Source organism: Wenzhouxiangella sediminis (genome assembly GCF_003410055.1).
Taxonomy (GTDB): domain Bacteria; phylum Pseudomonadota; class Gammaproteobacteria; order Xanthomonadales; family Wenzhouxiangellaceae; genus Wenzhouxiangella; species Wenzhouxiangella sediminis.
Window position 1 is genome coordinate 1 of sequence record NZ_QUZK01000025.1, and the last position, 56,399, is coordinate 56,399.

Genomic DNA, 56,399 nt, shown 5'->3' on the forward strand with positions numbered 1-56,399 from the left:
AGGATCGGATTACCGATCACCTATGAGGATGGGCGGTTACACAGAAATCGGGACAGGCTCGCGGCTTGCCCTGCCGACGTTGGGTACTCCGAGTTTTGCTGACCAATTCTTTCTTCCGTGTATTCCGTGAATTTCCGTGGTTCCCTTGTTTTCGTTTTCTTTGCGTCTTCGCGTCTTTGCGTTTTAAAGATTTTCAGCGTTTTAAAGATTTTCGAGCCCGGAGTACACTCAACAGCCTGATCCTGCCGGAGAATTGTCATGCGTGCAGTCGTTGCTGCCCTGTTGCTGGCCCTGGCCCTGGGGACGCGGGCCGAGTCGATTGTTTTCGAGAACGTGCGCCTGGTGAATGTCTCCAGCGGCGAGGTGTCGCAGCCGATGCGGCTCGGTGTTCGCGACGGGTTCATCGTGGACGCCGATTCGATCGAGGTGGCCGATGCCGACGCCGTTGTCGAAACCGCCGGCTACCTGATTCCCGGGCTGGCGGAAATGCACGCCCATGTACCGCCGATGCGGGCCGGCGACCAGGCGGTGCACGACACCCTGATGCTGTGGCTGGCCCACGGCATCACCACCATCCGCGGCATGCTCGGCGAGCCGGGCCACCTGACGCTTCGCCAGCAGCTCGCCGACGGCGAGGTGGCGGGCCCGCGCCTGATCACATCCGGCCCGTCGTTCAACGGCGGTTCGGTGTCCTCGGCCGAAGCGGCGCGCCGCATGGCGCTTGCCCAGCACGAGGCCGGCTACGACCTGCTCAAGCTCCACCCCGGCCTGTGGCCGCAGGCCTTCGAGGCCATCGCTCAAACCGCCGACCGGCTGGGCATCGACTACTCCGGCCACGTCTCGGTGGCGGTGGGGCTCGACCGGGTGTTCGCCTCGAAGCAGGGCACGATCGACCACCTCGACGGCTACGCCCAGCTGATGGTGCCGCAGGACCATGAGCTTTACGGCACCGACCCCGGCCTGTTCGGCGTCAACCTGATCGACGGCATGGACGAAGACCGGATTTCCGACCTGGCGCAGCGCACCGCCGAGGCGGGCGTGGCCAACGTGCCCACGCAGAGCCTGGTGGAGAACTGGGCCACCGGCGATATCGAGGCCATCATGCAGCGCGAGGCCATGCGCTGGATTCCGGCCGACACGAAGGCGCGCTGGCGCGAGCAGGTCGCCCGGCTGCGCGAGAGCTACGAGTCCGGCGAGGACGCGCAACGCTACGTCGAGCTGCGCCGCCGGCTGATCCGCGAACTGAACGACGCCGGCGCCCTCATCCTGGCCGGCGCCGACTCGCCGCAGATCCTGAGCGTGCCGGGCGATGCCATCCACCATGAATTGAAGATCTACGCCGAATCGGGCCTGACCCCGGCCGAGGCCCTGGCCACGGCGACGATCAACGTGGCCGACTACATCGGCGAGACCAACCGCGCCTGCCTGGAGGCCGGCTGCGTGGCCGACCTGGTGCTGCTCGAGAACAATCCGCTGGAGGACATCGACAATACCCGCTCGATCCTCGGCGTGATGCGCGCCGGGGAATGGTACGACCGGGAGCGACTCGACACCGCGCTGGACGAGATCGCTGCGCGGGCGGGTGACGGCTGAAAATCAAAATCTTTTGAACGCAAAGACGCTAAGACGCCAAGAAAGACATCACAACAACAGAAAGATCAAAGCTTGGAAAGCACGGAACACACGGATATTGACGGAAGAACTCGATAGTTCATCACCCCCGTGCAAGGGAAGCCTATTCAGTGATTTCCGTGTTTTCCATGGTTCCCGGGTTTATCTTGCTTTGCGTCTTTGCGTCTTTGCGTTTTCAGGAATTTCTTGCTCGATGACCACGACCATGCCGAATGCTGACTACAACCCGCTGAGCTACGTCGATCGGCTCGACGAGCGCGACGTCGACTCGATCGAGCTGGTGGTGATTCACGCCACCGAGTTGCCGGACCTGGAAACGGCGCGGGAGTACGGCGAGCGGATTCATTACCGGAACTCGCAGACGGGCAACAGCGGGCACTTCTACATCGACCGCGACGGATCGGTGGAGCAGTGGGTGCCGCTCGAGCGCGTGGCGCATCACGTGCGCGGCTACAACAAGAAAAGCATCGGCATCGAACTGGTCAACCGCGGCCGCTGGCCCGACTGGCTGCACAGCCGCCGGCAGGACTGGCCCGAGGACTACAGCGAGGCGCAGATCGAGGCCCTGGCCGAGTTGTTGCATAAGCTCAAGACCCGGCTACCCAACCTGGACTACATCGCCGGCCACGACGAACTCGACCCCGGCGTGGTCGACGCCAGCGACAACCCCGCCATCAAGGTCCGCCGCAAGGTCGACCCCGGGCCGCTGTTTCCCTGGGGCGAAATCGAAGCGGTGGTCGATCTGAAGCGCTCTGGGACGAAAATTCTTTGAAACGCAAAGACGCGAAGACGCAAAGAATAAAAAAAACAGTTGAAAACCACAGAGAATATGGACCTCAACAAAGGAGGCCTTCCTATGGAGGGCGATTATTCCTTAAGCGCTCTCTTTGGCCTCCGTGGAATTCGTGCCTTTCGTCGTTAGTGATTCTTCTTCTTGAATGTCTTTCTTTGCGTCTTAGCGTCTTTGCGTTTCAAAGGTTTTAAAAAGGACTAACCCCCACTGCGATCCTTGAGCGCCGCGGTGACGATTTCTTCGATGTCGGGGGAGAGGCCCTTCTTGGCCGCCAGCTTCTGGAGTTGTTCCTTCATCATCGCCGAGCGCTTGTCGTCGTAGGCGCGCCAGCGGTTGAAGCTGGTCGCCAGGCGGGCGCCGACCTGGGGGTTGATGTCGTCGAGCTTGTCGAGCACTTCGCCGACCAGCTTGTAGCCGGCGCCGTCTGCGCGGTGGAAGGCGACCGGGTTCATCATGGCGAAGGCGCCGATGAGCGAGCGCACCTTGTTCGGGTTGTTGAGCCGGAAGGCGGCGTGGTCCATCAGGCGGCGCACATCGTCGACCGCGCGCTCGTCCGAGCGCGTGGCCTGCACGGCGAACCACTTGTCCATCACCAGCTGATCGTCGGCGAAGCGCTGCTCGAAATCGGCCAGCGCGTCCTGCGCCCCTTCCAGTTCGTGATGCACCAGGGTGCGGAAGGCGGCGAGGCGGTCGGTCATGTTGTCGGCGCCGTCGTAGTGCTTCGAGGCCCATTCCGCGGCGTCGTCGCAGCCGCCGGAGGCCAGCAGGCCGAGCGCGACGTTGCGCAGGCGGCGGCGAGCGGCGTCCGGGCCTTCCGAGGACCATTCGCCGGTCGGCGCCAGGGTGTCGAAACGTTCCCGCAGCGCGTTCTCGAGGCGCCGGCCCAGCAGACCGAGCAGCTCGACGCGTGCGGCATGAATGGCCTCGATGTCGACCGGGTCGCGGTCCTGCGCCAGCTCGCCGACGGACGGCAGGCTGAGGAGTTCGGCGGCCAGGGCCGGATCCTCGCCGGAACCGTCGAGCACGGCAGCCCAGGCCTCGATCAGGAGCTCGGCGTCGTGCTCGTCGCGGCCCTCGATCAGGTCGCCGAGCACGCGCTCGCTCAAGCGGCGCATGGCGCGCCAGCGGCTGAAGGGATCGCTGTCGAAGCCGGCCAGGCGGGCCAGGTCGCGGCTGGACCAGTCGTAGTCGAGCTTGACCGGTGCGGAGTAGTCGCGCAGCAGCGACGGCAGGGCGTCGGCCGGCAGGTCGCGGAAGCGGTATTCGGCCTTCTCGTCGGTAAGCACCAGCAGGCGGGTTTCCGGTCCCGCTTCGCTCTCGCCGGACAGGGTGACCGGCAAGGGCCGGTTGTCGGTGTCGAGGAAGCCGACCTTGACCGGGATCATCAGGGCGCCGATGTTGCGGTTGTCGGGATGCTCGGGCAGGCGTTGGGCCAGTTCCAGTACGAGCTCGCCGGCGGATTCGTCGTAGCGCGTGCTCGCCTCGACGGTGGGCGTGCCAACCTGTCGGTACCAGCGCTCGAACTGTTCGAGGTCTGCGTCGTTGGCGTCGGCCATGGCGCGGCGGAAGTCGTCGCAGGTCACCGCCTGGCCGTCGTGGCGCTCGAAGTAGAGGTCCATGCCGCGGCGGAAGCCGTCGCGGCCGAGCAGGGTCTCGTACATGCGCACCACCTGCGCGCCCTTCTCGTAGACGGTGGCGGTGTAGAAGTTGTTGATCTCGACGTAGCGTTCGGGGCGAACCGGGTGCGCCATCGGCCCGGCGTCCTCGGGAAACTGACGCGCCATCAGGTCGGAGACGTCCTGAATGCGCTTGACGCCCGGCGAGCGCATGTCGGCCGTGAATTCCTGGTCGCGAAAGACGGTCAGCCCCTCCTTGAGGGTGAGCTGGAACCAGTCGCGGCAGGTGACGCGGTTGCCCGTCCAGTTGTGGAAGTACTCGTGGGCGATGACCGACTCGATGGCCTCGTAGTCGGCATCGGTGGCCGTTTCACGATCGGCCAGCACGTAGCGGGCGTTGAAGATGTTGAGACTCTTGTTCTCCATCGCGCCCATGTTGAAGTCGTGGGTGGCGACCACGTGGAAGACGTCCAGGTCGTACTCGAGCCCGAAGCGTTCCTCGTCCCAGGCCATGGACTTCTTCAGGCTTTCCATGGCGTGGTCGAGCTGGCCGATGTTCTCCGGCTCGGAGTAGAACTTGAGCGCGACCTCGCGGCCCGAGCGCGTGGTGAAGGTGTCGGCCAGCTCCGAGAGCTCGCCGGCGACGATGGCGAACAGGTAGCTGGGCTTGGGGAAGGGGTCGTTCCAGACGGCGAAGTGGCGGCCGTCGTCGAGTTCGCCCGTTTCCATGCAGTTGCCGTTGGACAGCAGCACCGGGAAGCGCTCGCGGTCGCCGGCCAGGCGCACGCGGTAGGTGGCCATGACGTCGGGACGGTCGGGGAACCAGGTGATCTTGCGGAAACCCTCGGCCTCGCACTGGGTGAGCAGCATCGCACCCGACTTGTACAGGCCCTCGAGCGCGGTGTTGCGCTCGGGATGGACGACCACTTCGGTGGTCACCTCGGCGCGTTCGGGCACGCCCTCGACCACCAGGGTCTCATCGGCGCCGCGCTCGTCGAACTTCGCCGGCTCGCCGTCGATTTCGACGCGCTTCGTCTCGAGACCGGCGCCGGACAGGGTCAGGGGTTCGGCATCGACTTCCGGGTTGCGGCGAACGCTCATGCGGCTCGTCACGCGGGTTTCGGTGGCGTCCAGGTCGAATTCGAGTTCGACGTGATCGACCCACCAGGCCGGCGGCCGGTATTCCTGGCGCAGGACGGGGGTGCGGGGCTGGTCACCACGTGCGGACATGAGCGAACTCCTGGTAAAGACAAGGCCAAGTATTATAGGCGGATGCCTGTGGAATCCCTGCTCAAGCCCGAAGACATCCTCCGCGCCCGGGAGCGGATTCGGCCGATGGTCCTCGAGACCCCGGTCATGACATCCGATGTGCTTGATGAGTTGACGGGCGCGAGCCTGTTTTTCAAGTGCGAGCACCTGCAGCGCACCGGCTCGTTCAAGCTGCGCGGCGCCAGTCACGCCGTCTCGCTGCTCGCCGACGACTGCCCCGGGGTGGCCACCCACTCCTCGGGCAATCACGGCGCTGCCCTGGCCAGCGCGGCATCCAGGCGCGGATTCCGCGCCGAGGTCGTGGTGCCCGAGGGCGCCGTGGCCGACAAGGTCGACAACATCCGCCGCCACGGCGGCAGGGTCCACTTCTGCGAGCCGACCCAGGCCGGCCGCGAAGCGGCGTTGGCGCAGCTGGTCGAGGCGGGCCTGGAACCGGTGCCGCCCTACGACGACGACCGCATCATCGCCGGCCAGGGCAGCGCGGCGCTCGAGTTGATGGAGCAAGTCGCCGACCTGGACTGCATCGTCGCCCCGGTCGGGGGCGGCGGACTGCTCGCGGGGACCGCGCTGGCCGCGCTGACCGCCGGACGCCCGCCGGAAGTGATCGGCGTGGAACCCGCCGGCGCCGACGACACGGCGCGCTCCCTGGCCGCCGGCCGGCGGGTCGACGACCACCACCCCGACACCATCGCCGACGGCCTGCGGGCGCTCGTGGGCGAGCGCAATCTCGGACTGATCCGGCGCCACGTAGCGACCGTGCTGACCGTCTCCGAGGCGCAGATCCTCACCGCCATGGAACTGATCTGGGCCCGGCTCAAGCAGACCGCGGAGCCGTCGGGAGCGGTCGCCCTCGCCGGCATGCTGGCTGATCCGGGGCGATTTTCGGGACGCCGCGTGGGCGTGATGATCAGCGGGGGCAACCTGGATGTCGCTGCACGCCTGGCCGGCCTGGCCGGGACACCGTCGCGCCCGGCTTGACGCAAGTCCACACAGAGTGACCCGCACGCTGGTATGCTGGCGCCCCTTGAACTCGACTGGGGAGTCTTGCCCGCATGGAATTGTGGCTTTTGCGTCACGCGCGCGCCCGCTCGGCCGCGGCTGACGAGAAGGACGAGGATCGTCCGCTGGCCGACTCGGGCCTGCAAACCGCAAGAAAACTGGGCGAATGGATTCGCGAGTCCGGCCAGGACGTGCCGTCGACCGTTCGCGTTTCTCCCTCCGTGCGTACCCGCGAGACCGCCCGCCTGATGCTCGACGGCCTCGAGGCGCCCGAGCAGGTGGTGGAAGCGGCGCTGTGGGACGCGCTCGAGGAAGACCTCATCGGCGTGCTCCAGAAGCACCAGCAAGCCGATTCACTGTTGCTGGTCGGTCACAACCCGGGCTTCGAGTGGCTGGTGCAGTGGCTGACCAACCAGCGGCCCAGGCTGGGGATCCAGCCCGGCACCCTGGTGATCATCGACGCCGACATGCCGCCCGCGCCGGGCTGCGGCCGGATCCGCAAGCTGATTCAGCCCAGCGACCTGACGTAGATCTCCGCCAGTTTTTCCAGCCCGCGCTGGTCGGCCTCGTCGAAGCGGCCCTCGCGCGGACTGTCGATGTCGAGCACGCCGATGACCTGGCCGTCGACGACCAGCGGCACCACCACTTCCGAGCGCGAAACCGGATCGCAGGCGATGTGCCCCTCGAAGGCGTGTACGTCTTCGACGCGCTGGGTGGCGCGCGTGACCGCGGCGGTTCCGCACACGCCCTTACCCATCTCGATGCGCACGCAGGCGGGCTTGCCCTGGAATGGGCCGACGATGAGTTCGTCGCCCTCCAGGAAGTAGAACCCGGCCCAGTTGACCTCCGGCAGGGCATCAAAAATCAGCGCGCTGAGGTTGGCGGCGTTGGCGATGCGGTGCTTCTGCCCGGAAAGCAGCCCTTCGGCCTGCTGGGCGAGTTCGTCGTAGTCGACGCTCATGGGATTCTCCTGAAGATCAGAATTCGGTTGTTGGCGGGCATGGCGATTTCGGCCTCGGCCGTCCACCCGAGAGATTCGGCCTCGCAGCGCAGTTTCAAGACGTCGCGGATGCCCATGGCGGGGTCGCGTCGCCGCAGGTCTTCATCGAAGCGTCGGTTGCTCTCGGCGTCGAAGCGCTCGCCGTCGCGGAAGGGCCCGTAGATCACCAGCAGGCCGCCGGGGCGGACGCGCTCGGCCGAGCGCCGCAGCAAGGCCGGGGTATGGCCCCAGGGCATGATGTGCAGGGTGTTGGCCGTGTAGACCGCGTCCCAGGGACCCTCGGGCCATTGCTCCCTGGCCGTGACATCCAGCGCCAGCGGCTCCGGTAGGCCCGGGGCCTCGGCCTCGAGCCGCGCGCGAATGCCGTCGAGATGTTCCGGCCGGTCCGTGGCCTGCCAGGCCAGGTCCGGAAGGAGACCATGGAACCAGGCGGCGTGCTGGCCCGTTCCGGCGCCGATCTCGAGCACGCGCGCATCGGGAGCCAGCCAGCGAAGCAGCACCTCGCCGATCGGCCCGCGGTTGCGTTCGGCCGCCGGGGAATGCGTCAGTCCGGCTCGCGTCATGACGGTGTGGTGCCCGCAAGGCGCCGGCGCAGCTCGGCGACCCGCCCGGCCAGTTCGGACCGGGCCGGATGGCGGCCGGCGGCCACGACCCGCCGGCCGGCCACGCGAACCTCGTCGATCATGTCGCCGGCGTGCGCGAACACGAAGCTGTCGAGCATGTCTTCAGGCTGCAGCCCGGTCAGCATGGGGTGCGATTCGTCGAGGACGACCAGGTCGGCGCGACAACCCTCGGAAAGTTCGCCGACCGGTTGGTCGAGGGCTGCGGCGCCGGCCCGGGCCGCCTGCTGCCACAGCGAGGTGCCGATATGCTCCCCGGCGCCGCAAAGCACGTTGCGTTGCTGCAGGCGCAGGCGCTGCCCCCACTCGAGCAGGCGCAGCTCTTCGGCGGCAGAGGTCACCAGGTTGCTGTCCGAACCCACGGCGACGCGCCCGCCGCCGTCGAGATATTCACGAACCGGGAACAGGCCGTCGCCGAGATCGGCCTCGGTGGTCGGGCAGATTCCAATGACCGCCGAGCACTCGGCCAGCGCATGCCGTTCGTCGTTGCTGGCGTGCGTGGCGTGGATCAGGCACCAGCGGTCGTCGACGTCGACGTGTCGCAGCAGCCACTCGACCGGCCGGCAACCGTGGTGCTGCAGGCAGGCTTCGACTTCGGCCGGCTGTTCGGAAATGTGCAGGTGAACCGGGCCGGCCGGTATGCCCTCGAGCAGGGCCGGCAGGTCGCGGGCGTCGACGGCGCGCAGGGAATGCGGCGCCACGCCGACACGCTGCAAGCCGCCGGCCGTGCTTTGCAGCGATTCGACCAGGGAGATGATCTCTTCCAGCGCCATGCCGAAGGGCTGCTGGCGCTCGCCCAGCGGCTGGCGTCCGAAGCCGCCGTGGCGGTACCAGACCGGCAGCAGGGTGAGGCCGCAGCCGGCTCGCTCGGCGGCCTCGAGGACCTGTCCGGCGGTCTCCATCGGGGATTGCCCGCCCAGCCGGTGCGGGTAGTGGAACTCCCCGGTGGTGGTATAGCCGCCTTCGAGCAGCTCCATGAAGCCCCAGGCAGCCAGGGTGCGGAAGTCCTCGCCGGAGAGCAGGCCGACGGCCTCGTACATGCGCTCGCGCCAGCTCCAGAAGCTGTCTTCGGGCCCGGCGCCGCGCCCGGTCAGGCCGGCGATGAGGCGCTGGTGGATGTGCGAGTGGACGTTGACCATGCCCGGAAGCACGGGACCCGGCAGGCGTTCGGCGTCTTCGAGGCAGCCGGCCCGGATCGAGGCGATGCTGCCATCGGTGTCCAGTTCCAGGGTTACGTCGTCACGCCAGCCGTCGGCGAGCAGGACGCGGCTACAGTGCAGGCGCTGCGTCATGCGGGCCGCCACCGGGCAAGCGCGCCGATGAGTTCGTCGAGCAGGCGGGTCAGCGGGCGTGCAGCCTGCGGGTCGAAATCGCGGGGTCGGGCTTCGTCCATGTAGCTCGACTGGGCGATCTCGAGCTGCAGGGCGTGGACACCTTCGGCCGGCCGGCCGTAGTGACGGGTGATGAATCCGCCCTTGAAGCGTCCGTTGACGACGCTCGAGAAGCCTTCGGCGCCGGCCAGCATGTCCGCGACCGCAGCCTGCAGTTCGGGCGCGCAGCTTCTGTCTTCGTAGGTGCCGAGGTTGAGGTCGGGGAGACGGCCCTCGAACAGGCGCGGGACGGCGCTACGGATGGAGTGCACGTCGAAAAGCACGGCGAAGCCATGGCGTTCGCGCAGCGCCCGGAGCTCCCGGGCCAGCGTGTCGTGATAGGGGCGCCAGTAGCGTTCGATCCGCTCGGCGATTTCCCCGTCGTCCGGGGCTTCCGCTCGATAGACCGGTGAGCCGTCGAAGTTCTCGGTCGGCACCAGCCGGGTCGTGGCCCCCGCGTAGAGCGGCTTGTCGTCGCTGCCGCGGTTGAGGTCGATCACGTAACGGGAGTAGCGCGCCCGCATGAGCGAGGCGCCCTGCCCGGCCGCGCCTTCGACCAGGCGATGAACGTGCCAGTCGGTATCGGGCAGTTGCCCCGCCTTCGCGGTCAGGCGCGAGGCAACGTCCGGGGGCAATTCGGTACCGGCGTGCGGCACGTTGACGAGCAGCGGGGTGTCGCCGGGCTGGAAGTCGTAGAGCATGGCGTCATTGTACTGCCTGCACAAAAGAAAGGGCCCGGCAGTGCCGGGCCCCGAGAGCGGTCTGAGTAAGGTGAACTCAGTTTGTTCGGCTCATGGCGACGGGCAAGGCGGCGACAGGTTGGCGTTCGTCGCGTTGATGCCGATTGCCACGAAGGTGCCGATCGGCGAACCGCTTGGCGTCGTGAACTCACAGGTGCCGACGCGCGGGAAGCCTTCGGCGTCCGCTGCGGCGCATTCGGTCATGCCCACCGAAACACGCGCCGTGGTTTCGCCGTTGGCGTCGGTGACGCCCGGATCGGACTCGATCTCCAGGGTGCCGTCGCCGCCGTCGCACTCACCGGTCAGGTCGACGCCCGAGATCGGATCGCCCTGCGCGTTGAGCAAGGTCAGCGTCAGCAGGCGAGAGACGATGCTCGGCGAGGGATCGCGATACTCGGAGGGTTCGACCAGGAGCATCGCGGAGCCCGGCGGCACGACTGTAACCTCCGCGGTGGCCGAGCCGGCGCTGAAGCGGATGATCGACTCGTCGCCGTCCGGCACCATGCCGCTGGTCGTCACCTGCGTGATGGTGCAACCGTCGCCCGCCGATCCGGTGGGCTGGGCCGTGATGGTCGACATCGGCTCGCCGTCGAGGCTGCCGTTGGCCGGACCTTCGACGATGTCGCCGCGAATGAAGACATCATTGATCGGAGCGCCGAGTGCGTCGCTGTAGCAGAGCTCCACCGTGGTCGTGGTGTTGCCCTGGATGGACGACGGGATGGCGGAGAGCTGCCCCGGCGCGATGCCCGGGAAGACCATCGCTTCGACGTCGGCAACGGTCTTGGTCATCGCTTCCTCGGCGCGATTGCCCTGGCCCCAGAGGACGAGCGGACGCCCGAGGGCGCTGATCGGATAGGTCAGCGTGACCGAACCGCGACCCTGCTCGGTCAGGTTGGTCTGCGCATCGACCACGCCGAACTGCGAGCGACCGATGACCCAGGGGATGACGAAGCCGTCATCCACGACGGTGCCGGTGCCGTTGTTCGGGTTGAAGTTGTTGGTCACGGTGACGGTGTTGTTGTCGACCACGCTGGCAACGGTGCGGGCCGCCTCGTGTTCACGGTTACCCGGCACGGTCTTGCCGAACAGCGCCACGGTGTCGCCGGGCTCGACGGCCTCGTCCACCTGCGGCGGGCTGGGCTGGAAGCCTTCGGGCGAGTTCAGCGCGCTGAAGATGTTGCCGTCTTCTTCCGGGTTGCCGTCGGCACCGGAGAACACGAAGGTGCGCGGCAGGGTCTGGGTCAGCGGCGCGTCGATCTTGCCGAAGTCGATCGGCGTGCCCGACAGAACCGGGTTGCCGGCCTGGTCGGAGCCCTGGGCCGTGATGGTCAGGGAATAGGTACCGTCGGAATTGGGCGGAATGATCGCGCCGGTATCCGGATCGATGTTGGGTTCCTCGTCGGTAATGATGGTGCCGACCACATTGTTGGCCACGATGGCGCTCACCGACGGACTGACCAGCTCGAGACTGAACAGCTTGCCGTCGCCCACGTCGACCGTGGTTTCGGCGCTGATCGGGTCGAGCAGGTCGTTGTCGACGTTGTTGTCGGCCCGGTCGGACGTGGCGGTGATGCGGTGCGGTCCGATTTCACTGCCGGCATTGAGCGAGAAGTTCGCGATGCCGTTGACCGTCTGCACGCTGATCTCGGTGCCGCTGACCGAACCCTCGGCGCCGGTGCCCGTCAAGCGGGCATCGCTGCCGTCGGGGGCCTCGAGCGAAAGGATGACGTTGTTGTACTCGGCGCCGCTGCCTTCGGGATTGGGCACCGGATTGCCGCCGGAATCACTGACGGCGAGCGACATGCTCTTGCTGGTCGAGCCGCCCGAGCCCTGGATGTAAATGGGGGCGGCGGGAATCGAGAAGTCCAGATTGGCCGGCAGGAAGTCGGCCGCGCCTTCGACGATCTCGATCTCGAAGTCCTGCGAGAAGGTGTCGCCGGTATCGGCGTCCTGTGCGGAGACGCTGACCGTCAACATGCCCGGCTGGGTGTCGCTGTGAACGAACACGGTGGCGACGCCGGCGGTCATGTTGACCGGGCCGCTGCCCATGAGCACGAAGAACTCGTTGACGTCATCGGTTTCGGGGTCGTCCAGGGTCGAGTAGGCCCCCAGGCTGACGGGCGAAACCGCGACCGAGACCTGTCCATCGGTCACCGAGCCGGCGCTACCGTCGGGATTGCGGTAGCGGACTGTGAGTTCGTTGATGAAGGGCGAGCCGCGGAAGATGTCCACGCCTTCGGTATTGGCCGGCATGGTGCTGGCGCCTTCGATCTCGAGGCGAGCCTGGGCGTCCGGATCCTCGATGACGTCGATGTTGCGCGAGGCCGAAATCGTGCCGGAGCCGCTGGGGTTGGCACCCGAGGCGGTCAGGGTGACCGTGCCGGTGTTCGAGCGCGCCGTGAAGAAGAAGTTGGCCTGGCCGCCGCTGGTCGGAGCCGTGGCCGAGGCACCCGCCGCATCGGTGCCGTCGACGGCCTGCACGACACCCCGGTTGGTATTGCTGGAATTCAGGGTGACCTGGGTGCCGTCGGCGACCGCGGAGCCGTCGGCGGCGCGGAAACGCACGGTGACCTGGATCGAGCTGTTGGTCGGAACCTCGCTGGATTCGACCGTGATGCTCATGCTCGCCGAGCCGCCGTTGTCGAAGCTGCCCGAGGAGCTGCCGCCGCAGGCAGCGAGCAGGGCGGTAGCTGCCAGGATGATGCCGTATCTAATTATATTCATGAATCGAAATCCCGAGTGTTTTGATGTGTTGTCCATGACTGCTTGGCTCCCTCTCCCGATCATTCGGCCGCGACGCGTTCATCGAGAATGGACGGCGTCACGAAGATCAGCAGTTCGCGCTTGAGATCTTCGGTGCCGCGCTGGCGGAACAGTCCGCCGAGCACCGGCACGTCGCCGAGCACGGGCACCTTTTGCTCCTGGTAGGTGCGTTCTTCCTGGAAGATGCCGCCCAGCACGACCGTCTGCCCATTGTCCACCAGAATGCGGGTGGACAGTTCGCGAGTGTCGATCGACGGGATGAAGCCGCCGCGACCGTTCGGATACAGTTCGCCGACCGTGTCCTGCTTGACCTGCAGCTGAAGCTGGATGCGATTGTCCGGCGTGATCAGCGGCGTGGCGCGCAGCTCCAGGACGGCTTCCTTGAATTCGACGTTGATGGCGCCGGCAACACCGCCGCCCTGGGTCGATTCGTAAGGAATCTCGACGCCCTGCAGCACATAGGCCTCGGCCTGGTTGGCCGTGATCACGCGCGGCGTGGAGATGATCTCGCCGTTGCCCTCGCTCTCGAGCGCACTGAGCTCGAGGTCGAGCAGCACATCGGCAGCCAGCACGCTGAAGCCGAGGCTGCCGGCCGGGTTGGCCACCGGCAGGTTCACGTTCAGGCGGTCGCTGAGAGCCGGCGGATCGACCGGGGTGCTCGACCCTGAACCCGAACGGCGGTTGGCCAGGCCGTCACGGATCATCTGATCGGTGCCTTCGCTGCTCGACGCGACGGTGTAGAGATTGCCCCGCGAATCCTGGCGGGCGCCCGTGACGCCGAAGCGCACGCCGAGCTGATGGTTGAAGTCGCTGCGGGCGATGACGATGCGCGACTCGATCAGCACCTGGCGAACCGGGCGATCGAGATCGGTGACAAGTTCGCGAACCGCGTCGATGCGATCGGCGGTGTCGTTGACCAGCAGGGTATTGGTGCGCTGGTCGATGGTGACCGAACCGCGTGCCGAAAGCAGGCCGGTGGATCCGCCGCCGTCGGCTTCGCCTTCGCCGCCGCCTTCGGAAGCGGACTGGATGAGCGCCGCCATTTCACCAGCGTCGGCGTAGCTGAGCGGGATGATGGCCGTTCGGAGCGGCTCGAGCGTCTGCCGGTCGGCACGGGCCTGGAGGATCGCCTGTTCGCGCGCGGCGATTTCCTGCGTGGGCGCAATCCAGATCACGTTGCCCGAGCGACGCATGTCGAGATTCTTGGTCTCGAGGACGATGTCGAGGGCCTGGTCCCAGGGCACGTTGGTCAGGCGCAGCGTCAGGTTGCCGCTGACCGAGTCCGACACGACGATGTTGAGATCGGACACGTCGGCGATCAGGGCCAGAACGGAGCGCACGGGGATGTCCTGGAAGTTCAGCGTGATGCGATCGCCGTCGTAATCACGGTCTTCGAAGAAGGTCAGTTCGCGGTCCTGGGGTTCTTCCTGCGCGGGCCGGCCGACTTCGAGCACGACCTGGCCGTCGGACTGGTAGGCCAGGTGTTCGTAGGCGCCGGCGACTTCGAGATTCAGCACCGTATTCTCGCCGCGCTGCTCGGGCGTGATCATCTGCACGGGCGTGGCGAAGTCGGTGACGTCGAGGCGCTGATACAGGTCCTGGGGCAGACGCGTGTTGAACAGGTCCAGACGAAGACCGCCGGTGCGTTCATTCACCGACAGGTTGACGCCTGAGCGGTTGAGATCGACCAGCACCCGGCTCTCGCCGTCCGGGCCGCGACGGAAGTCGATTCCGGTGACCTCGAAGCGCTGACCGCTGCTGCCCTCCGGCGCCTGGGCGTCGGTCATGGCCGTGGCAGTGGTTCCGGCACCGCCGGTTTCGACCACCAGGGTCACCTGATTGCCGGAGACCTGAACCTCGTAGGGGGCACTACGGGACATGTCGACCACCAGGCGCGTGCGGCCACCGGCGCTCAGCGCTGTGTAGCTGCGCGCCGGGCCGGCACCGACCGGCACCCTGGAGGCATCCACGCGGGATTCCGTATCCGGGAGTTCCAGCACGATGCGCGGCGGCTGCTCGGTCGTGAAAACGGAGGGGTTGCCCGGTTCTCCGTCAAGGTTGAGAAGGAAACGCACCTCCCCGGACCCGCTTTCGACCTGGATATCGGTCAACTCCGTGGCCTGGGCCATGGAAACCATCCAGAACAGCCCGATCAGAAGCGTCAGCGCTTTGCTACTGCTGTTCATTGTCCATCTCCCGTTCGTCGCCCATGAAGACTTGATCATGATGTTCAATTCCTTGCCGGTATACAGTTAGTCTTCAGCCATGGCCACGCGTACTCGGCGCTCTGACCAGCCGCCACGACCATCCTGTACAAGTTCACGCACTTCGACATGGCTGGGCTGAACATTCAGCACCAGGCCATGGTTCTGCCCCATGTAGTTGCCTTCGCGCACCCGGTGGACGACGCTCTCGTTGTCCTGGATCAGCGCGTACTGGCTGCCGTCGATCGTCAGTGTCCCGACCATCTCCAGCGTATCGAGAGGGAAGCCCTCGAGATACTCCTTGCGACGATCGGGATCGGGACGGAGCCCTCCCCCCTCTTCGGCGGCGACTTCCTCTTCTTCCTCTTCGGCAGCCCTGCCGGCGAGCTGGAACGGATCGCGCATTTCCATGGCCTCATAGGCCACGACTTCCGGCGTCCGGATCGGCGGTATCGGTTCGATCGGCTCGGGCTCACGGTCGCGGACTCGATCCGTCCACTCGCGCAAGTCATCAGTGCCCTTCTGGCAACCGACCAGCAGCAGGGCGAGCGCGAGAACCGACAGGCTTCGCATCATCAGGCTCATTGTGCTCCTCCCGTCGACACGGCTCCGCCCTCGGATTCATCCAGGTAGCGGTAAGTGGTCACGACCCCTTCGAGACGAAGGCGTCCCTGCGATCCCTCGACCGGCTCCAGCGAGATGTCGCGCATGGTCAGGATGACTACGCGCGAGAGCGAAGCGACCGAACTGACGAAGTTGCCGAACTGGTGGTAGGTGCCCACCATGCGAACCTTGATCGGCTGCTCGGCGTAGAAGTCGCGCTTGATCTCGGTCTGGGGCTCGAACAACTCGTTCTCGATGCCGGCGCCGAGAGCCGTTTGCGAAATGTCGATCAACAGCGCGGGCATCTCCGTCTTGGAAGGCAGCTGCCGCAGCATGACTTCCAGCATCTCCTCCATCTCGGCGAGCTGCTGCTCGTAGGCCGGCAGGTTGGCGGCCTTCTGCTGCTTGGTCTCGAATTCCTGCTTGAGCTGTCGCTCGACCTGCTCGCGCTGAGCCAGGGTTTCGCGCTTGTCCTTGATGATGTAGAAGTAGCCACCGACAAGGATCACCAGCGCGAGGATGCCCAGCAGGATCGCCTTGACGCCCGTCGAGGCCGAGCCGATGTTGTTGAAATCCAGATCTCTGATTTCCGAAAGATCCATGGGTCAGGCCTCCTCGTCCATCGCTGCGGCGGCCGCTTCCTGCTCGACCGCATTGGGCGAGGCCACGCGAGCGCGCAATTCGAAGCGGAAGGGTTCGCGGCCACCGCCGTCTTCTTCCTCGATTGCCTCGATGATGCGCAGGTCGGGCTCATGCAGCCACTCGGCCGACTCGATGTTGCGCATGTAATCGGACACGCGGGTCTCGGACTGGGTCGTCCCTTCGATGGTCAGTTGTTCGCCCGCCTGTTTCACCGAGCTCAGGCGAATGCCCTCCGGCACCGTCTGCGCCAGCGAGTTGAACAGGTGAACCATCATCGACCGGTTTTCCTGGAGCCGCTCGATCACGTTCTTGCGCGCGAGCAGGTTGTCGCGCGTGGCTTCGAGCTGCTCGATGCTGGCGATGTCCCGATCGAGTGCGCGGATCTCGTTTTCGAGGTAGCGATTGCGCGCTTCCTGGCCGTCGATCTGGCGCTCGACCAGATGCGAGCCCAGGAACACGAGCAACACGGCCAGCGCGGCCGTCGCTCCGAGGGCGATCATGAAGTTTCGCTGGCGTTCCTGGCGCAGGTTTTCACGCCAGGGCAGCAGATTGATTCTGGCCATCAGTCAAACCCCCGCAAGGCTAGCCCGCAGGCTGTGGTCAGTGCCGGCCGGACCCGCTCCAGGCGACCGGCGTCGATGGACGGCGCCAGGCGCATGCCCTCGATCGGGTCGGCGACTTCGCAGGAAATGCCCACTTCGTCGCCCACCGCCTCGGCCAGGCCCGGTGTCGAGGCCGCACCCCCGGTCAGGAACAGCGTGTTGATGCCGGAGTAGTCGCTCGAGGAGGAATAGAACTGGAGCGCCCGGCTGATCTGCTGGATGACGTTCTGGCGGAAGGGCTCGAGGATCTCGTCCTCGAAGCCGGCCGGCGGCGTCTCGCCGCGCTGCAGGAAGGCCGCCTGTTCGGCATCCATGCCGTAGCGGCGCATGCAGTCGTCGACCAGCTGCTGACCGCCGAAGGCGTGTTCGCGGCTGTAGATGGTGCGATCGCCGCGCAACGCGATCAGCGTCGAGGCCGTCGCGCCCATGTTGAGCACGCCGATCGTTTCGCTCTCGTCGATGCCGGCGTGCTTGCGCACCAGGTCGAAGGCGTTGGCGATGGCGTAGGACTCGACGTCCACGACCCGCAGCCCGAGGCCGGCCAGTTCGGCCACCTCGCGGCACAGGTCGACGTGTTCGGTCTTGGACGCGGCGAGGAGAATCTCGATGAGCTCGGCGTTGCGCGGCGCCGGGCCGAGAATCTCGAAGTCGAGGCTGACTTCCTCGCGCGGATAGGGAATGTATTGCCCGGCCTCGACCTCGATCTGGGCTTCGACGTCGTCCTCGGACAGATCCGCCGGCAGGTTGATGATCTTGGTGATCACCGCCGAACCGCTCACCGCCATGGCGCAATCCTTGGCCTTGCTGCCCGATCGCTTCACCGCGCGCTTGACCGCTTCGGCGACACGATCGGTGTCGGTGATGTTGCCCTCGCTGATCGCGCCCTCCGGCACCTGCTCCACGGCAAACGCCTCGACGCGGTAGCCCGAACCGCTACTGCCGAGTTGCAGCACCTTGATGCTGCTGGTGCCGATGTCGACACCCAGCAACGGGGGCGGCGCAGCACCCAACAGCTTTCTGAGAAAGTCGCTCATGTTGTTTTCTTTTGCCCTCTGGTCGGCATGGCCGAGTGACTGGTTTTGCTCGCTTGACCTGCCCGACACTGCCCCCCGCAACGCCGGTCTGGACAAGTATAAGTGTGTGCTACCCTCTGCTCAAAGGTCGTCCGGATCTCAGTTCGTGGGCACTTTTGCCCCGGAACCGCATCCAAGACGTGCGTCATTCCGACTTGTCTGTGCCTACATTTACCATAACTGATGGTTCGAATAAAGCCTTTAATAGTTTTTTCTATCCGCCTGTTTTTCCTGCTGTTCATTCTCGCAGCAATTGGCGTGCTCGTCATCTGGTTCACCATCGTGCCCTCCCTGCCCTCGGTGGAGTCGCTCCGGGACGTGCAGCTGCAGGTGCCGTTGCGGATCTATTCGGCCGATGACAAGCTCATGGCCGAGATCGGCGAACAGCGCCGCCGGCCGGTCGAGCTGGAGGACATGCCCGAGCGCCTCAAGCTGGCCTTCCTTTCGGCCGAGGACGACCGCTTCTACAAGCATCCGGGCGTCGACTGGCGCGGCACGCTGCGGGCGGTGTGGCTCTACAGCCTGAGCATGGGCCAGGGCCGCGTTCCGGGCGGCTCGACGATCACCCAGCAGGTCGCCCGCCGGTTCTTCCTGTCGACCGACTACTCGGTCACCCGCAAGCTCCGGGAGATGCTGCTGGCCTTCAAGGTCGAGCGCGAGCTGAGCAAGGACGAGATCCTCGAGCTCTACCTCAACAAGGAGTTTCTCGGTCACCGCGCCTACGGCGTGGCGGCCGCGGCCCAGGTCTATTACGGGAAGACGCTCGACGAACTGACCCTGGCAGAGATGGCCATGATCGCGGGCCTGCCCAAGGCGCCTTCCCGCGACAACCCCATCTCCGGCCCCGCGGCGGCGATGGGACGGCGCGACTGGATCCTGGGCCGCATGCTCGAACTCGGTCACATCACTGAAGCGGAGCACGCCGAAGCCGTGGCCCAGCCCAACACCGCGAGCTACCACGGCCCGGTGGTCGAACTGGATTCCCCCTGGGTGGCCGAGATGGTGCGCCAGGACGTCGTCGACCGGGTCGGTTCGGATGTGGCCTACAACAACGGCCTGGTCGCCTACAGCACGGTTCGCTCGAAACTGCAGGAGGCGGCCAACCGCGTGGTCCAGGAAGGCCTGCTCGAATACGACCGCCGCCACGGCTGGCGCGGCCCCGAGGACCGCGTCTCGGCCGAGGAACTCGACGACCCGGAGGCGCTGTCCGAGCGCCTCGATGCCATGCGCCCGATCGCCGGGCTGCTGCCGGCCGTGGTCATGTCCGTGGACGAGGAAGCCGCGCAGTTCCGGCTGGCCGACGGAACCGGGTTCGAGCTGACGCTCGAGGCGATGGCCTGGGCGCGGCCGTTTCTCGAGCGCAGCGCCGTGGGCGCGGCGCCGGAGACGCCCGGCGACGTCCTCGAAGCCGGCGACATCGTGCGCCTGCGTCAGGTCGACGGCGACTGGCGACTGGCCCAGATTCCCGAAGCCGAAGCGGCCCTGGTGAGCATGAAGGCCGAGACCGGCGAAGTGCTCGCCCTGGTCGGCGGCCTGGATTTCGCGCACAGCCAGTTCAACCGGGCCACGCAGAGCCGGCGCCAGCCGGGCTCGGCGTTCAAGCCCTTCATCTATTCCGCGGCGCTTGACGACGGCTACACCCCGGCCTCGCGCGTCAACGACGCGCCGGTCGTGGTCAACGACCCCTCGATGGAAAGGGCCTGGAAGCCGACCAACTTCAGCCACCGCTTCTTCGGCCCGACGCGCCTGCGCGAAGCCATGGTCAACTCGCGCAACCTGGTCAGCGTGCGCCTGCTCATGGACATGGGCGTCGACTACGGACGCGATTACGTCACCCGCTTCGGCTTCGAGCGCAGCGAGCTGCCCAACGGCCCGTCCATGGCCCTGGGTTCGGCCTCGATCACGCCGCTGAGCCTGACCGCCGCCTACGCCACCTTCGCCAACGGCGGCTACCGCATCGAACCGCACTACCTCTACAGCATCCGCGACACCGACGGCGAGCCCATCTACGAGGCCGAATGGGCCCTGCCCTGCCGCAACTGCCCGGACATCCCCCCGCCCAACCCGCCGGCGGTCGCCGAGCCCGTCGAGCAAACGCCCGAGGCGCCGGAACTGCGCCGGCCCGGACTGGCCGGCGAGGAAAGCGAGGACGGCGGCGAACAGGCCGATTCCGCCGAGCCCGAGCTCATGGGCCCGCCGCGCCCGCGCCGCGCCGAGCAGGTGCTGAGCCCGCAGACGGCCTGGCTGATCGATTCGATGATGAGCGACGTGATCCGCCGCGGTACCGGCCGCCGCGCCCTGGCCCTGGGGCGCGACGACCTGGCCGGCAAGACGGGCACCACCAACGAGCAGCGCGACACCTGGTTCGCCGGCTTCGGCGGGGGCGTGGTCACCGTGGTGTGGGTGGGCATGGACAGCAACGAATCGCTCGGCCGGCAGGAACAGGGCGGCCGAACCGCGCTGCCGCTGTGGGTCGACTTCATGCGCACCGCGCTGGAAGGCCGGCCCGAAGTCGACCGCCCCGTACCGGTGGGGATCTCGCGCGCCCTGATCAATCCCGAAACCGGGCTGCGGGCGCGCCCGGGAACGCCCGGCGCCATCCAGGAGTGGTTCCACAGCGACAACCTGCCGCCGCTCGAAAGCGGGGCCGAAGACAGCGAGCAAGCGGACCCCTACTCGATCTACTGACGACGAAGCGAGGGCGCCAACATGGGTGACAGACAATCCGTTCGCAACAGCCGGATTCGCCAGGAAATCGCGGCCGAGGCGGCGCGCATCATGGCCACCGAGGGACAGAAGAGCTTCCTCACGGCCAAGGAAAAGGCCGCGCGCCGGGTCGGCGCCTCCTCGCGGACCAGCCTGCCTTCCAACAGCGAAGTCGAGCAGGCCCTGCGCGAATGGCAGAGCCTCTACGGCGGCAGCGAGCATTCGCGCACGCTGCTGGAGTTGCGGGAATCAGCCGCCTCGGCCATGCGCCTGTTCGAGCCCTTCCGGCCACGCCTGGTCGGGCCGGTGCTGGAGGGCACGGCCGACGAGCACTCGCGCATCAGCCTGCACGTGTTCGCCGACGACCCCGACGCGGTGGTGCATTTCCTGATGGAACGCCACCTGCCCTTCACCCAGGAAACGCGGCGAATCCGCTGGCACGACGGCAGCGGCCGGGACCTCGAGATCATCGTTCTCGAGGGCGGCGGGCACGCGGTCGAACTGATCCAGATGATCGGCCCGGACGCGCGCCAGGCGCCGCCCAGCCCGGTCGACGGGCGGGCGCAGCGTCGCGCAGCGCTGGCGGAAGTCGAAGCCATGATCGCCGCCGATTCAGCCTCGGTTCATGACGATGACTTAGCATCGACTCTATGAAGAACCGTCTGCACACGCCCGGCCTGGTCCTCGCCGCTTTGCTCGCCCTCCTGCTGGGCGGCTGCGCCACCTACTATCCGGCGAACGACCGGGGCGTGTACTACGAGGTACCCGAATACCGCGGCAGCCGCGTGACCTACGTCGACCCGCTGGTCTATCCCTACTGGTCGCTGGACTACTTCTACTACAGCCGCTACTACCATCCCTACTCGGTGGTGGTGCATCGCTGGGATCCCTGGTACTACCCGTACCCGGGCTGGTACTACGGTTACTGGCCGGGGCCGGGCTACGCCGGTCACCGCAGCCGCATTCACTATCCCTGGTATCGCTACACCGATCGCTATGCGGGCTACCGCCCATGGCGCTCGGGCATTCACCTGAGCTTCGGCTACTACGACTACGACCGGCGCGTGACACGAGACCGGGTGCGCGAACTCGACGCCCGCCTCGACGAAGTCCAGACGCGGCGCTCGCAGGCGATTCGCGACCAACGGCCGGACCGCCGCCTCCTGCCCGGGGCCTCGCCCTGGCTGCCGGCCACCGGCCGCAGCGCCGCCTATCGCCGCGATGAATTGCGGCGGCCGCCGCGCCCCGGACCGGGAACCCGTGCCGCCGACGGCCGCAGCGAAACCCAGCGCCGCGCCCTGATCGAGCGGCTGCGCACCGACGATCGGGACGCCCGGATGCCGCAGCGTTCGCCACGGGAACTGCCGCGCCGTACCGAGCCGCCGCCGACCGACTACCGCGACACCGGCCCGAGGCAACGGAGCGCCGAGCCGACGCCGCCGGTGCGCCAGCGTCCGGTCGAACCCTCGCCGCCGCGCAGCCGACCGCAGCGCATGCCCGAACGCGAACCCGCCAGGACACCGACGCGCAGGCGACCGCCTCAGCGTTCGGATCGCCGCGAACGCCGGTAGCCGACCGCCCCCGGGACACCGGGCTTTCTTCCGGCCCGCTCCGGGCGGTAAAATAGGCGTCTTTTCACGCACTTGGCGACCGACTCAGGGTCTCATCAGTAATATGCGCTACCCCGACACATTCGACGTGATCGTCATCGGCGGCGGTCATGCCGGCACCGAGGCCGCCCTGGCCGCGGCGCGGACGGGTGCGCGCACGCTGCTGGTCACCCACTCGATCGAGACCATCGGCCAGATGAGCTGCAACCCCGCCATCGGCGGTATCGGCAAGGGCCACCTGGTGCGCGAAATCGACGCCCTGGGCGGCGTCATGGGACGGGCGGCGGATGCCGCGGGCATCCAGTGGCGGCGGCTCAACGCCCGCAAGGGCCCGGCCGTGCGCGCCACGCGCTGCCAGGCCGACCGCACGCTTTATCGCAACGCCATCCGGCGGGCCGTGGAGGCGCAGGAGAACCTGACCCTGTTCCAGCAGCCGGTCGACGATCTCGTCGTCGACGGCGATCGCGTCGCGGGCGTGCGCACGGCCATGGGCCTGGAATTCGCCGCGCCCGCGGTCGTGCTCACCACAGGCACTTTCCTGGGCGGACGCATCCACATCGGCGAGACCAACCTGGCCGGCGGACGCGCCGGCGATGCGCCGGCCAACGCCCTGGCCGAACGGCTGCGCGAGCTGCCGTTCACCGTCGGCCGCCTCAAGACCGGCACGCCGCCGCGCCTGGACGGGCGCAGCATCGATTTCTCGAAACTCGAGGAACAGCCCGGCGACGCCCATCGCCCGGTCTTCTCCTTCCTCGGCGACCGCGAAGACCATCCCGAGCAGGTCTCGTGCTACATCACGCGCACGAGTGAGGCAACGCACGAGCTGATCCGCGCCAATCTGGATCGCTCGCCGATGTACGCCGGCCATATCGAGGGCACCGGCCCGCGCTACTGCCCCTCGATCGAGGACAAGGTGGTGCGCTTCGCCGACAAGGACTCGCACCAGATCTTCCTCGAGCCCGAGGGACTGGGCCTGAACGAGTGGTATCCCAACGGCATTTCCACCAGCCTGCCCTTCGACGTGCAGGTGGCGCTGGTGCGTTCGATCCCCGGCCTGGAGAACGCGCACATCACGCGCCCGGGCTATGCCATCGAGTACGACTTCTTCGACCCGCGCGAACTCACACCCAGCCTGGAGACGCGCCACCTCGGCGGTCTGTTCTACGCCGGCCAGATCAACGGCACGACCGGCTACGAGGAGGCCGCCGCCCAGGGTTTGATCGCCGGGCTGAACGCCGCCCGACAGGTGCGCGGGGAGTCGCCCTGGACGCCGGGCCGCGACCAGGCCTACATCGGCGTGCTGGTCGACGACCTGATCACCCAGGGCGCGCCCGAGCCCTATCGCATGTTCACCAGCCGGGCGGAGTTCCGCCTGCACCTGCGCGAGGACAACGCCGACCTGCGGCTGACCGAAGCGGGGCACGAACTGGGACTGGTCGACGAGGCGCGCTGGCGCCGGTTCTGCGAGCGCCGCGAAGCCATCGAGGCCGAGCGCACCCGCCTGGCCGAACTGCGCATTCCCGCCAGCTCGAATCTGGCCGGGCGCGCAGCCGAGACGCTCGAGATCGACATCCGCAAGGACACCACCGCTGAGGAGCTGCTGCGCCGACCCGAAGTGGAATACGCGCCGTTGATGCGCGTCGAAGGCATCGGTCCGGGCGTGGAACGCGAAGACGTGGCCGAGCAGGTCGCCATCCAGATCCGCTACGCCGGCTACCTCGACCGCCAGCGCGCCGAGATCGAGCGCCAGCGCCGGGCGGCCGAGCAGACCATCCCCGGGGATTTCGACTACGCGACGGTCAAGGGTTTGTCAGCCGAACTGCTCGAGAAGCTCGAAAAGACCCGGCCGGCGACCGTCGACCAGGCCAGCCGCATCCCCGGCATGACCCCGGCGGCCATTTCGCAGTTGCTGGTCTACCTCAAGCGCCACCGCTCGGCGGCGTGACCGCCGGGCGATCCGTCCTCACTTTCTGACGCGGTCGACGGCGTCAGCCGCGTCCTTCCACGCCTCCCGGTCGATATTCAGATCGGGAAACTTGTCCGGATCGAACACCGGCACCTTGCCGGCCCGCCACTGCTGGTCGTAGTCGTTCATCAGGCGGAAGCCCACCTTCATCAGCAGCGCCAGAGCGATCAGGTTGAACACCGCCAGCAGGGCCATGGTCAGATCGGCGAAGCTGAAGACAGTGGTGAGGTCCTGCATCGACCCCCACAGGATCAGCACCAGCATCAGCACCCGGAAGACGATGAAGAAGATCGGGTTATCGGGCGTCATCCAGCTCGAGGAGTTTTCGCCCAGGTAGAAGTTGTAGAGAATCGAGCTGAAGGCGAACAGGGTCAGGATGACGCTGACGAAAGTCTCGCCCCACGGGCCGACGTGATCCTGCAGGGCCAGCTGGGTGAGCACGACGCCGTCGTCGACCCCGCTGGTTTCGTGAATCCCCGAGATCAGGATGATCAGGGCGGTGGCCGTGCAGATGATGGCGGTGTCGATGAACACGCTGAAGCTCTGCACGATGCCCTGGTTGACCGGGTGCGGCACGAAGGCCACGGCCGCGACGTTGGGCGCGCTGCCCAGCCCGGCCTCGTTGGAGAACAGGCCGCGGCGCACGCCCATCATGATGGCCGCACCGATGCCCCCGCCGACGGCCTCTTCCAGACCGAATGCACTCTTGACGATCAGGGCCAGGACGCCGGGCACCTCGGCGTAGTTGATGCCGACCACGACCAGGGCCACGATCACGTAGGCCACTGCCATGAGGGGAACGATGATCTCGGTCACGCGCGAGATGCGCTGCACGCCGCCGAAGATCGTCAGACCCACGACGATGGTCATCACGATGCCCGTCCAGTGCATCGGGATGTCGAAGGCCTGCTCGAGCGACGAGGACGCCGTGAAGGACTGCAGCGCCACGAAGGCCAGGCCGAAGGTGAACAACAGCAGCAGGGTGAACACCATGCCCAGCTTGCGGCTGCCGAGGCCGCGTTCCATGTAGTACATGGGGCCGCCGCGGTAGGTGGACGTCTTGAACTCCGCGGTCTTGAAGGCCTGCGCCAGCGAGCACTCGAAGAAGCTCGTGGCCATGCCGATCAGCCCGACGACCCACATCCAGAACACCGCACCCGGCCCGCCGAGGGTGATGGCCACAGCCACGCCCGCGACGTTGCCCGCGCCGACCCGGCCGGCCACGCTCAGCGTCAGGGCCTGGAACGAGGAGACGTGCCCGGTGTGGTGCTTGAAGGCCTGGCCCAGCACGCGGAACATCTCGACGAAGTAGCGCAGCTGGACGAAACGCGAGGCGATCGTGAAGACCAGCCCCAGCGTGATCAGGAACGCGATCAGGACATAGGACCAGAGAAAGTCAGTGACGGTTGCCAGCATGGATCGGTGTCATCCCCGTTCGATTAAGAAGGAAACGTGCTGCCCGCCCAGGTCCCCGGCGGTCGGCACGAGCCAGCCATCATACTCAAACGCCCGGGCCATTGAAAATCGCTCCCGACGCGACCGCCGGGAGCGAGAAAGAATGATCTTTAGCGCGGCGCCTCGCACAGGCAGTGCGCCATCACGCCGGGGCGGCCGGACTCGGCCTGCGAGAACACCAGGCGCAGCTCGTCGATCATCTGGCGGCCGATGCCGGGCGGCAGCCAGCCCGCCAGGCCGCGCATCGAATCGATGCCGGCCATCCGGATCGAAGCGCCCGCCATGTCGACGAAGAACTGCTCGAACGCCGAGAGGCGCCGCTCGACGTACTGCACCTGGTAATCCTCGCCGATGCCGGCGCTGCGCGCGGCCGAGGCGACCGCCTCCTCGAGCGTGCCGAGCTGGTCCACCAGGCCGCGACGCTGCGCCTGGGTACCGGTCCACACACGCCCCTGCGCCACCTGGTCGACCTCCTCGACCGACATCCGGCGGTGCTCGGCGACCAGGGTGATGAATTCTCGGTAGCCGTGCTCGATGAAGCTCTGGAACAGGTTGCGGGCCGGTTCCTGCAGTTCGCGGTCGGCGCGCAGCGCGCCCGACAGCGGTGTGGTGCCCACACCGTCGGTGTGAATACCGATCTGCGCCAGCGTGTCCTGGAAGGTCGGGAAGAAGCCGAAGATGCCGATCGAACCGGTCAGCGTGGTCGGGTAGGCCCAGACTTCGTCCGCGCCCATCGCGATCCAGTAGCCGCCCGAGGCGGCCACGTTGCTCATGCTCACGATGACCGGCTTTCCGGACTCCTTGAGCGCCATCAGTTCGTTGCGGATCACTTCCGAGGCAAAGGCGCTGCCGCCGCCGGAGTTGACGCGGAGCACCACCGCCTTGATGCGGTCGTCGCGGGCGGCCTGGCGAATCAGCCTCGAGGTCGATTCCGAACCGATGGTCCCCTGCGGCTGATTGCCCTCGGTGATCGCGCCCTGGGCGACGATGATGCCCACGCGATCGGCGCGCGGATGCCACTCGCGGGAAGCGGCGGCGTAGGTCTCGAAGTCGATCTGGCGAAAGCCGGTATCCGGATCGCCCGTGCCGCTGTTGGCCAGCTCGGCGCGCAGTTCCGGCCGGCTGACCAGGCGATCGACAAGCCCTCGCTCCAGCGCCATGGCGGCGAGGTCGCCGTCGGCGGCCTCGACGGCGTCGGAGAAGTTCTCGGTCAGCTCGACCAGCACCTCGACTGGCAGGCCGCGGTGGAGCGCGACCCGGTCGAGCCAGTTCTGCCACAGATCGCCCAGCCAGGCTTCGGTGGCGCGGCGGTCAGCCTCGGACATGTCGTTGCGGATGAACGGTTCCATCGCCGACTTGTACTCGCCCACGCGGAACAGGTTGACGTCGACCTTCAGCTTGTCGAGGCCCTCGGCGTAATACTGGCGGTACTGGCTGTAGCCGTCGAACAGCAGCATGCCGTCGCGGTCGAGCCAGATTTCGTCGGCCATCGACGCGAGCATGTACTGGCTCTGCATCATCATGCCGCCGTGGGCGATGACCGTCTTGCCCGACTCGCGGAACCGCGCGAAGGCGTCGGCCAGTTCTGTCTGCATGCCCGGCGCCAGACCCCAGAGCTTGTCGGTGCGCACCAGCACCTGCACGATGCGGTCGTCGTCGGCGGCGTGCTCCAGTGCGGCCAGGATGTCGCGCAGTCGCGTCTCGGGCAGCTCCTGACCGAGCGCCTCGTTGATGGCGCGATCGAGCGGCGCGCCGGTGTACTCCTCGACGACGACGCCGTCGGGCTCGATGACCAGCGTGGTCTGCGCGTCGACGATGATCTCGTCCGACGAGAAGAACAGGATGCGGATGACCAGCGCGAGCACGATCAGGAACAGGATGTTGAAGACGGCCATTCGAAAGGCCGTCAGGCCGCGCCAGAAGCCCAGCCAGAGCCGGACGAGCACATTGGGTCTCGAGTTCGAAGTCATTGAAGGATATTTCGGACGGACGATTGGAGGGTCATTCTACTCAGCGTCCGTGGAGACCCACAATGTGCCGTAAGTCATTCGGGTTCGGCGACCTCCCGGATTTCCTCCCAGGACGACGTGATGCGCAGGAAGCGGGCGCCGAGCAGGAGGGCCGCGACCGTCAGGCCGGCGATGATGCCGCACCACATGCCGGCCGGCCCCCAGTCCTGGCGGAAGGTCAGCCACCAGCCCAGGGTCATGCCGACCAGCCAGTAGGCGAGCACGCAGTAGCCCATGGGCACGCGCGTGTCCTTGAGTCCGCGCAGGGCGCCGGCGGCCGAGACCTGCAGGCAGTCGGCGAGCTGGAAGACGGCGGCGAAGAACAGCAGGCTGGCGGCCAGCGCCACCACCTCCGGGTCGGGCGTGTACATCCGCGCGATCCATTCCGGAAAAAGGATCATGGTCAGCGAGGCCAGCGCGCCGAAGCCCAGGGCCATGCCCATGCCGACCAGGCCCGCGCGGCGCGCCCCGGCGCGGTCGCGACGACCCACGGCGTTGCCGACGCGCACCGTGATGGCGCCCGACAGCCCCAGCGGCACCATGAAGATCAGCCCGGAGAAATTGATCGCCACCTGGTGGGCGGCGACCGGCAGCGTGCCCAGGGTGCCGATGGCCAGGGCGCTCGCGATGAACAGGCTGGCTTCCAGGAAGACCATCACGCCGATGGGAAGTCCGAGCGCGAGCAGGGCGCGAAGCTCGCGCCAGTCGGGCCCGCTGAAACGCGCGAACACGCCGAAGGGCCGGTAGTAGGGCCGCCATCGGACCCAGGCCGCCATCATGACCAGCTGCAGCCAGAGCACGACGGCCGAAGCCCAGCCGCAGCCCTCCGCGCCCAACGCCGGAAAACCCAGCTTGCCGAACATCAGGACGTAATTGAGCGGCACGTTGAAGGCGATGCCCATCACGCCGATGTACATCGTCGGCCGGGTATGGCCCGTGCCCTCCGAGAAGAAACGCAGCACGAACATGCCCGCCAGGGCCGGCATGCCCCAGCTGATGGCCAGCAGGTAGCGATGGGCCAGTTCGGCCACGGCCGGCTCCACCCCGATGAGGTCCATCAGGCCGTCGCCGCGCCGCATCAGGAAGAAGAACAGCGCCGAGATGAACAGCGCCAGCCACAGGGCCTGGCGCGTCAACTCCCCGGCCTGCCCGCGGCGGCCCGCTCCCTCGAGCTGCGAGACGGCGGCCGAGACGGCCATCATCAGGCCGACGATGAATACCATGCCGGCCGACCAGATCGAAGAGCCGATGGCGACCGCGCCCAGGTCCAGCGCCCCGAGTCGACCGGCCATCAGGGTGTCGACCAGCGTCATCGCGTAACTGGTCACCTGGCCGATGATCAGCGGACCGGCGAGCAGCAGGGTCCGCCGGATCTCGGCCGGCAGGTCGGGGGCGTGGGTGCTCGCTGACATGTGACTGGGCGATGCAGGACCGAAGAGCGAACCGGTCAGCCCTGCAGCCGCTTCCTGATTTCCCGCGCCAGGCGCTTGCCTTCCTCGACGCCCCACTGGTCGAAGGGGTTGATGCGCCAGACGACCGACAGGGCGTAGACGGCCTGCTCGAACCCGGCCAGCAGCCAGCCCAGGGAGCGGGCGTCGAGTTCATCGACGAGCAATGTCGCGACGGGCCGGTTGCCCGGCATGCGCTGGAACGGCTCGCCCTCGGCGCGACCGTTGGTGAGCGCGGAGGCCTGGGCCAGCAGGTGCGCCATCTGGCGGCGCTGCCAGTCCGCATGCCCGTGCCCGCCGCGGCGGGCGCCGACGAGGACCAGCGGATGCGAATCCGGCCCCTGGTGAAGCGCCTGGAAGATCGAGTGCTGCAGGTCGGTGCCCCGCCCGCCAAAGATCAGCGGCACGGTCGGCCCCTCGACAGGACGCCCGTCGAGATCCACGCCCTTGCCCAGGCTTTCCATGAACAGCTGCTGCAGGTAATCACCGAGCAGGGCCAGCCGCGGCTCGTAGCTGACGAAGCCAAGCGTGTCACAGTCGAGCTCGCGCCGGAGATAGTGAATGAGCAGGCCGGCAAGAGTCGCCAGCCCGTCGGCGTCCGGTTGACGGCGGAAGTCCTCGTCGGCGGCCTCGGCGCCGGCCAGCAGGGCCTCGAATCTTTCCGGCCCGATGGCGGCTGCGGCGCTGACGCCGACCGACGACCACAGCGAGAAGCGGCCGCCGGTCCAGGCCGGGAAGGTCAGGATGTGGGCGTCGTCGAGCCCGAATTCCCGGGCGCGGTCGACATTGGCCGTGGCCGCCCAGCTACGCGCGGCCCAGTCGGCGCCGAGCCAATCGCGCGCCGCGCTCGCCTGCAGGAGCGTCTCTTCGGTGGAAAAGGACTTGGAGGCGACCACCAGGCCCGTAGTGGCGGGATCGAGCCGGCGGCACAAGCGTTCGAAGCGCCGGCCGTCGAGGGTCGACAGCCAGTGCACCCGCACGGCGCCGTCGTCGGCGTCCAGCGCGTCGGCCACCAGCCGGGGGCCCAGGTCGGAGCCGCCGATGCCGACGTGCAGCAGGTCTTTCAGGCCGGTCTCGCCGGCGTGAAGGGCGCGCGCCACGTCCAGGAAGCGCTCGCGTTCGGCGAGGACCTGCCCGGCCTCGTCGGCGGCCAGGCCGCGGAAGGGTCGGGACGCCCGCAGGGCCATGTGCAGTGCGGGCTGGTTTTCGCTGGGATTGACGATCTCGCCCGAGAACAGGCGCTCCACGGCCGAGGCCAGGTCGCAGGCTCCGGGCAGTCGCTGTAGCGCGGCCAGCCCTTCCCGGTCGAGCGGAATGCCGGAGAAATCGAGGCGCCAGCCGCCCCCTTCGCGCGCGAAATCGGCGGCGCGAGCGGGATCGGCGGCCATCAGTTCGGAAACGACCGGAATGTTGTCTTTTCGCAACATTCGGCCGCCCGGGATCAGGCTGCCTGGACGGGAATCCGGCCGGCGATGCGCGCGATGCGGTTGTCGGCGTCGGGATAGACGAGATGCGGCTCGTGCGCGGCCGCCTCGGCCTCGCTCATGCGCGCGTAGGCGGCGATGATGACCAGGTCGCCCTCGTCGGCCTTGTGCGCGGCCGCCCCGTTGACCGAGATCACGCCGCTGCCGCGCTCGCCGCGGATGGCGTAGGTCACGAAGCGCTCGCCGCTGGTGATGTTGTAGATATGTACTTGTTCGTGCTCGAGAATTCCTGCCGCCTCGAGCAGCGTCTCGTCGATGGCGCAGGAGCCTTCGTAGTCACGCTCGACCCGGGTGACCGTCGCGCGGTGAATCTTGCCTTTCAACATCGTAAGCTGCATGTCGATGACCCCGTGAATCCAGTGGGATGACCTGTCAGTGGTCTAAAAAAAAACCCCTCCCCTGGTCGAGGGAGGGGCAACTGATGTCGGAGTGATGTACCTCGCTTCGCGCCCTGCGACCTTGGTAATCCGTTGCGGTTTTGCCAAGGTTGGTGGTAAGTCTACCACAGCTGATGCAGGAATGCCAAGAAAAGTGACTTGAAACACAGTCTGCAAAGCACGCCCTTTTTGAACAAGGCGGTCGCCGAAAGTTCCCCCGGCCTTGATGCCGTTTCTTTCATAATGCCGCCGAGCCCCTCGTGAGCGATGTCCTCCATGGTCGAAAACAGCCCGCCAAACACCCCGGCACTGATCCTCGGCGGCGTGACCCGCCGGTTCAGCGCCGGCGATCGGATCGTGCCCGTGCTCGACAAGCTGGATCTCGAGGTGCGGCGGGGCGAGCGCGTTGCCGTGATGGGCGCCTCGGGTTCGGGCAAGTCCACGCTGCTCAACCTCGCCGCCGGGATGGACCGGCCCGACGAGGGCTCGGTCGCGGTGCTCGGCGAATCACTGGCGGCGATCCCCGAGCCCGGCCTGACCCGCTTCCGGGCGCGCCACGTCGGCCTCGTGTTCCAGGACTTCAACCTGATCGACTCGATGAACGTACGCGAGAACATTGCGCTGCCGCTGTGGCTCAACGGAATCGACTCCGGCAGCGGCGCGGCTGAAGCACTGGCCGAGACGCTGGGCGTCGCGGAGCTGCTCGAGCGCATGCCCGGGCAGCTTTCGGGCGGCGAGAAGCAGCGCGTCGCGATCGCCCGTGCGTTGGTCCACGGTCCGGAACTGCTGCTGGCCGACGAGCCGACCGGCAGCCTGGACGAAGCGGCCGCCGGGCGCGTCCTCGCCCTGTTCGATCGGGTCACGGCGGAGCGCGGCTGCGCGCTGGTGCTGGTGACCCACAACCCCGACGCCGCGGCGGTCTGCGACCGGCGGTTCCAGCTGCGCGGCGGCCGGCTGCAAGAGCGCTGATGCGGCTGCTGATCCAGTCATCGCGGCGCTTCTTCCGGCGTCACCCGGGCCAGCTGGTGCTGGCGCTGGCCGGCATGGCCGCCGGCGTGGCGGTCATGACCGGCGTGGCCCTGATGCGCGACGTGCTCATCGACTCGCTCGACGGTGCGGCCGAGGCACTGGCCGGCCGCGACAGCGTGCGCGTCACCGCACCCGGCGGCCCGCTCGACGAAGACCTTTTCCGGGAACTGGCCCTGCGGCAAGGATCGCCGCCGCTCACGCCGGTGCTGAGGCAGCGCGTGACCGTCGGGGAGCGGCGTTTCGAGCTGCTGGGAATCGACCCCTTCTCCGGCGGCGGCCGCGGCTTGATGCCGCCCGATCTCCTCGCCCGCCTGCTCGCCTCGCCCGGCGCGGCGGCGGCCAACGCCTCCACCCTCGAGCGGCTCGGCATCGCCGCAGGCGAGAAACTGACCGTCCCCCTCGGCGAGCGGACGCTCGAACTCGAACTGGTCGGACCGCTTCCGGCCGGACAGGAACTGGACGACCGCCTGCTGATGGACATTGCCGCCCTGCAGGCCGCGGCCGGCCGCCAGGGCGAGCTGAGCTGGATCGACGCTCCCGCCGGGGCGAGCGGCTGGCTGCGGGAACACCTCCCCGGCTCGCTGGAACTCGGCAGCGCGGCCCAGCGCCGGGACGCCGCCGCGCGGCTCACCGAAGGCATGCGCGCCAACCTCAGCGCGATGGGCCTGATCAGCCTCGCCGTGGGCCTTTTCGTGATCTTCAGCGTACTCAGCTTCCTGCTGGTCCAGCGTCGGCGCAGCATCGCCATGCTGCGCGCCGTGGGTGTGACCAGCGGTCGGATCACCGCACTGCTGCTGATCGAAACCGCCGTTCTGGCCGGCCTCGGCGCGCTCATCGGCCTGGTCCTGGGTACCTTGCTCGCCGAGAGCCTGATCGGGCTCGTACGCGTGCCCGTCGCCGAACTCTACGGCCTGCTGGCGCCGGCCGGCGTGCAACCGAGCTTCGGGCTCTACGCGTTCGTGTGGCTGACCGCAGTGGGCACGGCCCTGGTCTCGGTGGCGGGCCTGCTGGGCGAAGCGCGTCGGATTCCGCCCGGCCGCATCCTCCGCCTGCCGCCGCCGGAACCGGGCCGACGCTTCGCCGGCGTGATCGTGGCGCTCTTGTTACTGGGCACGTCCGTCGCCGTCGTGCTGGCCAGCCGCAGCCTGCCGATCGCCTTCGCAGCCCTGTTCCTGGCCCTGGGCGGATTCGCCCTGCTGGCGCCGGAACTCGGCGTGCGCGCGCTCTCGGCCCTGCGCCGCATCGCGCCGGCCAGCCTGCCGGGACGAGCGCTGGCCCTGCTGCTGGCCGGACAGAAGCGCATCCGACCGGCCCTGGCCGCGCTGAGCCTGGCGCTCGCCCTGGCGACCGGGCTGGCCATGATGGTCCTCGGCTTCCGCGCCGCGGTGGACGACTGGATCGACCGCCTGCTGCGCGCCGACAGCTACGTCACCGCCATCCAGGGCGGCCTGGAGGCGGCCACCGTCGAACGGGTGGCGGCCCTGCCGGGAATCGCCGAGACTTCCAGCGCCCGGCGCGTGACCGTCGCCGACGGCCGGCAGTTGATCGCCTACGACCTGCCGCCGCGCGCCTGGGCCGGTTTCGAGTGGCTCGCCGGCGACGGCCCGGCCGCCTTCGAGGCGTTCCGCTCCGGCGAAGTGGTGGTCATATCCGAGCCGCTGGCGCGACGCGACGGGCTCGACGTCGGCGACGAAGTGCGGCTCGAGACGCCGGCCGGCGAGCGCCGGCTTCCGGTCGCCGCCGTCTACCGCGACTACGCCAGCGAACGCGGCAGCATCGCCATTCACGCGCCGCTATACCGCCGGCTCTACGACGACCCGCGCCGCGACAGCCTCGGGCTCTACTATTCCGGCGAGGCCATCGACGAAGAGACACTCGCCGATCGGCTGCACGCGATCGACCCGGACCTGCAACTTACAAGTCGCGAGTCGGTGCGCGAAACGACCCTGGCCGTCTTCGACCGGACCTTCCGCATCTCCTGGGCCCTGGCGGCGCTGGTTGCCGTGATCGCGCTGATCGCGCTGATCAGCGCCCTGCTGGCGATGGGCCTGGAGCGGCGGCGCGACTATGCCACCCTGCGCGCCCTGGGCCTGACCCGCGGCCGCCTGCACGCCCTGGTCGTTTGCCAGACCGCGGGCCTGGCGCTGGCCGCCGCGCTGGTGGCCGTGCCGCTGTCGATCGCCATCCACCTGGGCCTGTCGCTGGTCATCCAGCCGCGCGCCTTCGGCTGGAGCCTGCCGCTGAGCTGGCCGCTGGCGCCGCCGACTCTCATGCTGCCCCTGGCGCTGCTGTGCGGGCTACTGGCCGGCCTCTACCCGGCCTGGCGGATCGGCCGCCGTGATCCGGCCCCGGAACTGAAGGCCGAATGATGCGTCGCGACCTGCTGACACTGGCCGCCGTCGCCCTGGCCCTGGTCGCCTGGCTCGGCTGGCAGACGCGCCCCCAGAAGGACACCGACGGCCGGCTGAGCACCCGCGGGCTGCTCAACGACGCGCCGGAAACCTTCCGCCAGGTCACGGAGCCGCGCCCTTTCTCCTTTCCCGCCGACCACGCCGCGCATCCCGGCTATCGCAACGAGTGGTGGTATTTCACCGGCAACCTCGAAGGCCCCGGGGGCGAAGCCTGGGGCTTCCAGTTCACCCTGTTCCGCTTCGAGCTCGACCAGGCGCCGCGACCGGAGTCGGCGTGGAGCGCCGATGCGGTCTGGATGGCCCACCTGGCGCTCAGCGATGTCGACGGCCGCGTCTTCCACCAGGCCGAACGCTTCGCCCGGGGCGCGCTGGGCCTGGCCGGCGCCACCGAGGACCGGTGGTGGCTTCGCGACTGGGTAGTGGAGAGGAACGGCAATCGCTTCGACCTGACGGCCGCCACCGGGGACTTCGGCCTCGACCTGGCAATGGAGGCAATGCGCCCGATCGTGCGGCAGGGTGAGGCCGGCTACAGCCGCAAGGGGCCGCAGCCGGGCAATGCCTCCCACTACTATTCGATCACCCGCCTGTCCGCCACCGGCAGCGTCCGGGTCGCCGGCCGCGAGAGACCGGTCGAGGGCCTGGCCTGGCTGGACCGGGAATGGGGCTCGAGCCAGCTGTCCGACGACCTGGCCGGATGGGACTGGTTCTCGCTGCAGCTCGACGACGGACGCGACGTCATGGTCTACCGCCTGCGTACTGATCATGGCGAGGCGTCTCAGTTTTCGGCAGGCAAGGTGGTTTATCCGGACGGCACAGCCAGAACGCTGGGGCCGGACGACTTCACCGCCACGCCGCAACGCGAATGGCGCGACTCGGAAGGCAACGCCTGGCCGGTCGAATGGACCGTCGAGATCCCTTCGGAGAACCTGTCACTGACGGTCAGCGCCCGCTTCGCCGACCAGCGCTGGACAGGGGCCGTGAGCTACTGGGAGGGCGCGGTCGGCGTGCACGATGCCGACAGCGGAGAAACACTCGGACGGGGCTACCTCGAGTTGAGCGGATACGCCGAGTAGGTAACCCGGAAAATCAAAATCTCTAAAACGCAAAGACGCTAAGAAGCAAAGAACGCAAAGAAAGAAGAAAGACAGAGAAAAGACAACGCTAGATACAGCGATTGGCGAGATCGCTGAATGATCGATCTAGCCGCAACGCGTCGTGTGTTCTTTATTCAACTTTTCTTGGGTTTTCTTTGCGTTCTTTGCTGCTTTGCGTCTTTGCGTTTTAAAGGTTTTGATCTTCTGAGGCAGACCTCGTCAGTCAGTAACGGGGGCATCAACGAAGACCTGCCCGTCGCGCATGACGAAGCGGATATCTTCGAGGATCGTGACGTCTTCGAGGGGATTGCCGTCGACGGCGATCAGGTCGGCGGCGTAGCCGGGCTGGAGGCGGCCGAGCTGGTCCTCGCGGCCGAGAAGCTCGGCGGCGTTCAGGGTGGCGGTACGCAGGGCGTCGGCCGGCGTCATGCCGGCTTCGACCATGTAGCCGAACTCCTTCGCGTTGCTGCCGTGCGGGCACACGCCGCAGTCGGTACCGAAGGCAATGGGCACGCCGGCAGCGTGCGCGCGCGAGAAGGTCTCCTGGATGACCGGACCGATGCGGCGCGCCTTGGCGGCGACCACCGGCGGGAAGAAGCCTTCGACCTCGGCTTTTTCGGCCACGAACTTGCCGGCCGAGATGGTCGGCACGAGCCAGGTGCCCTTCTCGACCATCAGCGCCATGATCTCGTCGGTCATGTAGGTGCCGTGCTCGATGGAATGGATGCCGGCCTCGACGGCACGGCGCATGCCCTCGGCGCCGTGGGTGTGGGCGGCCACGCGCATGCCGTAGTCGGCGGCGGTCCGGATGACCGCCTCGAGCTCATCCATCCGGAACTGCGCGTTGTCGCCGCTGGCGGCCACGCTGAGCACGCCGCCGGTGGCGGTGATCTTGATCAGGTCGGCGCCGTCCTTGTAGCGCTGCCGCACGGCGGCCCGCGCCTCGGCGACGCCGTTGAGCACGCCCTTGCGCGGACCGGGATCGCCGGCCAGGTCGAAGCGCCAGCCGTTGGTCGGATCGGCATGCCCGCCGGTGGTCGCCAGGGACTTGGCGGAGGTGAAGATGCGCGGCCCCGGAATGCGGCCGGCGTTGATCGCATCGCGCAGGGCAATGGAGGCGTTGAAGGAATCGCCCAGGTCGCGCACGGTGGTGAAACCCGCCTCGACGGTCTTGCGGGCGTACTCCGCGCCGCGCAAGGCCACGTCCGCCTCGTTGAGCGTGAAGCCCTCGATGTAGGAAGACGGGCCCATCTGACTGGTGAGATGGGTGTGCATGTCCATCAGGCCCGGCAGGCAGGTCAGCGAAGACAGGTCGATGCGCTCGACGTCCTCGGCCCAGTCCGGATGCCCCTGCCGCAGCTCGGCGATCTTGCCGTCGGCAAGAACCACGGTATGCGCGCCGAGCCGCTCACCGGCATCGACGTCGATCACGCCCCCGCAACGCACCCAGGTCTCCCCGAACGCAAGCCCGGAACAGCCCAGAACAGCGAACAAAACCATCAATCGAATCAATTGAAATCCTCCAGAAAAACCGAAAAGTGCATCACCCTGAAACCTGAAACCCGAAACCTGACGCCTCAGACAATCCACCCAGCGATCAACATCAGGCTGAGCACCACCAGCCAGAGCACCAGCATCCGCCAGGCCAGCTGGTGACCGCGGCGCAGACCGGCCTCGCGGGACTCGGCGTCGCCGAGGACTTCGGCCATCACTTCATCGACCAGGCGCGGCGAGAAGATCCACCAGGCCCGGTCGCGGTGGTAGTGCTTCCAGGCCTGCGCGACGCGATCGAGGTCGGTCACCAGGCCCAGCGCGACCGTCATCAGGGCCAGCACCGGCCACTCGAGGACCCAGCGCAGCCGCGCCAACCAGTCGAGTTCCCCATCCCCGAGGCCCTCGATCTTCATGGCCTTCTGGCACAGGCGATAGAGCAGCGCCCCGGGAATGCCCAGCAGCGTGAACCAGAACAGGATGGCGAACCAGCGTGTCCGGGCCGCATGCACCACCGCGGCCCCGGCCTGCCCCGGCGTGGCTTCGGCGTCGAGCCCCAGCGCCTGCGCGGCGTCGCGGCCGTCGGCGTGCTCCGGGTCGTCGAGCAGCGGCTCGACGTCGCGATCGAGATCGCGGGGACCGAGGGTGTAGATGAACGTCGCCAGGGCCAGGAGCGCCCAGCCGAAACCGCCCAGCAGCAGCACGGCAACGGCCGTTGCCAGCCAGGCGGCAAGCAGGGCGGTGGCAATGACGGCGGCAAGCGCCAGCCAGGCCTGCCCCGGATACCGCGTCCTCAACTGCCGCGTCGGCCACAGCAGCCAGCCGAAATCACGCCAGCGGCCGACGGCCGTGAAGGTATGGCTGACGAGCAGCCCGACGAGGACGATCAGGATGGTCATGCCGCCGTGATAACACGAATCGGCAATCCGGCGCCAGCCCGCCGGCGCCGGGAAGGGTTTCGGCTAAGCGACCCCGAAAGAGGAGCCACAGCCACAGGTCGTGGCGGCGTTGGGATTGCGGATGACGAAGCGCGCACCCTGCAGGCTTTCACTGTAGTCCACCTCGGCGCCTTCGAGGTACTGAAAGCTCAGGGGGTCGACCACGAGGGTGACGTCCTCGCGCTGGACGGTGATGTCGCCGTCGTCGACCTCCTCGTCAAAGGTGAAGCCGTACTGGAAGCCCGAGCACCCGCCCCCGGTGATGTAGACGCGCAGCTTGAGCTCGGGGTTGCCCTCCTCGAGGATCAACTCGCGCACCTTCGCGGCGGCGGAGGGGGTGAAGATCATGGGATCGGTTTGGCTCATTCTGGTCATGCTCCGGGCGTGTCGCTGCCTTGGACACCAATGATATGGCGTTTGCTCCCGCCGCGTTCAATTCCCGAGGGAATAAGGCGCCTGGGGAGCGGAAAAAAAGAAAGCGGTCTCGCGACCGCTTCAATTGATGTGCCCCAAACCGGATGGATCAGCACGTTGTTTTTATCCAATTCATGACGTTGTAAATTCATGAATTTTTTGTGATGTGCGCGTTGGTTATACATTGCCGGTCGGGCCGGCGTCAAGTTGCCCACCGAAAGAGCATGTCCGAAAATACCCTCCCCGATCAACCCGCAGGAGCGCCGCATGCGCTGGCTCGAAGCCTTTCACGTCGTCTTTGTCGTCACCTGGTTCGCCGGCCTGTTCTACCTGCCGCGGCTGTTCGTCTACGCCACCGAAAACCCAACGGGCCACACCGTCGAGCTGCTGAAAGTGATGCAGAAACGCCTGATGGGCATCACCCACATCGGCGGCGCACTGGCGCTGATCTTCGGCCTGGCAACGCTCATCGGCGAGCCCTGGCACCTGACCACGGGTGGCTGGATGCACGTCAAACTGGCCCTGGTGGCCGGCCTGATCGCCTACCACGTGTGGTGCTGGCGCCTGGTCGGCACCTTCGCCCGCGGCGAGAACCGCCACAGCTCGAAGTGGTACCGGGTGTTCAACGAAGTGCCGGCGGTGTTTCTGATCGGGGTGGTGGTGCTGGTGATCGTGAAGCCAATCTGAGTTGGCTGGTTGGTTTTTTGGTGTTTTGGTTTTTTGGTGTTTTGGTTTGGCGCGTCGAGCACTGGGGGCCTGGGTGAGGTCGGTGACACCGAGCGTTGTGTGGGCCTCGACACGTCATACGCTTTAGTTGTGACGGTGCCTTTGGATGCGGTGTGAGGCTCGACATGTCGCACCGCCCTGCCTGACGCCCGCGAAGTGTCGAGACCCCTGCAACAACCGACGGCACCACTCGCAGCCGAGCCCCCAACGCCCAACGCGCCGAACCAAAAAACCAAAGAACCAAAAAACCAAAGAACGCGGCCGGCCTCACCCGGCCGCCAACATATCCCGCGCCATGTAAAGCGCCGCGATGGTCCGCCCCTCACTGCAGTCGTCGCGCTTGATGAGCGAGACCAGGTCGTTGAGCGGCCATTTCACCACCTCGATTTCCTCGGGCTCGTCACCGGGCAGGCGCGACTCGTAGAGGTCGCGGGCGAGGATGACGTGGGTGCGGTGGGTCATGTAGCCGGGCGCCAGGGTCAGGTGGCCCAGTTCGCTCAGCTCCCGTGCGCCGTAACCGCATTCTTCCTGCAGTTCGCGGTTGGCGCCCTCGGTGAAGGATTCGCCCGGCTCGAGACGGCCCTTGGGCAGGCCCAGTTCGTAGCGGTGCACGCCGCAGGCGTATTCGCGGATCAGCAGGACGTGGTCGTCGTCGGGCATGGCCACGACGATCACCGCGCCCACACCCCGGCTGATCAGGCGCTCGTAGGTGCGGCGCTCACCGTTGGAAAATTCGAGGTCGAGCTGCTCGACGCGGAACAGGTCGGCCGGGCGGCGCTCGCGCCGGTCGTGGACGACCGGCAGGGGGCGGGTGGAATCGCGATCGCTCATGACCGCGAGGATAGCAACTGACGGTGCAGTCCGGGACAGGCCGCCAGGACCGAGGTGGTGTCCAGGTCCGGCTTTCGGCCGTCCAGGTCCGTGAAGCTGCCGCCGGCCTCGTCGACGATCACGGCCAGGGCGGCGATGTCGAGAATGTTGACGTCGCTTTCGACGACCACGTCCTGACCGCCGTCGGCCAGGCGATGGTAGGAATAGAAATCGCCGTAGCCGCGCGAGCGGGCGGCGCGGGAGACCAGCTCTCCGATCCATGCCCATCCCTCGCCGCGCGAGAGCGTGCGCAGGTTGCCGAAACACACGTCGGCGTCTTCCAGGCGTTCGATGTCGCGCACCCGAACCGGCCGGTCGTTGATGAACGCGCCCCGCCCCTTTATGGCGCGGGCGCGCTCGCCGAAGGTCGGCGCCGAGGACACGCCCAGCACCAGCTCGCCGTCGACCATCAGCGCGATCTGCGTCGACCAGAACGGCAGCGAGCGAATGAAGCTGCGCGTGCCGTCGATCGGGTCGATCAGCCAAAGGCAGTCGCTGTCGCCGTCGCGGCCATACTCCTCGCCGTAGACGGCGTGGTCGGGAAAGCGCTCGCGAATCACCGCGCGGATCGCCTGCTCGGCTTCACGGTCGGCAATGGTCACCGGACTTTCGTCGGACTTGAGTTCGACTTCCAGATCGCGGCCGAAATGCCGCATGGCGATGTCGTCGGCCGCGTCGGCGGCGGCCAGGGCCACCCGCATGGCCTCGTCCAGATCGATCACCTGCAACCCTCCTGTCTTTCGATTGCCCTTACCAACCCAGCGCGCCGCTGAGCCGCACGCGCACCTGCCCGTCGGGCTGGGGCTCGCCCAGCCAGGCGATCTGGCGCAGCAACTCGGGGCGATCGGCGCTGGCGCGCAGCCACAGATCCACGTCATAGCGTTCGGCGCCCAGCTCGATGCCGCCGCGCACCTGGATGGCACCCGGCTCGGTGGTCTCGACCCGCGCGCGCTGGCCCTGCTCGCGCGAGTCCAGACGCACCGTGATCTCGCCCAGGGATTCCTGCACGGCGCCCTCGAGGCGGGCGTCGCGCCAGACCAGCTCGCCGTCGATTTCGGGCGGCCGGCCCTCGGCGATCACGGCGCGCTGCACATCCAGTTCGATGCGACCGCGCGGCCGGGCGTTGACCAGCCACATCCTCGCGTCGAGCCGGTTCATTTCGATACTGCCGGTCACGTCGCTCAACTCGGTGGCGCCGGCGTTGAGCCGCCACTGGCCCTCGAGATCCACGCCGACGCCGTTCGCCTGCCAGGACCAGCTGCGGCCGCCGTCCCAGTTCCACTGCACATCCAGCGGGGCGAAGCCCGGCTGCTGCCAGACGGCCCGACCGTCCCACATCGTGCCCTGCACGTCACGCACGTCCTCGCCGATCTCCAGGCGCGGGACGATGACCCGCGCGGGCAGGGTGACGATGACGACCAGCGGAATCGCCAGGACGACCAGCCAGATGATCTTACGCATTGGCTACGAGCGTGACCCGGACGTTGACCTGACCTTCTTCATCGGCGCGGTCGACCTGGAGCTGGCGGACCTGCACCGGGCGGCTGCGGGAGAAGGCCTCCAGCCAGCCCATGACGGCGACGAAATCGGCACCTTCGAGCCAGACGCGCACTTCGTTGTCGCCGGTGGGCTCGATGCGCGCCATGGCACCGGCCAGGCCGGCGGCCCGCGCGGTCTCGTCGGCGAGACCGAGCAGGGAACGCCCGCCCAGTTCGCGGCTGGCCTGGCCGCTGCCGCGCAGGCGCTCGGCCATGGGACCGACGGCCTCGAGCCAATTGAGCAGCGCCTGCTGCTGGGCGATGCGCTCGCGCTCGGCCGAGCGGGCCTCGGCCAGCGGCTCCCAGACCCAGACGTAGACCAGGGCGGCGACCAGCACCAGGCCGGCCAGGCCGATCAGACGCTTCTGGCGCGGCTCGAGCTGCTGCCAGGCGTTCATGCGCCACCTCCCCGGCTGACGCGAATGCGACCGTTGGCGCCCTGGTCGTCCAGGCTGGCGGTCTGCACCTCGGCAGAGAGGTCGAGTGCGCGCAGGCGCTGCTCGAGGTCTTCGAGGGCGGCCACGTCGGGCGCGCGCAGCCCCAGTTCGAGCACGCCGTCGCGGTAGTCGAGACGCTCGACCTGCAGCTGGGCCTGCCCGTCGATCACCGGGGCGATTCGATGCATGAGGTCGAGCAGGCCGGCGGCCTGGCCGAAGCGCAGGCGGGCGAGTTCGCGCTCGGCCAGCGTCTGCTCGCGTCCCGGCACGACGCGCCCGACCTCGGGGAAAGCCTGGCGAAACTGCCGTTCGATGGCGGCGTCGAGCTCGGCGGATCGCTGGGCCAGCTGGTAGCGCTCCAGGCCGGCGTAGGCGACGACCATCACGACGGCGGCGACGGCGAGAATCGCCGTCCAGCGCCACTGGGACTGGGCGGTCGCGGCCGATTTCGGTGCCCAGGCGCCGCTGAGCAGGTTCAGTTCGATGGCATAAGCCTGCCGGGCCAGGATGGCCGGCAGCGGCTGGCCGTCGTCGCGATCATCGGTGCCGCGCCGCTCGACCCAGTCGGGCCTTTGCCCCCCGTACCAGTCCCAACCGGCGTCGGCCGGAGCAACCGAATCGATCATGTCGGCGGCCAGCTCGGCGTCGAAGCTGGTGAACGACCACTCACCCCACCGCACCAGGATGCGACCGTCGTGCTCGGCCAGACTGACCCGTCCCGTCTGCCAGGGCAGGCACAGGGCGTCGGGAAGCATGCGCTCGGCGGGGGTGTTCGCCAGGGGCGCCGTGACCTCGTCCATGACGCGGTTGGCGATGCTCACGCATCGCAGGCGGCCCGCTTGGTCGCGCGGCCCGGCGACCACGTGTTCGTCCTCGGCGCTGCCGGCCAGGTGTTCCTCGGCCGCCCACTGCATGGCCTGCTGCAGCTTGCGGCCGCGCAGCGGCGGCAGGTCCAGGGTCAGGCCCAGGCAGCGCGAAGCGTCCACCAGCACGGTGGCCGGTCGCTCGCCCGGCCAGTCGGGCGACGCCGGATCGCACCGGCCGTGGTCGGCGACCCGGCCGCCGCGATCGAGCAGCACCCACGACCAGCGCGTGCCGGCGGCATGGATGACCAGGCTGTCAGAGCGCGCTCGCGCCATGTTCAGGGCACCCCCTGGCTGAAACGACGGAAGCCATCATAACCCGCCGCAGAACCGTTCATCAGGCGGAAATAGTCGCGCTCGACGCCGTCGATCACGACCCGCGCCTGGGCCAGGTACCAGCGGCTGCGAATGCCCAGGCGCACGCGCTCGTCCGGGCGAATCAACGGTGCCACGAGCGGATGTTCGATGAAGTGCACGGGCTGGGAATAGGGCCCGTCGGCGATCACCCGGCGCGCCTGCTCGACGTCCAGTTCGGCGACCACGGCGGCGAGCACTTCCGGCCGGGCGGTGTTGACGTTGATGCGCAGTTCCGGCTCCGGCAGCGCCGTGACCAGCGGTGCCAAGGCCTGCCAGGCGGCCGCGTCGACGCTCCTGAGCCAGCGCAGCTCGCTGGCATTGGCGAGCAGGACACCAGCGGTGCGATAGGGCGGATCCTGGCGCGCGTACCAGTCGTTGGCCGCACTGCCCGGCCGCGGCATGACCGCGCCGTCGAGCCAGTCGGCCAGTTCCTCGGCGATGATCGGGTTGAGCCCGATCTGCTCGAGCAGGCGCCGGAAGGCCTCGCGGGCCTCGGTCGCCGTGGCGCCGTCGGGATGGCCGAGCGCGTTGAGATTGAACAGCGCGCCCTGGTCGATGAGCCGCCCCTGCACCATGCCGCCGGGAACCTGGAACGGCGCCGTCCAGCTGCCGTCGAGCGCGGCGGCTTCGGCGCCCTGGGCCATGGCCTCCTCGAGCATGCGCCGGGCAAGAATCGACATACCCTGTGCGTACTGCCAGGAGCGCTCGCTGGCCAGCAGGGCCTCGCTGCGCGCCAGGGAACGCTGGCCGCGCTCGAGCAGCGCCGTGGCAATCACGGCCGCCAGCGCTGCGGTGATCAACGCGATCAGGAGCGCGCTGCCGCGCTGCCGCCGCAAGACGCCCGACCTCACTGGAGCACCACCACCCGGCGAACGCGGCCGAAGCGGCGCGTTTCCAGGATCACCTCGATGGCGACCGGCAGGCGCGCGAGCGCCTCGTCGGGCGGCCAGCGCCGCTGCCAGGACCCACTTGCGTCGCGGTAGGAGAACTCGAGCGCCTCGACCTCCGGCAGCACGGTTTCAGTCAAGGCCTGGCTGTCGGCCACACGGTCGGTAACCGGCCAGCTGATGCGCTGCAACTCGGTGCCCGCGAGCTGCCAGCCGAAGCGCTGCAGGGTCGAACGCTTCACGTCCGCGGGATTGACCCAGCCGCTGCGAGTGCCGGCGAGGCGGCGCGGCTCGCCGACAAGGGCGGGCTCGTTTCGGCCGAGGCCCGAGGCCACCGGGCGGGAAGCGAGCTGGCGGAGATCACTGTCCAGGCGCGCGACGGCCAGCTGCAGCCCGCCGAAGTCCTCGCTGCGCTCGCGATGACCGCTCGCGGCGCTGCTGAGCGCGTCGAGGGCGACGTAAGCGCTGGCCGAAAGGATGGAGAACACCACGACCGCCACCAACACCTCGACCAGCGTATAGCCGCGGGAGCGCGTTGCGATCAGCCTCACGGCGCCAGGAATCCGGTATGCATGACGATCGGCGAGTCGGCCCCGGGCCGGTCTCGCACGGCCACGTCGACGCGCAGGAGCTCACCGCCGGGCGCGGGCTGGATGAGCATGGTCCAGTACCAGGTGCGCCCGCCCATCCGGGCGCTGCCCTGCCGCTGGCCGGGGGACACGCCCACCTCGAGCTGGAGCTCCGAGAGCGCGTTGTCGGCCACCCAGAGCGCCCAGGTACGTTGTTCGAGTTCGGCCTGCGAATCGAGCACCTGGCTGCCGGCCCGTCCCAGCGCGGCCACGGCCACCGCGACCACCACCAGGGCGACGAGTACCTCGAGCAGCGTGAATCCCGATAACCGCGTTCTCATCCCGGGACCTCCACGGCGAGGCGCCCACCCGGCTCGCCCAGCAGGGACGCCGAGCGAGAATCGAGTCTCAGCTCCAGCTCGAATCGGGTGAGTTCGCCCAGCGGCTGGCAGACCAGTTGCGGGGAAGCCGGTTCTTCTTCGAGAGGCACGCTGCGATCTTCGACCGAGAGGTCGACATCCACGTCTCCCAGCCATGCTCGGGGCCGGGCGATCGAGTCGTCGGGGACGGGGGCCCAGCCCTGGCTGGTCGACTGCCAGAAGTCGTAACCGGCACGGGTTATGCGAATGCCCCTGGGTTTCGACTGGAACATCGCCTGTTCACACTGATAGTCGATCAGGGCAGCCAGCCGCTCGAGCTGGTCGACCGGTTCGGCCCCCGAGCGCCAGTCACCCAGGCGCAGGACGACCAGGGCGGCGAGGATGGCGGCGATGGTGACGACCACCAGCACCTCGATCAGGGTGAATCCTTCGGCCGCCCCTGGAATGGCTTTGCGCTCGGCGAGCGACATGGCAGTCGCCGCAATCCTACCGTTCCCAGTTACCGATCTCTGCATTGATGCCCTCGCCGCCGGGCGAGCCGTTGGCGCCGAAGGACCAGACGTCGATTTCGGCGTGTACGCCGGGGTTGAGATACTGGTATTCGTTGCCCCAGGGATCGGTCGGCAGGTTGTCGATGTAGCCGCCCTGCTTCCAGTTCGGCGCGGGCGGTTGCCCCGAGGGCGGCCTCACCAGGGCCTCGAGCCCCTGCTCGGTCGACGGGTAGTTGAAGTTGTCGAGCTTGTACATGTTGAGCGCGGTCACCAGGGCCTGAACGTCCTGCTTGGCCTTGGTCACGCGGGCCCTGTCGGGTTCATCCATGACACGCGGCACCACGACCGCCGCCAGAATGCCGATAATGACGACCACGACAAGAATCTCGATGAGCGAAAAACCGCCGTGCGCGCGAGGATTCATCCGTTTCATGGTTCCAGTTGGGACTGTAGCTGCCAGGTGGAACCCATCATACGCGCAAACGGTTCGCCGACAAGACAGATGAAGGACTGATGCGCGTCATCCGAATCCACACCGAAGAGCCGCTCGAAGCCGGGCGCGAAGTCGAGCTCGAACCCGGCCCCTCCCGACACCTGGTACGGGTGCTTCGGCAGAAGAAGGGGCACCAGCTGGCCGTGTTCAACGGCGACGGCTACGAGTACTTCGGCACCATCACGGCGACCGGCCCGGGCGACCGTTGCTGTGTAGCGATCGAGCAACGCCTCGAAGTGAATGTCGAATCACCCCTGCCGATCACGCTGGTACAGGCGGTGGCCCGCGGCGACCGAATGGACTGGTGCATCCAGAAGGCCTGCGAGCTCGGCGTAACCGGAATCCGACCGGTCTTCACCGAGCGCACGGAAGTTCGCCTGGAAGGCAAGCGCGCCGACAAGCGACAGCATCACTGGCAGCAGGTGGCGGTGGCCGCCTGCGAGCAGAGCGGCCGCGTTCGCGTGCCGACCGTGCAGCCGCCGGTGGCGCTGACGTCCCTGGACTGGCCCGCCGGCCGACGCCTGCACCTCGACCCAAAGGCCGACCGGCCGCTGAGCCGCATCGAAGCCCCGGACAAGGACGGGCTGGTGCTCACCATCGGCCCGGAGGGCGGCCTCACCGAGGCGGAAGTCGCCTGGCTCGAACGACAGGACAGCAGCGGCGTGGCGCTGGGACCGCGCGTCCTGAGAACCGAAACCGCGGGGCCGGCCGCCATTGCCGCCCTGCAGACCGTGTTTGGAGACTGGCAATGAGCGACAGCCCCGAAGCCGTGCGCTGGCTGCAGGTGCGCGTGACCGTCGACGAACCCGCCGTCGACGAGGCCGAGGCCGCGCTGCAGGAAGCCGGCGCGCACGCCGTGACCCTGCTCGACGCCGCCGACGTGCCCGTGCACGAACCCGAGCCCGGCAGCACGCCGATGTGGCCGCAGACCATCGTCGAGGGCCTGTTCGACGCCGACGTCGACCGCTCGACCATCGCCGATGCCCTGGCCGAGGCCGGTCTGGTGGAGGCAGCCGCCAGCGCGCGCTTCAACGAGCTCGTCGAGCAGGACTGGGAACGCGCCTGGATGGACCGCTACGAGCCGATGCGCTTCGGCCGCGGCCTGTGGATCTGCCCTTCGCATCTCGAGCCCGACCCCGATTGGGCGCTGGTCATCCGGCTCGATCCCGGACTGGCTTTCGGCTCGGGTACCCACCCCACGACGGCGCTGTGCCTGGAGTGGATCGACGGCATGGACCTGGCCGGCTGCGACGTCCTCGATTTCGGTTGCGGTTCCGGCGTGCTCGCCATCGCGGCCGCCCTCAAGGGCGCCGATCGCCTGGTGGCCGTCGACCACGATCCCCAGGCCCTGCTGGCCACCGAGGAAAACGCCCGGCGCAACGGACTCGAAGGCCGCATGGAGTGCCTGCTGCCCGACGCGTTCGAAGCGCTGCCCGGGGATCGCCGCCGATTCGACCTCGTGTTGGCCAACATCCTCGCCGCGCCGCTCGTCGAACTGGCCCCGCGGCTGATCGACTGCCTGCGTCCCGGCGCCACCCTGGTGCTGTCGGGCATCCTGCCCGAGCAGGTCGATTCGGTGGCGACGGCTTACCAGCGTCTCGGCGCACCCGTCGACCAGAGCCTGCGCGACGACTGGGCGCGGCTGGTGTTCGTCGCGACCGAACGGGATCGCGACGCGTGATCGCGCCGCTGCGCTGGATCCGACACCAGGTGACCGACGCCGCCACGGCCGTCGTCGCGCCCCTGGTGGCCGCCCTGCTGCCGGCCAGAATCTCGAAATCCCTGCTGTGGCGCATCGCCGGCCTGTCGTGGCTGTTCGCCGAGCACCGCCAGGCCGTCGAGAAGAGCGAGCAGCGCTGCTTCGGCGAGCCCGTCGGCCTGTTGCAGCACTGGGCCTGGACCAACCTCATGGACGCCATGGAAACCTGGCGCATCGCCCTGGGACTGGGGCCGCGTCTGGACATTCAGGGTCAGTGGCCGGAGCACCCCGGCTTCGTCGCCGCCGGCATCCACTACGGCTCCGGCATCGGCGCACTCTGGCACCTGCGCGAACAAGGTCTTTCCCCGCGCCTGGTCTACCGCCCGGTCGTGCGCGGCGACATGCCCGGCCGGCCGGTGCTCTACCTCTGGGCGCGCCTGCGGGTTCACCTGATGCACCGACTCTGCCCGGCCGGGGCGATCGCCACCGGGCGTTCCTCGGAAACGATTCTCGAGGCGCTGCGCGAGCAGCGTTCGACCATGATGCTCGTACTCGACACCCCCGGCGCGCCGGACAGCCGCTGGCAGCTGACCGTCGGCGGCTGCCGGGTGGGCCTTCGCACCGGCGGGCTCCGACTGCTCGAGGAAGAAGCACCACGGGTCACCTTCTTCCACGGCCGCTTCGACCGCGACAGCGGCCTGACGCGGTTGACGCTGCGAACGCTGGATGCCGAAGAGTCCGGACCGGCGGGCCTGATGGAGGTCATGCAGGCCGCGATCGACGAGGATCCCTGCCAGTGGGTCCTGTGGCACTGCATCGAGGGGCACTGCTCGGCGCCGGCATGACCTTCGACTCACTGACATTCGCGCTGTTCATCGTCACGCTGTGGGCCCTGGTCGGCGTCACGCGCGGATGGCGGGCTCGCAAGCTCGAGCTGCTCGCCGCCAGCTACCTCTTCTACGCCGCCTGGAACCCGGTGTTCATCTGGCTGCTGGTCGTCTCGACGGTGGTCGACTGGCACGCGGCCCGGCGACTGGCGGCCACCGACAACCCCCACGGCCGCAAGGCCTGGCTGCTGCTGTCGGTGCTGGTCAACCTGGGCCTGCTGAGCTGGTTCAAGTACGCCGACTTCTTCATCGCCAACTTCAACCAGCTCACCGCCTGGGCCGGCCTGCCGGGCTTCCAGGCGCCCCTGATCGACGTCGTCCTGCCGATCGGGATTTCCTTCTATACCTTCCAGACCCTGTCCTACACCTTTGACGTGTACCGCCGGCGGATCCAGCCGGGCAATGATTTCGCCGACTACGCCCTGTACGTGAGCTTCTTCCCGCAGCTGGTGGCCGGCCCGATCGTGCGCTACGAACAGTTCGCCGGCCAGCTCGCCTCGCCGCGGCCGATGACCGCCGCCAATCTCGAGGTCGGTGCGGCCCTCATGGTCGCGGGCCTTTTCCTGAAGACGGTGCTGGCCGACAGCGTGTTCGCGCCCGTTGTCGATGCCGGATTCTCGGCAGTCGACGGCATCGGCACCTTGTCGGCCTGGTCGAGCATCCTGTCGTTCAGCGGCCAGATCTACTGCGACTTCGCCGGTTATTCGCTGTGCGCCATCGGCGCGGCCCGCATCTTCGGCTTCGTACTACCCAAGAACTTCCACGCGCCCTACGCGGCGCTGGGCTTCTCCGACTTCTGGCGGCGCTGGCACATCACCCTGTCGACCTGGATCCGCGATTACCTCTACATCACGCTGGGCGGCAACCGCCACGGCCGCGCCCGCACGCTCGGCAACCTGGTGATCGCCATGGGCCTGGGCGGGCTGTGGCACGGCGCGGCCTGGACTTTCGTGCTGTGGGGCCTGGCCCACGGCCTGTGGCTGGTCATCGAGCACGCGCTCAGGCCGCTGGCCGGCCGCTCGGCCCTGCTGGCGCATCGCGCGATGGCGCCGCTGTACATGGCGGTGACCTTCGTCGTCGTGACGCTGACCTGGGTGCTCTTCCGGGCCGAGAACCTGGCCCAGGCAGGGTCTTTCTACGCCGCCCTGCTGAGCGTCTCGGGATCGAAGATGAGCACGGCCGCCTGGCTCGCCCTGGCGACCATGGCCGGGCTGCTCGCCTGGCATGCGGCCATTCGGCGCGTCGAGATCGAGCTCGTTTACGATCGCCTGGCCTGGCCGCTGCGGGGGATCGTCATGGGGCTGCTGCTGGCCGCCGTATTGACGAGCCCCGGTGAAAGCCGCGCCTTCATCTACTTCCAGTTCTGACGATGCGACGCAGCTACCGAGCCATCACCGTGATCGTCCTGGCCCTGCTGGTCGCCGGTGCGGCCATGGCCGGCTGGGAATGGTTCTGGCGAACGCAGGGCTACGAGCCCGCGCTCTACGACGACCGCGACCTGTGGAGCCTGCACCGGGACCGCGTTAGCGGCGGGGACCAGTCGCGTCATTTCGCGGTCATCGGGGCGTCGAGAATCCAGCTGGCCTTCTCCACGGCGGCCTTCGAATCGAGCATGCCCGGCTGGCGGGCCACCTCGCTGGCCATCAACGGGCACTATCCCACCGCAGTGCTCGAGGACCTGGCGGCCGACGAAGACTTTTCCGGGGTGCTGCTGGTGGCCGTGGACGCGCGTGGGCTGGCCCACTGGTACCGGGACATGAGCGAGCCCTGGGTGCGCCACTATCACCGGGACTTCGGTCCACAGCGTCGAATCGAACGACATCTGCTGACCGCCTTGCAGAAACGACTGGTCGTGGTCGGCAGCGAATTCAATCTCGTTCGGAGGCTTACCGGCTGGCTGGACGATCGCCCGCCGCCGCGCCACTACACGCGGCTGCTCGACGATCGCACGATCACCGCCGACTACGGCCAGGCGGATGTCGAAGGCCTGAGGCGTCATTTTGCCCAGGGACTGGCCACCGACTATGAACAGAGACCGGCGCCTCCTCCCGAGCGCTGGCGCTCGGACCTGGCACCGATCAGCGAAGCCGTGTCGGCGATCCAGGCACGCGGCGGCACGGTCGTGTTCCTGCGCATGCCCACGAGCGATCGCCACTGGGAGCTCGACAGCGAGAACTATCCCCGCGATCGCTACTGGGACCGGCTATCGGAGGCGACCGGTGCGCGCAGCATCCACTTTGCCGACCACCCCGAACTGGCCGGACTCGAGCTGCCCGACACCTCGCATATCGACGGGAGCGACCGCGCGCGGTTCACGCGGTCGCTGGTGGCGATCCTGGTGCGCGCCGGGGTTCTTCCCGACGCCGAATAGACGAACCTCAGCCGTTCTTCTCGAAGGCTTCGATGGCCTTCGTGATCTCCGTGCGCGCCTCGTCCGGGCCGTGCCAGCCCAGCACTTCCACCCACTTGCCGACCTCGAGGTCCTTGTAGTGGCTGAAGAAGTGACGGATGTTGCGGCGACTGAAGGTGGCCAGGTCGTCGATGGACTGGATGTCCTGGTGCAGCGGCGAGACCTCCTCGATGGGCAGCGCCGCGATCTTGACGTCGCGCCCGGCCTCGTCGGACATCTCGAGATAGCCGATCGGTCGGCAACGGATGATCGAACCGGGCAACAGCGGCACGCGGATGAGCACCATCACGTCGAGGGGATCGCCGTCCTCGGCCAGGGTGTTGGGCACGAAACCGTAGTTGCACGGATAACGCATGGCCGTGGCCAGCAGACGATTGACGTGGATGCTGCCGGTGGCCTTGTCGACCTCGTACTTGACCGGGGGGCCGTCGAGGGGAATTTCGATGATGGCATTGAAATCGTCGGGCGGATTCACGCCCGGCGAGATGTCATTGACGTTCATGGATGGCGCCTGATTGAGGAATTTGCGGGCGAATTATACCGGCGCTCGCGTGAGCACCGGGAGCCAATGCTCAACGGCGACGGCGGCGACGGCGGACCATCGAGGGCCGCATGCGGCCGCTGGTATCGGCCGGCTTTTCGTCGTCGCCGGAATCCTCCTCATCGAGGCGGGCCGGTTCCGGCTCGGGTTCCGGCTCGGGTTCCGGCTCGGGTTCCGGCTCCGGCTCGGGTTCCGGCTCCGGCTCCGGCTCCGGCTCCGGCTCCGGCTCGGGCTCCGGCTCGGGCTCCGGCTCGGGCTCCGGCTCCGGCTCGGGCTCCGATTCAGATTCCGGCTCGGGATTGAGCAGCGAGCGATCGTCGACGACGACGTCCAGCACCGACTCGACGCCGCGAATGCGCGACAGGTCGTCGATCAGGTCCCGCGGATCGCCGAAGGGCGCTTCGCTTTCGGCCCGCAACCGGATCTGGTGGCCGGACTCGACATCCAGGAAACGATGGGTATTGAATTGAAGACCGGCGCGGTTGATGGTGGAGACGGCGGCGGCAAGAATGCCCGATTTGCGGGCCAACGACAGTGTGATGACGACATCAGCCATGTCGAGACGATCCCTCTTCTTGTGTCTAGTTCTAGTATTTAGTGCTTCAGGTTCTGGCCTCGACCGGCCGGCACGTCGCCCCTGAAGAAGGCGCAAAGTATAGCAAGGATACCCGTTTTTCCTTACAATTACCCGGTTTTGCGGACCCGAGCATCCTGGCCGGGACTGCATGCTCGTGCATTTTTCCGCCAAAAACGCCTGTTCTTTCGGGAGACAACATGAACCAGTTGATGATCCCCCCGGTTCTCGGGGTCGTGGGCCTGATCGTGGCCTTTATTCTGTACCGCGTGGTGATGCGCTACCCGGCCATGGAAGGTCGGCCGAGCCAGATCGCCGAGCTGATCCAGCAGGGCGCCTCGGCCTTCATGCGCCGTGAGCTGATGCTGATCGGCCTTTCGGTGGCCGTGATTTTCGTGGCCCTTTCGGTTTCGGGGCTGGGTGTCCAGACCGCCGTTTCCTTCCTGGTCGGGGCCGTCTGTTCCGCGCTGGCCGGCTTCTTCGGCATGATCGCCGCCACCCGCGCCAACGTCCGCACGACCACGGCAGCCCATGAGAAGGGTGTCGGCGCTGCACTGAGCGTCGCCTTCTACGGCGGTTCGGTCATGGGCATGCTGGTCGCCTCGCTGGGCCTGGTCGGCCTGGGCGCGCTCTACGTCGTCTTCGGCGCCGATCCGGAAACGGCCCACCGCATCCACGGCTTCGGCATGGGCGCGAGCGTCGTCGCCCTGTTCTACCGCGTCGGCGGCGGCATCTTCACCAAGTCCGCCGACGTCGGCGCCGACCTGGTGGGCAAGGTCGAGGCCGGCATTCCGGAAGACGACCCCCGCAACCCCGGCGTGATCGCCGACAACGTGGGCGACAACGTGGGCGACGTCGCCGGCATGGGCTCGGACATCTTCGAATCCTACTGCGGCGCGATGATCGCCACCGTGGCCCTGGCCACCGTGATGGTCCAGCAGGCCGGCGGCGGCTACGTCGACGGCCTCGGCGAGGGCTCGGCCATCATGGGCCTGCCGCTGCTGCTGTCCTCGCTGGGCCTGGTCTGCTCGATCGGTGCCATCCTGCTGGTGCGCGCCTCCTCGGGCCGCAGCCCGGAGGCAGCCTTGCGCACGGGCACGATCTCCGCAGCGGTCGGCTTCATCGTGCTGGCCTTCTTCCTGATCCGCTATCTCGGCATCGAAACGGGCGTATGGTTTGCCGCGTTGATCGGTGCGGTCGGCGGCATCGTCATCGGCCTGTCGACCGAGTACTTCACCGCCGGCAAGCCGGTTCGCGACATCGCCCGCTCGGGTGAAACGGGCTCGGCCACGGTCATCATCGCCGGGCTCTCGACCGGCATGCGCTCGGTGGTCATCCCGGTGCTCGCCATCTGCGTGATGATCTTCGTGGCCAACGCCTCGGCCGACCTCTACGGCGTGGGCATCGCCGCGGTCGCCATGCTGGCCACCGTGGGCATGACCATGGCCATCGACGCCTACGGCCCCGTCGCCGACAACGCCGGCGGCATCGCCGAAATGGCCGGCCTGGGTGAGGAGACCCGCAAGATCACCGACTCGCTCGACGAGCTCGGCAACACCACGGCCGCCATCGGCAAGGGCTTCGCCATCGGTGCCGCAGCCATGGCCGCGCTGACCATCATCTCGGCCTACATCGCCGAGGTCAGCCACCGCATGCCGGGCTTCGCGCTGGAGATCTCCGACCCGAACGTGCTCATCGGCATGTTCATCGGCGGCATCTTCCCGTTCCTGGTCGCGGCCATCACCATGACCGCCGTCGGCGACGCCGCATTTGAAATGATCCAGGAGATCCGCCGCCAGTTCCGCGAGATCCCGGGCCTGCTCGACGGCAAGGCCGAACCGGACGCGCCGCGCTGCGTGGACATCGCCACCACCTCGGCGATCAAGCGCATGCTGCTGCCGGCCGCCCTGGCCGTTCTCGGCCCCGTGGTGATCGGCTTCGGCCTGGGCGCCGAAGCCCTGGGCGGCATGCTCGGCGGCGCCCTGCTGGGCTGCGTCCTGCTGGCCCTGACCATGGCCAACGCCGGCGGCGCCTGGGACAACGCCAAGAAGTACGTCGAGAAGGGCAACTTCGGCGGCAAGGGCTCGGATGCGCACAAGGCCAATGTCGTCGGCGATACCGTGGGCGATCCGCTCAAGGACACTTCGGGCCCGTCGATGAACATCCTCATCAACGTCATGGCCATCGTCAGCCTGGTGATCGCACCGCTGCTGACGCACTGATCGCACATCTCAATCGTGCACTCGAGAGACGCGGCCGCTGGCCGCGTTTCTTTTATGGGCCGGTGAAATCCAGCTTTCCGCTACACGGTCACCCAATCCGGAAGTCGGTTCCAGACGGTCTTGAGTTCCCGCACGCGCTGGCGATAGTCGGGGCAGAGTTCGGCGACGCGTTGCCAGAAGCGAGGGGAGTGGTTGGGATGCTCGAGGTGGACGAGTTCGTGGATCAGCACGTAGCGGCATGCCTCGGGCGAGCAGAACAGGAGCTTGGCGTTGAGGGAGAGGTTGCCCATCGATGAGCAACTGCCCCAGCGTGAGCGCTGGTTGCGGAAACTCAGTCCCTGAAACTCGAAACCGTGGACGTCGGCCAGCTCGACGACTCGCGGCGCCAGCGTGCGGCGGGCCCGCTGCTTGAGCCATTGCTGTAGTCGCCGGGCCGTGGCATGGGTCGCCTCCTCTGCCGGCAGCCGCAGAAGCCGCTCCGGGCTTTCGGTTTCGCCCGCTCCGTAGACCACGCGCCAGCGCTCCGCAATCGCCGGCAGATCGATACCCGCCGGGCGCATGCCGGACAGGGCCGGATCACGACCCTCGCGGGCCCGTGCCAGGCGCTCGCGCACGCGCGCGATCCAGCCTTCCTGCGCCTTCACGAACCGGTCGATCTCCCCCTGCCGCAAGCGCTTCGGCGCGGTCACCACCAGGGCACCGTCGCGCTCAATGCGCAATCTGAGGCGGCGGGCTCGGGGGTGGCGGTGGAGGCGGTAGGGCATTGGGGAGGGTTCAGGTTTCAGGTTTCAGGTTTCAGGAAAGAATAACGGGTTCGGGGTTCCGGCGCTCCGGTGGTTCGTTGGCCCGGTGGGGGCGGCTGCGCCGGAGAAGGATGGGAGTATGCGGTTCCGGCTTCCGGACCTGGAAAGGATGGCGCTGCGCTACCATATCGACAATTCCGAAAACGGCCCCGCCGTTTTTTCCTGAAACCTGAAACCTGAAACCTGAACCCTGAAACCTTTCCCACGTGTTTCCTATCTTCGTCATAGACACCCTTCGTTCTGAAGCATGATCCAACTGTCAGGCATCACGCTGCGTCATGGTCCCGAGCCGTTGCTCGAAGACGCGTCGGCCACGATCCATCCCGGTCACAAGGTCGGGCTGGTCGGGGCCAACGGCAGCGGCAAGTCAAGCTTGTTCAGCCTTTTGCTGGGCGAGATGTCGGTCGACCAGGGCGAGATGTCGGTACCCGAGGACTGGACCGTCGGATACATGGCCCAGGAGATTGGCGATCTCGATCGGCCGGCGATCGAATACGTCATTGACGGCGACCAGCGGCTGCGCGACGCCGAATCGAGCCTGGCCCGGGCCGAGGCCGAAGACGACGGGCACGCCATCGCCGAAGCGCACGCGCGGCTCGAGGACGCAGCCAGCTATACCGCCCGGGCGCGGGCCGGGTCGTTGCTCAACGGCCTGGGCTTCTCGCCCGATGCGCACGGCAATTCGGTGGGCAGCTTCTCGGGGGGCTGGCGCATCCGCCTGAGCCTGGCGCGGGCCCTGATGACGCCTTCGGACCTGCTGCTGCTCGACGAGCCGACCAACCATCTCGACATGGAAACGGTGGAGTGGCTGGAGAGCTGGCTGCGCCGCTACGACGGCACCCTGATTGTCATCTCGCACGACCGCGACTTTCTCGACAACGTGGTCGAGAGCATCGTCCACATCGAACACCGCCGGCTCAACGCCTACGCCGGCGGCTACAGCGAGTTCGAGCGCCAGCGCGCCGAGCGCCTCGCCCAGCAGCAGGCCACCTACGAGAAGCAGCAGCGCGAAATCGCGCACATGCAGAAGTTCGTCGACCGTTTCCGAGCCAAGGCGACCAAGGCCAAGGCGGCGCAGAGCCGCATCAAGGCCATGGAGCGGATGGAAAAGGTCGCGCCGGCGCACGTCGACTCGCCTTTCGATTTCGAATTTCCAGAGCCGCCTCGGGCGTCCAACCCGCTGGTCCATCTCGAAGCCGTCCGCCTCGGCTACGGCGACAAGGTCATTCTCGACGACATCTCGACCGGCCTGGCCCCGGGAGACCGTATCGGCCTGCTCGGCCTCAACGGCGCG

General features: G+C 67.7%; 51 protein-coding genes and 1 pseudogene (1 of these 52 running past the window's edge). 19 read left to right on the top strand and 33 right to left on the bottom strand.

Annotated features, from left to right (window positions below; genetic code table 11):
- Nucleotides 1-258 precede the first annotated feature (258 nt).
- Nucleotides 259-1,593 carry an amidohydrolase family protein gene (locus DZC52_RS05905; protein WP_116650205.1) on the top strand — a complete coding sequence of 445 codons (1,335 nt, stop codon included), beginning with the start codon at nt 259-261 and terminating at the stop codon, nt 1,591-1,593.
- A gap of 232 nt (nt 1,594-1,825) precedes the next feature.
- Entirely contained in the window at nt 1,826-2,404 is a 579-nt protein-coding gene (locus tag DZC52_RS05910) for an N-acetylmuramoyl-L-alanine amidase (RefSeq protein WP_220338282.1), read from the top strand.
- Nucleotides 2,405-2,622: 218 nt separating this feature from the next.
- On the opposite strand, the gene pepN is transcribed toward DZC52_RS05910, so the two are convergent.
- Nucleotides 2,623-5,271 carry an aminopeptidase N gene (gene pepN / locus DZC52_RS05915; protein ID WP_116650206.1) on the bottom strand — a complete coding sequence of 883 codons (2,649 nt, stop codon included), beginning with the start codon at nt 5,269-5,271 and terminating at the stop codon, nt 2,623-2,625.
- A gap of 42 nt (nt 5,272-5,313) precedes the next feature.
- Here pepN and DZC52_RS05920 point away from each other — a divergent pair, with 42 nt between their 5' ends.
- A complete protein-coding gene (locus DZC52_RS05920; RefSeq protein WP_116650207.1) occupies nt 5,314-6,288 on the top strand; it encodes a threonine ammonia-lyase in 975 nt (324 codons plus the stop codon).
- A gap of 74 nt (nt 6,289-6,362) precedes the next feature.
- Nucleotides 6,363-6,839 carry a SixA phosphatase family protein gene (locus DZC52_RS05925; RefSeq protein WP_116650208.1) on the top strand — a complete coding sequence of 159 codons (477 nt, stop codon included), beginning with the start codon at nt 6,363-6,365 and terminating at the stop codon, nt 6,837-6,839.
- On the opposite strand, the gene DZC52_RS05930 is transcribed toward DZC52_RS05925, so the two are convergent.
- The 10 genes from DZC52_RS05930 to pilM all read right to left on the bottom strand — a co-directional run bounded on the left by DZC52_RS05930 (nt 6,818) and on the right by pilM (nt 17,887).
- The gene (locus DZC52_RS05930) at nt 6,818-7,270 is read right to left on the bottom strand and encodes a GAF domain-containing protein (protein ID WP_116650209.1); all 453 of its coding nucleotides are present in this window, start codon (nt 7,268-7,270) and stop codon (nt 6,818-6,820) included. The two genes, DZC52_RS05925 and DZC52_RS05930, sit on opposite strands and share 22 nt — an antisense overlap.
- The gene (locus tag DZC52_RS05935; RefSeq protein ID WP_116650210.1) at nt 7,267-7,872 is read right to left on the bottom strand and encodes a DUF938 domain-containing protein; all 606 of its coding nucleotides are present in this window, start codon (nt 7,870-7,872) and stop codon (nt 7,267-7,269) included. Before DZC52_RS05935 ends, DZC52_RS05930 begins: the two co-directional genes overlap by 4 nt.
- Nucleotides 7,869-9,221 (bottom strand): formimidoylglutamate deiminase, encoded by a 1,353-nt coding sequence (locus DZC52_RS05940; RefSeq protein WP_147307624.1) that lies wholly within the window; start codon nt 9,219-9,221, stop codon nt 7,869-7,871. Before DZC52_RS05940 ends, DZC52_RS05935 begins: the two co-directional genes overlap by 4 nt.
- A complete protein-coding gene (gene hutG / locus DZC52_RS05945) occupies nt 9,218-10,000 on the bottom strand; it encodes an N-formylglutamate deformylase (RefSeq protein ID WP_116650212.1) in 783 nt (260 codons plus the stop codon). Before hutG ends, DZC52_RS05940 begins: the two co-directional genes overlap by 4 nt.
- Before the next feature lie 90 nt (nt 10,001-10,090).
- Nucleotides 10,091-12,763, bottom strand: coding sequence for a hypothetical protein (locus DZC52_RS05950; protein ID WP_116650213.1), 2,673 nt, complete (start codon nt 12,761-12,763; stop codon nt 10,091-10,093).
- A 59-nt stretch (nt 12,764-12,822) separates the two neighbouring features.
- Nucleotides 12,823-14,988, bottom strand: a complete 2,166-nt coding sequence (locus DZC52_RS05955; protein ID WP_181918803.1) for a type IV pilus secretin PilQ — start codon at nt 14,986-14,988, stop codon at nt 12,823-12,825.
- A gap of 66 nt (nt 14,989-15,054) precedes the next feature.
- Nucleotides 15,055-15,591: a pilus assembly protein PilP gene (locus DZC52_RS05960; RefSeq protein WP_116650215.1), complete on the bottom strand. Its 537-nt coding sequence runs from the start codon at nt 15,589-15,591 to the stop codon at nt 15,055-15,057.
- Nucleotides 15,588-16,211 (bottom strand): type IV pilus inner membrane component PilO, encoded by a 624-nt coding sequence (locus DZC52_RS05965; protein ID WP_116650216.1) that lies wholly within the window; start codon nt 16,209-16,211, stop codon nt 15,588-15,590. The genes DZC52_RS05960 and DZC52_RS05965 overlap by 4 nt, the downstream gene beginning before the upstream one ends.
- 3 nt (nt 16,212-16,214) lie before the next feature.
- Nucleotides 16,215-16,814, bottom strand: coding sequence for a PilN domain-containing protein (locus tag DZC52_RS05970; protein ID WP_116650217.1), 600 nt, complete (start codon nt 16,812-16,814; stop codon nt 16,215-16,217).
- On the bottom strand, nt 16,814-17,887 hold the full coding sequence (gene pilM, locus DZC52_RS05975) for a type IV pilus assembly protein PilM (RefSeq protein ID WP_116650218.1): 1,074 nt from the start codon (nt 17,885-17,887) through the stop codon (nt 16,814-16,816). The genes DZC52_RS05970 and pilM overlap by 1 nt, the downstream gene beginning before the upstream one ends.
- Nucleotides 17,888-18,184: 297 nt before the next feature.
- On the opposite strand from pilM, the gene DZC52_RS05980 reads away from it, so the two are divergent.
- From DZC52_RS05980 to mnmG, 4 genes are all read left to right on the top strand, one after another.
- Nucleotides 18,185-20,614: a penicillin-binding protein 1A gene (locus DZC52_RS05980; protein ID WP_181918804.1), complete on the top strand. Its 2,430-nt coding sequence runs from the start codon at nt 18,185-18,187 to the stop codon at nt 20,612-20,614.
- Between the two features lie 21 nt (nt 20,615-20,635).
- Nucleotides 20,636-21,286 carry a hypothetical protein gene (locus DZC52_RS05985; protein ID WP_116650220.1) on the top strand — a complete coding sequence of 217 codons (651 nt, stop codon included), beginning with the start codon at nt 20,636-20,638 and terminating at the stop codon, nt 21,284-21,286.
- Entirely contained in the window at nt 21,283-22,203 is a 921-nt protein-coding gene (locus DZC52_RS05990) for a hypothetical protein (protein WP_116650221.1), read from the top strand. Before DZC52_RS05985 ends, DZC52_RS05990 begins: the two co-directional genes overlap by 4 nt.
- 103 nt (nt 22,204-22,306) lie before the next feature.
- Entirely contained in the window at nt 22,307-24,187 is a 1,881-nt protein-coding gene (gene mnmG, locus DZC52_RS05995; protein ID WP_116650222.1) for a tRNA uridine-5-carboxymethylaminomethyl(34) synthesis enzyme MnmG, read from the top strand.
- Nucleotides 24,188-24,205: 18 nt separating this feature from the next.
- On the opposite strand, the gene DZC52_RS06000 is transcribed toward mnmG, so the two are convergent.
- From DZC52_RS06000 to panD, 5 genes are all read right to left on the bottom strand, one after another.
- Complete coding sequence (locus DZC52_RS06000; protein WP_116650223.1) at nt 24,206-25,624, bottom strand: alanine/glycine:cation symporter family protein; 1,419 nt, start codon at nt 25,622-25,624, stop codon at nt 24,206-24,208.
- A 149-nt stretch (nt 25,625-25,773) separates the two neighbouring features.
- Entirely contained in the window at nt 25,774-27,633 is a 1,860-nt protein-coding gene (sppA, locus tag DZC52_RS06005) for a signal peptide peptidase SppA (protein ID WP_116650224.1), read from the bottom strand.
- A 74-nt stretch (nt 27,634-27,707) separates the two neighbouring features.
- Complete coding sequence (locus DZC52_RS06010; RefSeq protein WP_116650225.1) at nt 27,708-29,084, bottom strand: MATE family efflux transporter; 1,377 nt, start codon at nt 29,082-29,084, stop codon at nt 27,708-27,710.
- Nucleotides 29,085-29,119: 35 nt separating this feature from the next.
- Nucleotides 29,120-30,547 carry a glucose-6-phosphate isomerase gene (locus tag DZC52_RS06015; protein WP_116650226.1) on the bottom strand — a complete coding sequence of 476 codons (1,428 nt, stop codon included), beginning with the start codon at nt 30,545-30,547 and terminating at the stop codon, nt 29,120-29,122.
- A 14-nt stretch (nt 30,548-30,561) separates the two neighbouring features.
- Nucleotides 30,562-30,942 (bottom strand): aspartate 1-decarboxylase, encoded by a 381-nt coding sequence (gene panD, locus DZC52_RS06020; RefSeq protein WP_116650227.1) that lies wholly within the window; start codon nt 30,940-30,942, stop codon nt 30,562-30,564.
- A gap of 315 nt (nt 30,943-31,257) precedes the next feature.
- Between panD and DZC52_RS06025 the strand changes: the two are divergent.
- From DZC52_RS06025 to DZC52_RS06035, 3 genes and pseudogenes are all read left to right on the top strand, one after another.
- Nucleotides 31,258-31,800: pseudogene (locus DZC52_RS06025) on the top strand (ABC transporter ATP-binding protein); the annotation flags it as partial.
- 149 nt (nt 31,801-31,949) lie between these two features.
- On the top strand, nt 31,950-34,379 hold the full coding sequence (locus DZC52_RS06030) for an ABC transporter permease (protein ID WP_116650229.1): 2,430 nt from the start codon (nt 31,950-31,952) through the stop codon (nt 34,377-34,379).
- Nucleotides 34,376-35,494 (top strand): lipocalin-like domain-containing protein, encoded by a 1,119-nt coding sequence (locus DZC52_RS06035; protein ID WP_116650230.1) that lies wholly within the window; start codon nt 34,376-34,378, stop codon nt 35,492-35,494. Before DZC52_RS06030 ends, DZC52_RS06035 begins: the two co-directional genes overlap by 4 nt.
- A gap of 240 nt (nt 35,495-35,734) precedes the next feature.
- Here DZC52_RS06035 and DZC52_RS06040 read toward each other — a convergent pair whose 3' ends face one another.
- The 4 genes from DZC52_RS06040 to DZC52_RS15375 form a co-directional block, all read right to left on the bottom strand.
- Nucleotides 35,735-37,027 (bottom strand): metal-dependent hydrolase family protein, encoded by a 1,293-nt coding sequence (locus tag DZC52_RS06040; RefSeq protein ID WP_245960774.1) that lies wholly within the window; start codon nt 37,025-37,027, stop codon nt 35,735-35,737.
- A 65-nt stretch (nt 37,028-37,092) separates the two neighbouring features.
- On the bottom strand, nt 37,093-37,905 hold the full coding sequence (locus DZC52_RS06045) for a hypothetical protein (protein ID WP_116650232.1): 813 nt from the start codon (nt 37,903-37,905) through the stop codon (nt 37,093-37,095).
- Nucleotides 37,906-37,968: 63 nt separating this feature from the next.
- Nucleotides 37,969-38,319, bottom strand: a complete 351-nt coding sequence (erpA, locus tag DZC52_RS06050; RefSeq protein ID WP_147307625.1) for an iron-sulfur cluster insertion protein ErpA — start codon at nt 38,317-38,319, stop codon at nt 37,969-37,971.
- The gene (locus DZC52_RS15375) at nt 38,316-38,627 is read right to left on the bottom strand and encodes a hypothetical protein (RefSeq protein ID WP_181918805.1); all 312 of its coding nucleotides are present in this window, start codon (nt 38,625-38,627) and stop codon (nt 38,316-38,318) included. The genes erpA and DZC52_RS15375 overlap by 4 nt, the downstream gene beginning before the upstream one ends.
- Here DZC52_RS15375 and DZC52_RS06055 point away from each other — a divergent pair.
- Nucleotides 38,626-39,045, top strand: coding sequence for a CopD family protein (locus DZC52_RS06055; protein WP_116650233.1), 420 nt, complete (start codon nt 38,626-38,628; stop codon nt 39,043-39,045). The two genes, DZC52_RS15375 and DZC52_RS06055, sit on opposite strands and share 2 nt — an antisense overlap.
- A gap of 306 nt (nt 39,046-39,351) precedes the next feature.
- Here DZC52_RS06055 and nudE read toward each other — a convergent pair whose 3' ends face one another.
- Genes nudE through gspG form a run of 10 tightly spaced genes read right to left on the bottom strand, consistent with a single transcriptional unit; the run spans nt 39,352 to nt 45,909 of the window.
- Nucleotides 39,352-39,915: an ADP compounds hydrolase NudE gene (gene nudE, locus DZC52_RS06060; protein ID WP_116650234.1), complete on the bottom strand. Its 564-nt coding sequence runs from the start codon at nt 39,913-39,915 to the stop codon at nt 39,352-39,354.
- Nucleotides 39,912-40,673, bottom strand: coding sequence for an inositol monophosphatase family protein (locus DZC52_RS06065; protein WP_425451384.1), 762 nt, complete (start codon nt 40,671-40,673; stop codon nt 39,912-39,914). The genes nudE and DZC52_RS06065 overlap by 4 nt, the downstream gene beginning before the upstream one ends.
- Before the next feature lie 31 nt (nt 40,674-40,704).
- The gene (gene gspN, locus DZC52_RS06070; RefSeq protein WP_116650235.1) at nt 40,705-41,415 is read right to left on the bottom strand and encodes a type II secretion system protein N; all 711 of its coding nucleotides are present in this window, start codon (nt 41,413-41,415) and stop codon (nt 40,705-40,707) included.
- The gene (gene gspM, locus DZC52_RS06075) at nt 41,408-41,890 is read right to left on the bottom strand and encodes a type II secretion system protein GspM (protein ID WP_116650236.1); all 483 of its coding nucleotides are present in this window, start codon (nt 41,888-41,890) and stop codon (nt 41,408-41,410) included. Before gspM ends, gspN begins: the two co-directional genes overlap by 8 nt.
- Nucleotides 41,887-43,068: a type II secretion system protein GspL gene (gene gspL / locus DZC52_RS06080; RefSeq protein WP_116650237.1), complete on the bottom strand. Its 1,182-nt coding sequence runs from the start codon at nt 43,066-43,068 to the stop codon at nt 41,887-41,889. Before gspL ends, gspM begins: the two co-directional genes overlap by 4 nt.
- Before the next feature lie 2 nt (nt 43,069-43,070).
- Nucleotides 43,071-44,000 (bottom strand): type II secretion system minor pseudopilin GspK, encoded by a 930-nt coding sequence (gene gspK / locus DZC52_RS06085; RefSeq protein WP_181918806.1) that lies wholly within the window; start codon nt 43,998-44,000, stop codon nt 43,071-43,073.
- Nucleotides 43,997-44,587 carry a type II secretion system minor pseudopilin GspJ gene (gspJ, locus tag DZC52_RS06090; protein ID WP_181918807.1) on the bottom strand — a complete coding sequence of 197 codons (591 nt, stop codon included), beginning with the start codon at nt 44,585-44,587 and terminating at the stop codon, nt 43,997-43,999. Before gspJ ends, gspK begins: the two co-directional genes overlap by 4 nt.
- Nucleotides 44,584-44,946, bottom strand: coding sequence for a type II secretion system minor pseudopilin GspI (gene gspI / locus DZC52_RS06095; RefSeq protein WP_116650240.1), 363 nt, complete (start codon nt 44,944-44,946; stop codon nt 44,584-44,586). Before gspI ends, gspJ begins: the two co-directional genes overlap by 4 nt.
- Complete coding sequence (locus DZC52_RS06100) at nt 44,943-45,455, bottom strand: prepilin-type N-terminal cleavage/methylation domain-containing protein (RefSeq protein ID WP_181918808.1); 513 nt, start codon at nt 45,453-45,455, stop codon at nt 44,943-44,945. The genes gspI and DZC52_RS06100 overlap by 4 nt, the downstream gene beginning before the upstream one ends.
- Nucleotides 45,456-45,471: 16 nt before the next feature.
- Entirely contained in the window at nt 45,472-45,909 is a 438-nt protein-coding gene (gspG, locus tag DZC52_RS06105; protein WP_116650242.1) for a type II secretion system major pseudopilin GspG, read from the bottom strand.
- Between the two features lie 80 nt (nt 45,910-45,989).
- Here gspG and DZC52_RS06110 point away from each other — a divergent pair, with 80 nt between their 5' ends.
- The 5 genes from DZC52_RS06110 to DZC52_RS06130 are packed head-to-tail and all read left to right on the top strand — an operon-like array spanning nt 45,990 to nt 50,926.
- Complete coding sequence (locus DZC52_RS06110; protein ID WP_116650243.1) at nt 45,990-46,721, top strand: 16S rRNA (uracil(1498)-N(3))-methyltransferase; 732 nt, start codon at nt 45,990-45,992, stop codon at nt 46,719-46,721.
- The gene (gene prmA, locus DZC52_RS06115; RefSeq protein WP_116650244.1) at nt 46,718-47,650 is read left to right on the top strand and encodes a 50S ribosomal protein L11 methyltransferase; all 933 of its coding nucleotides are present in this window, start codon (nt 46,718-46,720) and stop codon (nt 47,648-47,650) included. Before DZC52_RS06110 ends, prmA begins: the two co-directional genes overlap by 4 nt.
- Nucleotides 47,647-48,513, top strand: a complete 867-nt coding sequence (locus tag DZC52_RS06120; RefSeq protein ID WP_116650245.1) for a hypothetical protein — start codon at nt 47,647-47,649, stop codon at nt 48,511-48,513. The genes prmA and DZC52_RS06120 overlap by 4 nt, the downstream gene beginning before the upstream one ends.
- Entirely contained in the window at nt 48,465-49,922 is a 1,458-nt protein-coding gene (locus tag DZC52_RS06125; protein WP_220338284.1) for an MBOAT family O-acyltransferase, read from the top strand. The genes DZC52_RS06120 and DZC52_RS06125 overlap by 49 nt, the downstream gene beginning before the upstream one ends.
- Nucleotides 49,923-49,924: 2 nt before the next feature.
- The gene (locus tag DZC52_RS06130) at nt 49,925-50,926 is read left to right on the top strand and encodes a hypothetical protein (RefSeq protein WP_116650246.1); all 1,002 of its coding nucleotides are present in this window, start codon (nt 49,925-49,927) and stop codon (nt 50,924-50,926) included.
- A gap of 7 nt (nt 50,927-50,933) precedes the next feature.
- Here the strand turns inward: DZC52_RS06130 and ppa are convergent, their stop codons facing one another.
- Both ppa and DZC52_RS15490 read right to left on the bottom strand, forming a co-directional pair.
- Nucleotides 50,934-51,467, bottom strand: coding sequence for an inorganic diphosphatase (gene ppa, locus DZC52_RS06135; protein ID WP_116650247.1), 534 nt, complete (start codon nt 51,465-51,467; stop codon nt 50,934-50,936).
- Nucleotides 51,468-51,537: 70 nt separating this feature from the next.
- Nucleotides 51,538-52,062 carry a hypothetical protein gene (locus tag DZC52_RS15490; protein WP_181918809.1) on the bottom strand — a complete coding sequence of 175 codons (525 nt, stop codon included), beginning with the start codon at nt 52,060-52,062 and terminating at the stop codon, nt 51,538-51,540.
- Between the two features lie 218 nt (nt 52,063-52,280).
- On the opposite strand from DZC52_RS15490, the gene DZC52_RS06145 reads away from it, so the two are divergent.
- On the top strand, nt 52,281-54,302 hold the full coding sequence (locus tag DZC52_RS06145) for a sodium-translocating pyrophosphatase (RefSeq protein ID WP_116650248.1): 2,022 nt from the start codon (nt 52,281-52,283) through the stop codon (nt 54,300-54,302).
- An 80-nt stretch (nt 54,303-54,382) separates the two neighbouring features.
- On the opposite strand, the gene DZC52_RS06150 is transcribed toward DZC52_RS06145, so the two are convergent.
- Nucleotides 54,383-55,066: a M48 family metallopeptidase gene (locus DZC52_RS06150; RefSeq protein ID WP_116650249.1), complete on the bottom strand. Its 684-nt coding sequence runs from the start codon at nt 55,064-55,066 to the stop codon at nt 54,383-54,385.
- A 286-nt stretch (nt 55,067-55,352) separates the two neighbouring features.
- Between DZC52_RS06150 and DZC52_RS06155 the strand changes: the two genes are divergently transcribed.
- On the top strand, nt 55,353-56,399 hold the 5' portion of the coding sequence (locus tag DZC52_RS06155; RefSeq protein WP_116650250.1) for an ATP-binding cassette domain-containing protein. The gene runs 867 nt beyond the window's last position; 1,047 of the gene's 1,914 nt are visible here — the first part of the coding sequence; the start codon lies at nt 55,353-55,355; the stop codon falls past the right edge of the window.

Bases quoted from the DNA above. Each gene is read 5' to 3' on its own strand.
- DZC52_RS05905 (WP_116650205.1), top strand. From the start codon at position 259: ATGCGTGCAGTCGTTGCTGCCCTGTTGCTGGCCCTGGCCCTGGGGACG.
- DZC52_RS05910 (WP_220338282.1), top strand. From the start codon at position 1,826: ATGACCACGACCATGCCGAATGCTGACTACAACCCGCTGAGCTACGTC.
- pepN (WP_116650206.1), bottom strand. From the start codon at position 5,271: ATGTCCGCACGTGGTGACCAGCCCCGCACCCCCGTCCTGCGCCAGGAA.
- DZC52_RS05920 (WP_116650207.1), top strand. From the start codon at position 5,314: ATGCCTGTGGAATCCCTGCTCAAGCCCGAAGACATCCTCCGCGCCCGG.
- DZC52_RS05925 (WP_116650208.1), top strand. From the start codon at position 6,363: ATGGAATTGTGGCTTTTGCGTCACGCGCGCGCCCGCTCGGCCGCGGCT.
- DZC52_RS05930 (WP_116650209.1), bottom strand. From the start codon at position 7,270: ATGAGCGTCGACTACGACGAACTCGCCCAGCAGGCCGAAGGGCTGCTT.
- DZC52_RS05935 (WP_116650210.1), bottom strand. From the start codon at position 7,872: ATGACGCGAGCCGGACTGACGCATTCCCCGGCGGCCGAACGCAACCGC.
- DZC52_RS05940 (WP_147307624.1), bottom strand. From the start codon at position 9,221: ATGACGCAGCGCCTGCACTGTAGCCGCGTCCTGCTCGCCGACGGCTGG.
- hutG (WP_116650212.1), bottom strand. From the start codon at position 10,000: ATGCTCTACGACTTCCAGCCCGGCGACACCCCGCTGCTCGTCAACGTG.
- DZC52_RS05950 (WP_116650213.1), bottom strand. From the start codon at position 12,763: ATGAATATAATTAGATACGGCATCATCCTGGCAGCTACCGCCCTGCTC.
- DZC52_RS05955 (WP_181918803.1), bottom strand. From the start codon at position 14,988: ATGAACAGCAGTAGCAAAGCGCTGACGCTTCTGATCGGGCTGTTCTGG.
- DZC52_RS05960 (WP_116650215.1), bottom strand. From the start codon at position 15,591: ATGAGCCTGATGATGCGAAGCCTGTCGGTTCTCGCGCTCGCCCTGCTG.
- DZC52_RS05965 (WP_116650216.1), bottom strand. From the start codon at position 16,211: ATGGATCTTTCGGAAATCAGAGATCTGGATTTCAACAACATCGGCTCG.
- DZC52_RS05970 (WP_116650217.1), bottom strand. From the start codon at position 16,814: ATGGCCAGAATCAATCTGCTGCCCTGGCGTGAAAACCTGCGCCAGGAA.
- pilM (WP_116650218.1), bottom strand. From the start codon at position 17,887: ATGAGCGACTTTCTCAGAAAGCTGTTGGGTGCTGCGCCGCCCCCGTTG.
- DZC52_RS05985 (WP_116650220.1), top strand. From the start codon at position 20,636: ATGGGTGACAGACAATCCGTTCGCAACAGCCGGATTCGCCAGGAAATC.
- DZC52_RS05990 (WP_116650221.1), top strand. From the start codon at position 21,283: ATGAAGAACCGTCTGCACACGCCCGGCCTGGTCCTCGCCGCTTTGCTC.
- mnmG (WP_116650222.1), top strand. From the start codon at position 22,307: ATGCGCTACCCCGACACATTCGACGTGATCGTCATCGGCGGCGGTCAT.
- DZC52_RS06000 (WP_116650223.1), bottom strand. From the start codon at position 25,624: ATGCTGGCAACCGTCACTGACTTTCTCTGGTCCTATGTCCTGATCGCG.
- sppA (WP_116650224.1), bottom strand. From the start codon at position 27,633: ATGACTTCGAACTCGAGACCCAATGTGCTCGTCCGGCTCTGGCTGGGC.
- DZC52_RS06010 (WP_116650225.1), bottom strand. From the start codon at position 29,084: ATGTCAGCGAGCACCCACGCCCCCGACCTGCCGGCCGAGATCCGGCGG.
- DZC52_RS06015 (WP_116650226.1), bottom strand. From the start codon at position 30,547: ATGTTGCGAAAAGACAACATTCCGGTCGTTTCCGAACTGATGGCCGCC.
- panD (WP_116650227.1), bottom strand. From the start codon at position 30,942: ATGCAGCTTACGATGTTGAAAGGCAAGATTCACCGCGCGACGGTCACC.
- DZC52_RS06030 (WP_116650229.1), top strand. From the start codon at position 31,950: ATGCGGCTGCTGATCCAGTCATCGCGGCGCTTCTTCCGGCGTCACCCG.
- DZC52_RS06035 (WP_116650230.1), top strand. From the start codon at position 34,376: ATGATGCGTCGCGACCTGCTGACACTGGCCGCCGTCGCCCTGGCCCTG.
- DZC52_RS06045 (WP_116650232.1), bottom strand. From the start codon at position 37,905: ATGACCATCCTGATCGTCCTCGTCGGGCTGCTCGTCAGCCATACCTTC.
- erpA (WP_147307625.1), bottom strand. From the start codon at position 38,319: ATGACCAGAATGAGCCAAACCGATCCCATGATCTTCACCCCCTCCGCC.
- DZC52_RS06055 (WP_116650233.1), top strand. From the start codon at position 38,626: ATGCGCTGGCTCGAAGCCTTTCACGTCGTCTTTGTCGTCACCTGGTTC.
- DZC52_RS15375 (WP_181918805.1), bottom strand. From the start codon at position 38,627: ATGCGGCGCTCCTGCGGGTTGATCGGGGAGGGTATTTTCGGACATGCT.
- nudE (WP_116650234.1), bottom strand. From the start codon at position 39,915: ATGAGCGATCGCGATTCCACCCGCCCCCTGCCGGTCGTCCACGACCGG.
- gspN (WP_116650235.1), bottom strand. From the start codon at position 41,415: ATGCGTAAGATCATCTGGCTGGTCGTCCTGGCGATTCCGCTGGTCGTC.
- gspM (WP_116650236.1), bottom strand. From the start codon at position 41,890: ATGAACGCCTGGCAGCAGCTCGAGCCGCGCCAGAAGCGTCTGATCGGC.
- gspL (WP_116650237.1), bottom strand. From the start codon at position 43,068: ATGGCGCGAGCGCGCTCTGACAGCCTGGTCATCCATGCCGCCGGCACG.
- gspI (WP_116650240.1), bottom strand. From the start codon at position 44,946: ATGAGAACGCGGTTATCGGGATTCACGCTGCTCGAGGTACTCGTCGCC.
- DZC52_RS06100 (WP_181918808.1), bottom strand. From the start codon at position 45,455: ATGTCGCTCGCCGAGCGCAAAGCCATTCCAGGGGCGGCCGAAGGATTC.
- gspG (WP_116650242.1), bottom strand. From the start codon at position 45,909: ATGAAACGGATGAATCCTCGCGCGCACGGCGGTTTTTCGCTCATCGAG.
- DZC52_RS06110 (WP_116650243.1), top strand. From the start codon at position 45,990: ATGCGCGTCATCCGAATCCACACCGAAGAGCCGCTCGAAGCCGGGCGC.
- prmA (WP_116650244.1), top strand. From the start codon at position 46,718: ATGAGCGACAGCCCCGAAGCCGTGCGCTGGCTGCAGGTGCGCGTGACC.
- DZC52_RS06130 (WP_116650246.1), top strand. From the start codon at position 49,925: ATGCGACGCAGCTACCGAGCCATCACCGTGATCGTCCTGGCCCTGCTG.
- ppa (WP_116650247.1), bottom strand. From the start codon at position 51,467: ATGAACGTCAATGACATCTCGCCGGGCGTGAATCCGCCCGACGATTTC.
- DZC52_RS15490 (WP_181918809.1), bottom strand. From the start codon at position 52,062: ATGGCTGATGTCGTCATCACACTGTCGTTGGCCCGCAAATCGGGCATT.
- DZC52_RS06145 (WP_116650248.1), top strand. From the start codon at position 52,281: ATGAACCAGTTGATGATCCCCCCGGTTCTCGGGGTCGTGGGCCTGATC.
- DZC52_RS06150 (WP_116650249.1), bottom strand. From the start codon at position 55,066: ATGCCCTACCGCCTCCACCGCCACCCCCGAGCCCGCCGCCTCAGATTG.